This window comes from Methylobacterium sp. BI1 (assembly GCF_056680125.1).
This window is the reverse complement of record NZ_CM155267.1, coordinates 1309809-1365630: the sequence shown is the minus strand read 5'-3', so window position 1 is coordinate 1365630 and position 55822 is coordinate 1309809. Positions and strand designations below refer to the sequence as shown.

Genomic DNA, 55822 nt, shown 5'->3' with positions numbered 1-55822 from the left:
ATCCCGATCATCCTGATGCTGATCGCGCTGATCTTCCGCGGCGTCGCCTTCGAATTCCGGTTCAAGGCCGACCGCTCGCAGTTCGTCTGGGACAACGCCTTCCACTACGGCTCGCTGCTGGCGACCTTCGCGCAGGGCATGGTGCTCGGCGCCTTCGTCCAGGGCTTCAAGGTCGAGGGCCGGGGCTTCGCCGGCGGCACCATGGACTGGCTGACCCCCTTCAGCGTGCTTACCGGCATCGGCCTCGTCTGCGGCTACGGCCTCCTCGGGGCGACCTGGTGCGTGATGAAGACCTCGGGCGAGCTCGAGATCTGGGCCCGGCGCAAGAGCCTGCAATTCCTGGCCGCCACCATCGTGTCGATGGCGGTGGTGAGCGCCTGGGTGCCGTTCCTCGGCCTCGACATCCAGTGGCGCTGGATCTCCTGGCCGAACATCCTCTACGTGGCGCCCGTTCCGGTGGTGACGGCGCTGGTCGCCTGGGGCATTTTCCAGGGCATCCGCAGCGGCCGCCACGTGGCGCCCTTCCTCCTCACCATCGCGCTGTTCCTGCTCGGCTTCCTCGGCCTCGCGATCAGCCTGTTCCCCTACATCGTGCCGCCGCACTACACGATCTGGCAGGCGGCCAACGCGGTCAGCGCCCTGCAATTCGCCCTCGTCGGCTATTCCGTGGTGATGCCCCTGACCCTGGCCTATACCGCCTACGCCTACTGGGTCTTCCGCGGGAAGGTGGCGGAGGACATCCAATCCGGGGGCTACGGGCATTGAGCGCGGGCCCGTCCGGGGCGAAGGGCCGCCGGCTGCTCTGGTTCGTCGCCTTCTACGCGGCCAGCCTCGTGACCTTCACGGCGCTGGTCTACTTCCTGCGCGCCATCGTGAAAGGGTAGCGCCGCTCGCGATCGCGCCCACGCCGTCCGGCGGAGCCCTGCCCGCGTCCCGCTAGCAGGGCACGTAGACGGGGCCGCCGTAGCAGGACCGCGAACGGCTGGGATCGAGGGACGTCGCATTGTCCCGGCCCGGGTTCGATCCACCCGACTGGGTCGCGGCGCAACCCGCGGCGAGGCAGGCGACGATCAGGGTCGCGATGAGGGTCCGGCGCATCCTGTGCTCCTCGGTTCGGGTCGCGTATCGCGCCAAAATGGGCGACGCATCGGCCGCGGGCAGCGGACACCGGCCGACGCTCCGCGCATCGGCCCACCTGCCTCGAACGTCCGCGACGGACCGGCCGCGCCCGCCGCGTCGTTGGACCTCGGCCGGTCCGAACCGCGCGCCGCCCGAAACCGCGCCATCGCGCTTCGGCGGGAAGCGCGCAGGCTCATCCCCACAGGGCCGGCTCGGGCGGATGGATCAGGCTGCCCTCGAAGCGCAGGCCCGGCTCCCGGTCGCGGGCCAGCAGCAGCGGACCGTCGAGATCGACGTAGTCGGCGTGGTGGGCCAGCAGCATGGCGGGCGCCATGGCCAGGGAGGTGCCGACCATGCAGCCGATCATCAGCGAGAAGCCCCGCGCCCGCGCCTCGTGGGCCAGCATCACCGCCTCGGTCAGGCCGCCGGCCTTGTCGAGCTTGATGTTGATGGCGTCGTAGCGCCGGCTGAGGGCGTCGAGGCCGGCGCGGTCGTGCAGGCTCTCGTCGGCGCAGATCGGGATCGGCCGGGCGATCTCGGCCAGGAGGGCGTCCTCGCCTGCGGGCAGCGGTTGCTCGATCAGGCCGACGCCGGCGGCGACGCAGGCCGCGAGGTTGGCCTCGATCGTCTCCGGCCGCCAGGCCTCGTTCGCATCCACGATGAGGCGCGCGTCGGGAGCGCCGCGCCGCACGGCGGCGATCCGCTCCGGGTCGCCGACCCCACCGAGCTTCACCTTGAGCAGGGGCCGGTGCGCGGCCTGGCGGGCCGCCGCCGCCATGCTCTCCGGGTCCCCGAGGCTCAGGGTATAGGCCGTGGTGGCGACCTGCGGGGCCGACAGGCCGGCGATCGCGAAGGCCGGGCGCCCGAGCTGCTTGGCCTCCAGGTCGAACAGGGCGCAATCGAGGGCGTTGCGGGCCGCGCCCGGCTTCATGCCGACCTGCAGGTCAGCCCGGGTCGCCCCCATGGCGATGGCCTCCTCGTGGTCCCGGATCAGCGCGGCGACGCTCTCCACGGTCTCGCCGTAGCGGGCATAGGGCACGCACTCGCCGCGCCCGACGCGGCCCTCCCCGTCCGTGACCGTGGCGACCACCACCACCGCCTCGGTGCGGCTGCCCCGAGCGATGGTGAAGGCCCCGGCGATCGGGAACGACTCGACGGCGACGTCGAGGCGCCGGGTCACGCGCTCGCCCCCGTCACCGCCGGGGGAAACTCGGAGACGATCCGGTCGACGATGGCCTCGACGCCGAAGCGGACCGGGTCGGTGGCCGGCAGGTCGTGCGCGCGGGCGAGGGCGGCCAGCAGCGTGCGGGCCGCCCCCTCCTCCAGGTCCTGGGTGTTGACGGCGATGCCCACCGGGCGGATGTCCGGGTTGGTCAGGCGCCCGAGCTGGACGGTGAGGTCGATGACCTGCCGGATCGTCGGCAGGGGGTGCTGGACGCCGCGCATCGTCGTCCGGGTCGGCTCGTGGCAGACCACGAAGGCGTCGGCCTGCGCCCCGTGCAGCAGCCCGAGGCTGACGCCGGCGAAGGAGGGGTGGAACAGCGAGCCCTGACCCTCGAGGAGGTCCCAGTGGTCGGGGGCGGCCGCGGGGGCGATCCACTCGACGGCGCCGGAGATGAAGTCGGCGACCACCGCGTCGATGGCGACGCCGCGCCCCGAGATGAAGACGCCGGTCTGGCCGGTGGCGCGGAAATCCGCGTCGAGGCCGCGCTCGCGCATGCCGCGCTCCAGGGCGAGGACGGTGTACTTCTTGCCCACCGAACAGTCGGTGCCGACGCTGAGCAGGCGGCGGCCGGGCCGCTTCGTGCCCTTGCCGGTGGCGAAGGTCTCGGCGGTGTGGCGCACGTCGTGCAACTGCCGGCCGTTGCGCTCGGCCGCCTCGGCGATGGCCGGCACCGCCCCGAGGCGGGCATGCAAGCCGCTGGCGATGTCGAGCCCGGCCTCCAGGGCCGCCACCACCTCGGCGACCCAGTGCTCGGGGAGGACGCCGCCCGCATTGGCGACGCCGATCACCAGGGTGCGGCAGCCCTTCGCCACGGCCTCGGCCAGGGTGAGGTCCGGGATTCCGAGGTCGGCGGCGCAGCCGGGCAGGCGCAGCTGGCCGACGCACCACTCCGGACGCCAGTCCTTGATGCCGTAGGCGGTCTTGGCGGCCAGGCGATCGGGCACGTCGCCGAGGAACATCAGGTAGGGCGTTTCGATCTGCATCGCGTCACTCATCGGCCGAGGATGGACACCTCGTCCCCTCCTATGCGCGATGATCACGGCGCTGCCAAATCGTGCATTCGACGGGCATTCGCCGCCAGAACGGGCTTGCGGGCGGGCGCGATGTCGGGTGTGGTCCGAACCGATAAGAGACGGATAAGATTCCGCGAAGAGGAAACGTTGCGCGCATGAAGATGTACGGCAATTGGCGCTCGGCCGCGGCGTTCCGGGTCCGGGTCGCCCTCAACCTCAAGGGCATCGCCTACGAGGAGGTTTTCCTCGACCTTGATGCCGGCGAGCAGTTCAAGCCGGAGTTCCTCGCGATCAACCCGCAGGGGGCGGTGCCGGCGTTCTTCGACGGCGACGGACCGCCGCTGATCCAGTCGCTCGCCATCCTCGACTATCTCGAGGACGTCCATCCGGCCACGCCGCTGCTGCCGGGCGAGCCCCGCGCGCGGGCTCGTGCCCGCTCCCTCGCCCAGGTGGTCGCCTGCGACACCCATCCGCTCTACGTGCCGCGGGTGCGCAACTTCCTGATGGAGACCTACGACCTGCCGCGCGAGCGCATGCTCGAGTTCGTGCGTCACTGGATGGCGACCGGCCTGAAGACCCTGGAGACCCGCCTCACCCAGGAGCCCGGCACCGGCCGCTACGCGCAAGGCGACGCGGTGAGCCACGCCGATCTCTGCCTCGTCAGCCTCTGGGTCGGCACCGGCATCTTCGGCGTCGACACGGCGCCCTTCCCGACCGTGCGCCGGATCGCCGAGGATTGCCTCGCCCAGGACGCCTTCGCCCGGGCGCATCCCCTGCGCCAGCCGGGCGCGCCGGCGTGACGGGAATGGCGGTCGATTCGCAATCCTTCTAAGCTGAACCCTGACCTGAACATGCGTCGCTCGTCGTGGGAGCACGCACCCGCCCCCGAGCGGCACACGAGGACCTGAGCGACATGGTACCGGGCGAAACCGAGGACAATCTGCACCGCATCGTCGTCGTCGGCGGCGGGGCGGCGGGGCTGCAGCTCGCCACGAAACTGGGCGATAAGCTCGGCCGCACGCAGAAGGCGCACGTCACCCTGGTCGACCGGGCGCGGACCCACATCTGGAAGCCGCTGCTGCACGAGGTCGCCGCCGGCAGCCTCGACGTCGGCCACCACGCGGTCGACTACCTGCACCACGCCCACCGGCACCATTTCCGCTACCGCATCGGCGAGATGACCGGCCTCGACCGGTCCAAGCGGGTGATCCACCTCGCGGCCAGCCACGACACCGAGGGCCGCGAGGTCACGCCGATCCGCGAGATTCCCTACGACACGCTGGTGATGGCGGTGGGCTCGACCACCAACGACTTCGGCACGCCCGGCGTGCAGGAGAACGCCATCGCCCTCGACACCCAGGGCCAGGCGGTGCGCTTCCACCAGCGCCTGATCAACGGCATGCTGCGCGCCCATACCCAGCCGGGACCGGTGCGGGCCGGCCAGCTCCACGTCGTCGTCATCGGCGCCGGGGCGACGGGCACCGAGCTCGCCGCCGAGCTCCACCGTACCACCCGCGACGTGGCCGCCACCGGCCTCGACCGCATCGACCCGGCCAAGGACCTGAAGATCACCCTGGTGGAGGCGGCGAGCCGCATCCTGCCGGCGGTGCCGGAGCGCATGTCCCGCGACGTGATGGTGCTGCTGGACAAGATCGGCGTCGAGGTCCGGACCGCGGCCCGGGTCACCGAGGTCCGTCCCGACGGCGTCCAGCTCGCCGATGGCGGCTTCATCCCCTCCGAGCTGGTGGTCTGGGCCGCCGGCGTGAAGGCGCCGCCCTTCCTGCACGAGATCGGCGGTCTCGAGACCACGCGCAACAACCAGCTCGTGGTCACGCCGACCCTGCAGACCACCCGCGACCCCGACATCTTCGCGATGGGCGACTGCGCCTACCTCGTGGAGAAGGGCTCCGACACGCCGATCCCGCCCCGCGCCCAGGCGGCGCACCAGCAGGCCTCGCACCTCATCAAGATCATCCCCGACAAGATGGCCGGCAAGCCGCTGAAAGCCTTCAAGTACCGCGACTTCGGCTCGCTGGTCTCGCTGGGTGAATACTCGACGGTCGGCAGCCTGATGGGGTTCATCAAGGGCAAGAACATGTTCATCGCCGGGCTGTTCGCCCGGATGATGTACCGCTCGCTGTACAAGATGCACGAGCAGGCCCTGCACGGCACGGTCAAGACCACCCTCGATGCGGTCGCACGGGCCCTGACCCGGCGCACCGAGTCGCGCGTGAAGCTGCACTGAGCACAACTGGGAACCGATCGGCATGTTTCTCGACATCGTAAAAGCGGTGCAGCAGCGCAATCCGGCGCTCGGCTCCTACGTCCTCGTCCTGCGCGGCGATTCCCGGGCGCGCGACGCGGCCGACCCGTCGCGCCTGTCGGACGAGGCGGAGGCCTGGCTCGCCGCGCACGCGCCGGGGGCGAAACTGTCCGAGGAGAAGGTGCTACTGTCGCCCTATCCCGGCGGCATGCCGGCGGACCGGGCCGTCACCGTCCTGGCCTTCGCGGATGCCCGCCACCTCGCCGCCTTCGCGACGACCTGGACGGCCGATCCGGAGCCGGAGGAAACCGAGGCGGCGGACGACGCGCAGGCGCAGCCGGACTGACCCGAGCCGGATGCGGGCCTCTCCGCGCGCCTCCGTAAGAGACGCCTACGGGTACGTCCGTCCCTCGGCCCCACGCCAACCGGACAGCCAGCGCAGGCGGGCGGCCTCGAGCCCCCAGATCATGCCCAGCATCATGTAGACATGGCGCCACTTCTCGATGTCGATCTGGAAGGCCTGCAGGAAGAACATCAGCAGGGCCGGCCAGACGATCTGGGCGTGGCGGCGATAGGGCGTGTCGCGGCGCATCAGGCGGAAGCCGACGACGCTCGTCGTCAGGACGAGGCCGATGAAGGTGACGCCGGCGAGCCAGCCGCCATTGGCGAAGCTGCCGATATAGGTGTTGTGCGGTTCGAGCGCGAAGATCAGGCGCCAGCGCAGGGGTCCCATGCCGAGGGGTTCGTCCACCAGCATGTTGAGGCCGCGCAGCTGGTTGCCGAAGCGCCCGGTCTCGCCGGTATCGTAGTCCTGCGTGACCGCGGCGCGCTTGGAGAACATCTCGGCGGTGTCGCCGATCGAGAGCAGGCCGACGATGGCGACCGCCGTGGCCACCAGGGCCAGCACCGTCAGGGTGACGATGCGGCGGCGCAGGCGCACCGACGGGGTGGTGGTGTAGACGCTGCCGACCATCACGGCGACGGCGATGAGCGAGCCCGCCCAGGAGCCGCGCGAGAACGACAGGAAGATGCCCGCCACGATCACCATCAGGATCGCGGACGCGAGGATCGGCCGCCGGCTGGTGCCGAGGAGGAGGCCGTGCATCAGGTAGAGGGCGCCGAGCGTCAGGAACGAACCGAAGACGTTCGGGTCCTGGAAGGTGCCCGAGGCGCGGCCGTACTTGTAGAACAGGTCCTCGGTGGGGATGAACCCGAAATAACCGACGATGCCGAATGCGCTGGACAGCAGGCAGCTCGCCACGAAGGTCTTGAGCGCCAGCTCCATCCGCGCCTGCGTGTCGTCGGAGAACAGCATCGCGAAGAACACGCCCGTAATGGCGAGGTAGGCGAGCTGGATCGTCCAGGTCACCGGCAGGGGCTGGTCGATATAGGGCAGCAGCGCCACCGTGATCGCACCGACGTAGAGGATCAGCAGCCCGAGCAGCGGCACCACGCCCCGGTGCAGGCGCAGGCCGAGGCAGAGCCAGAGCACGATGGTGGGGATCGCCACCACGTCGTAGGGCGAGGTGTCCGAGAAGGCGAAGCAGGCGAAGAAGATGAAGGCGACGAGAAGCAGCGTCGCGAAGCGCCGGAGTACGTGCAGGACGGGGATGTGAGCCCAGGCTCCCGCCTGCCAGCGCGACGCGCCGGGTGCCATCGTGAACGCCATGCACTCAACCCATCACCGCGCCGCCGACAGGGCGGGACCGCGCTACGAGCCCGTGATGGGACGCGACAATGATTGAGAATTTGGAACGCGAATCCGCGCGCGGCCGGCCTCAGGGCAGCCCGCGCACCAGATTCCGGAATTGATCCCCACGATCCTCGAAACTCCGGAACTGGTCGTAGGAGGCGCAGGCCGGCGAGAGCAGCACCACGGGCTCGGCCGCCTCCGACGCGGCCGCGGCCTCGGCCGCCAGGGCGGTGGCGACCGCCAGGGTGCCGCAGGCCGTGTAGGGCACCCGGCCCTCCAGGGTCGCGGCGAAGGCGTCGCTGGCCGCGCCGATCAGGTAGGCATGGGCCACCCGGCCGAAGAGAGGCGCCAGGGGGGCGATGCCGCCCTCCTTGGCCTTGCCGCCGAGGATCCAGTGGATGTCGTGGAAGGCGGTGAGCGCCTTCTCGGTGGAATCGGCGTTGGTCGCCTTCGAGTCGTTGACGAAGAGCACGCGCCCGCGCCGGCCGACCTCCTCCATGCGGTGGGGCAGGCCGGGGAAGCTGCGCAGGCCGGCGACGAGTTCGGCATCGCCGATCCCGAGGGCCCGGACGCAGGCGGCGGCCACCGCGGCGTTCTGCCAGTTATGGGCCCCGCGCAGCGACCCGATCCCGGCGAGGTCGGCGATGGGCGTGCCGTCGGCGTCGAACACCGTCCCGTCCCGGGCCGACAGGCCGTCGAAGCCCGCCTCGGGCATGCCCACGTGGATCCGCACGCAGGGGCCGGTCCGCCGGTCGGCGATGGCGCGGCTGAGGTCGTCGTCGATGCCCACGATGGCGCGGTTGGCGCCCGCCACCAGTCGCTCCTTGATGGCGGCGTAGGCGTCCAGCGTCCCGTGGCGGTCGAGGTGGTCGGGCGTGATGTTGAGCAGGATGCCGAGGCTCGGATCGAGGCTCGGCGTCAGGTCGATCTGGAACGAGGACAGTTCGATCACGTGGATCCGGTCCGGCGCCGGGGGTTCCAGGGACAGGATCGCGGTGCCGATATTGCCGCCCATCTGCACGTCGCGCCCGGCGGAGGCCAGGATGTGGGCGATCAGCGCCGTGGTGGTCGACTTGCCGTTGGTGCCCGTGATGGCCACGAAGGGCGCGCCCGGCGCCCGCGCCCGGCGCTCCTGGCAGAACAGCTCGATGTCGCCGATCACCGGGATGCCGGCCTCGGCGGCCTTCCCGACGGTCCAGTGCGGGACCGGATGGGTCAGGGGCACGCCGGGGGCGAGGATGAGCGCCGAGAAGCCGCTCCAGTCGGCCTCCCGCAGGTCGAAGACCGTGATGCCCTGGTGGCGGGCCCGGCCCGTGCTCTCCGGGCTGTCGTCCCAGGCCAGCACGTCGGCGCCCCCGGCGATCAGCGCGCGGACGGTGGCGAGGCCGGAGCCGCCGAGGCCGAACAGGGCGACCTTCTGGCCGGCGAAGGTGGTGACGGGCGTCATGGTGACCGGCTCAGCGCAGCTTCAGGGTGGCGAGGCCGGCGAGCGCCAGGATCACGGCGATGATCCAGAACCGGATCACGACCTGCGGCTCCTTCCAGCCCTTCTGCTCGAAATGGTGGTGGATCGGCGCCATGCGGAAGACCCGCTTGCCCGTCAGCTTGAACGAGGCGACTTGGATGATCACCGACATCATCTCCAGGACGAACAGGCCGCCGACCACGGCCAGGACGATCTCGTGCTTCGTCGCCACCGCGATGGTGCCGAGGAGGCCGCCCAGCGCCAGGGAGCCGGTATCGCCCATGAAGACCTGGGCGGGGGGCGCGTTGAACCAGAGGAAGCCGAGCCCCGCCCCGATCACCGCGCCGCAGACCACCGCGAGCTCGCCGGTGTCGCGGACGTAGTTCACCTGCAGGTAGCCCGCAGTGAAGACGTTGCCGACGAGGTAGGCGATGACGCCGAAGGTGCCGCAGGCGATCATCACCGGCACGATGGCGAGGCCGTCGAGGCCGTCGGTCATGTTCACCGAGTTGCCGGCGCCGACGATCACGAAGGCGGCGAACAGCACGTAGAACCAGCCGAGGTTCAGGAGCGCGTCCTTGAAGATCGGGAAGGCGAGCTGGTTCTGCAGGGTCGGCGCCGAGTAGACCGAGATCAGCACGCAGGCGGCGATGGCGATGCAGGCCTCGAGCAGCAGGCGGAACTTGCCCGAGAAGCCCTTGTGCGACTGCTTCGTCACCTTGAGGTAGTCGTCGTAGAAGCCGATCGCGCCGAAGCCGAGCGTCACCGCCAGGGTGACCCAGACGTAGTGGTTGCGCGGGTTGGCCCAGAGCAGGATCGCCACCACGCAGCCGGCCAGGATCATCAGGCCGCCCATGGTCGGGGTGCCGCGCTTCGTCAGCAGGTGGGACTGGGGGCCGTCCTCGCGGATCGGCTGGCCCTTGCCCTGGCGCAGGCGCAGCGAGGAGATGATCAGCGGGCCGAACCAGAACACGAACAGGCCCGCGGTGAACAGCGCGCCGCCGGTGCGGAAGGTGATGTAGCGGAAGACGTTGAGGGCGGAGACGGTGCCGCTCAAGTCCGACAGGAGATACAGCATCCAGCACCCGGCCGTGGTTCGATTCGGAATCGGCCGGAGACCGGGGGCGCGCCGCGCCCCCTCCCCGGCCGTGATGACGGTCGCCTCAGCGCGCGGCGGCGCGCGGCGTTTCGGCTTGGGCGTTCGCGTAACGGGCTTTGAGCGCTTCGACAATCCGGCCCATGCGGATGCTGTTCGAGCCCTTCACCATCACGGCGTCCCCGGGGCGCAGGGCCGAGAGCACGGGTTCGAGCAGGTCGGCGGAGGTCGCCGCGGAGGCGCCGCGCCGGCTCACCGGCAGGGCCTCGAACAGGTTGCGCATCAGCGGGCCGGCCGTGAAGACGAGGTCGACCTTGGCGGCCTCCACCGGTCCGGCGAGGTCGCGATGGTGGGCCTCGCCCTCCGGTCCGAGCTCCAGCATGTCGCCCAGCACCGCGATGCGACGGCCGCGCGGGCCGGTCTCGATGCCGGCGAGCGTCGCCAGGGCGGCGCGGATCGAGGCCGGGTTGGCGTTGTAGCTCTCGTCGACGAGGAAGGCCTCGCCCTCCCCGATCGCCAGGGCGGTGCGCTCGCCGCGGCCGACGGGCGGGCGCAGGGCCGCCAGCGACAGGGCCGCGCGGGCGAGGTCGGCGCCGAGCGCATGCACCACCGCCATCACGCCGAGGGAATTCATCGCCGTGTGCCGGCCCGGCGTGCCGAGCTGGTAGGTCACCGGAATGCCCATCACCACCGCGTCGACCACCGAGAGGTCGGGGCGCAGCACGATGCGCTGGGCGCGGACATCCGCCTCCGGGTGCTCGCCGAAGCTGACGACCCGGCCGGCCCGGGAGGCCTGGGCATGGGCGAGGAGGCGGGCGTAATGCGGGTTGTCGCGGTTGAGGATCGCGGTGCCGCCGGCTTTCAGGCCGGAGAAGATCTCGCCCTTGGCGTCGGCGATGGCCGAGACGGAGGCGAAGTGCTCGATATGGACGGGCTCGACCGTGGTGATCAGGGCGATGTCGGGCTGCACCAAGGCGGTGAGCGGCACGATCTCGCCCCCGTGGTTCATGCCGATCTCGAACACGCCGAACTGCGTCTCGGCCGGCATGCGCGCCAGGGTCAGGGGCACGCCCCAGTGGTTGTTGTAGGAGGCGATGGAGGCGTGCGTCGCCCCCTGCGCGGAGAGGACGTGGCGCAGGGCCTCCTTGGTCCCGGTCTTGCCGACCGACCCCGTCACCGCGACGATGCCCGCGTCGGTGCGGGCCCGGGCCGCGGCGCCGAGGGCCCGCATGGCGTCGAGGACCGGGTCGTCGCCCACACCCGAGACGGCCAGCACCGGCCCGGCCTCGGCGAAGTCCGGCGCCCGGTCGGCGGCGACCACGGCCGCGCCGGCCCCGCGCCCCAGGGCGGCCGGGACGAAGTCGTGCCCGTCGCGGGCCTCGCCCCGGATGGCGAAGAACAGGTCGCCCGGCTCCAGCGTGCGGGTATCGATGGAGGCGCCGGTGATCGGCCTGCCCGCTCCCAGGAGGGTGCCGCCGGTGGCGGCTTCCAGGGCTTCGGGGGTCCAGAGCGGGGACGTTGGGATCATGCTGAGCGTTCCGCGATCGCAGCCCGGAGGACGTCGTGGTCCGAGAAGGGCAGGACCTGTGACCCCACGATCTGGCCGGTTTCATGGCCCTTGCCGGCCACCACGAGCACGTCGCCGGGCTCCAGCGCCCGCACGGCGGTGCGGATCGCCTCGGCCCGGTCGCCGATCTCGACGGCCCCCGGGGCGGCGGCCAGGATGGCGGCGCGGATCGCGGCCGGGGCCTCGCTGCGCGGGTTGTCGTCGGTGACGATGACGGCATCGGCCTGCGCGGCCGCGATGGCACCCATGATCGGGCGCTTGCCGGTGTCGCGGTCGCCGCCGCAACCGAAGACGAGGCGCAGGCGCCCGGTCGCGAAGGGGCGCAGGGCGGTCAGCACGCCCGCGAGGGCTTCGGGCTTGTGGGCGTAGTCCACGAGGCAGAGGCCGCCATTGGCCTCGCCGATCCGCTCCATCCGGCCCGGGACGCCGGTGAGGTGGTCGAGGGCGGCGACGACGCCGGCGGGGTCGGCCCGGCCGGCGGGGGTCGCCAGCACGAGGCCGGCGGCCAGGAGCGCGTTCTCCACCTGGAAGCCGCCGACCAGGGGCAGGCGCACCGTATAATTCTCCAGCCGGCCCGCGGGACCGGGTGCCTGGATGGCGAGGTGCTGGTGGAAGCCCTCGGTGCGGGCCGAGAGCAGCCGCACGGTGTCGCCCTTGGATCCCGTGGTGTGAACGTCGAGACCGCGGGCGGCGGCGGCCGCCACCACGACGTCGGCATAGGCGCCGTCGATGTTGATCACCGCCGGGATGCCGGGCTGCGCCAGGGTCGTGAACAACCGCAGCTTGGCCGCCAGGTAGTCGTCCATGGTGGCGTGGTAGTCGAGATGGTCGCGCCCGAGATTGGTGTAGCCGACCGCGGCGAGCGCGACCCCGTCGAGGCGGCGCTGCTCGATCCCGTGGGAGGAGGCCTCCATCGCCAGGTATGCGATGCCGTCCTCCGCGAGCCGCGCCAGGGTGGCGTGCAGGGTCACCGGATCGGGGGTCGTCAGGGAGCCGTAGGTGGCGCCCCGGTTGGTGACGATGCCGACCGTGCCGAGGCTCGCAGCCTCGGCGCCGAGGCGGGCCAGGATCTGGCGCACGAAATCCGTGACCGAGCTCTTCCCGCTCGTCCCCGTCACCGCCACCACCTGCGCCGGCTGCCGGCCCGAGAAGGCCCGGGCCGCGAGGGCGAGGCTGCGGCGCACATCCGCCACGGCGAGGTAGGGCACGCCCGCGTCGAGTCCCTTCGGCCGCGCCCCCTCGCTCACCACCGCCACGGCGCCGGCCGCCGCGGCGCCCGCGGCGAAGCGGCGGCCATCGGCGACGGTGCCCGGCACGGCGACGAAGACGAAACCCGGCGCGACCTTGCGCGAATCGGCCGTGAGCCCCGCGACGGGCAGGTCGGCGAGGCCGGCCTCCGCCTCGGGAAAGAGCCCGCCGAGGGTCCTCTCTCCGCCCGGGGTCGGCCCGCTCATCGTCCGTCCACCTGCGTGGCGTGGTAGGCGCCGAGCTTCACCATCAGGGGGAAGGGCTTCACCGGCGGATCGAACTGCGGCGGCAGGCCGAGCACCGGGGCGACGCGCTCGATCACCCGGCCGGTGACGACGCCGGAATTCCAGGCGGCGGTGGCGTAGCCGCCGGATTCCGGCAGGCCCTGGGGCTCGTCCATGATGGTGACGAAGAGGTATTTCGGGTTGTTCATGGGGGCGGCGGCCATGAAGGTCGTGAACAGGCGGTTCTTCACGTAGCGGCCGTGGATCACCTTCTCGGCGGTGCCGGTCTTGCCGCCCACGAAGTAGTACGGGATCGCCGCCTTCTTGGCCGAGCCCTCGACGGCGTTGAGGCGCATGATGAAGCGCATCGCCTCGCTGGTCTCGGGCTTGAGCACGCGGGTGGCCTTGGCCATCGCCTCCTCGGCCGTGGTCTTGAGGAAGGTCGGGGTCATCAGGAAGCCGCCATTGGCGATGGCCGCCACCGCCGCCGTCGCCTGGATCGGCGCCACCGCGAGGCCGTGTCCGAACGCGATGGTGATGGTGTTGATCTCGGTCCAGCGCGGCGGGACGATGGGCTCGGCGCTCTCTGGCAGCTCCGTGCGCATCCGGTCGGTCAGGCCCATCTTCTTCAGGAAGGCCTTGTGGCCCGGCACGCCGATGCCCAGGGCCATCTTGGCCGAGCCGATGTTCGACGAGTGGGTGAACACCTCCGGCATGGTGATGACGCGGTTGGTGCCGTGGTACTCGTGGATCTTCTGGCGGCCCCAGTTCAGCACGCCACCGCGGGTGTCGAAGGTCGAGTTGACGTTGAACTTGCCGGAATCCAGCGCCATCGCCAGGGTCATCGCCTTGAAGGTCGAGCCCATCTCGTAGACGCCGACGTTCATGCGGTTGATGCGGTCGGGGTTGAGCGCGTCCGCCGGGTCGTTCGGGTCGAAGTCCGGCAGGGAGGCGAGCGCGATCACCTCGCCGGTCTGGACGTCGAGGATCATGCCGGCGGCGGCCTTGGCCTTGAAGTGGTCGAGGCCCCAGGCGAGCTCGTCCCGCACGGCGAACTGCGCCCGCAGGTCGATGGAGAGCTGGATCGGCTTCAGGTCGGTCTGCTTGGCCACGAGGCCGAAATCGTTGAGCGCCTTGTTGCCCTGGTTGTCGATATACTTCTCGATGCCGGCGATGCCGATGTTGTCGAGGTTGGTCACGCCGAGAATGTGCGCCGCCGCGACCCCGTTCGGGTAGACGCGCTTGTGGTCGGGCAGGAAGCCCACGCCCGGGATGCCGAGGCGGTGGACCTCCGCCTGCTGCTTCGGGGTGATCTCGCGCTTGACCCAGACGAAGCCCTTCTTGGTGGAGAGCTTGGCGCGCAGCTCGGTGGCATTGATCTGCGGCAGCACGGCGGTGAGGAGTTCGACCGCCTCGTCCTTGTCGTAGATGTTGCGCGGCTCGGCGAAGATCGAGACCGTGCGGATGTCGGTGGCGAGGATCTCGCCGTTGCGGTCGACGATGTCGGGGCGGATCGCCGTGGTGGCGGCGGCCGCGATCCGGCGGTCGCCGTTATCCGCCTCCGGGAAGGCGGCGCCCAGGATCAGGCGCCCGCCGATGGTGGCGAAGACCAGGGTGAAGGCGAGGCCAACGAGGCCGACGCGGGTGTAGGAGCGCTCGATGGCGAGGTGGAACATCGCCCGCGCGTTGCGGGCGACCCAGGCGCGCTTCGACAGGGCCGGCGGCGCCACGCCCTCGGCGGCCGGCTCCAGCCGCGTCCGCTCGACCTGGATCGCGTCCGGCGCCGCGCTCGCCTCGGCGGGCGCGGGGGTCGGCTCGGCGGCGGGGTCGAGGTCTCGGGGGGAAATCGGGTCTTGGCCGGGCGGCGGGACTTCGGACACGGGCACTACCTCGAAGTCGTGGTCGGGGTTCTGGTCGTGGTGGTGCGCGGCGTGATGCTGCCGGTGGTGCGCGGCTCGTCGCCGCCGCGCCCGGCCACCGGCTTTTCCTTCGGCGTCGCCGTGGCGGCCAGCAGCCGGCCGATCTCGTCGCCGCGGTCGGGCCGCGCCGGCAGGTCGACGAGGCGGCCGAGATGGGCGGTGCCGATGGGCTCGAGGGCGAGGTAGCGCTCCACCGCCGCCTGGAGCCGGTCCGGGCGGGTCAGCAGCTGCCACTCGGCGCGCAGCACCGCGATGGCCTGGCGCTCCTTCTTCAGCTGGGTCTGGGCCTTCGAGACCTGCCCGGCCTGGTAGAGCGTGTCGTACTTGATCGAGTAGGCGTAGATCGCCGAGCCGATCAGGCCGAGCACCGCGATCAGGTTGAGCAAACGGATCACCGGCGCGCTCCTCCGCTCCGACCGATCCGCGCGGGCAGCGCGGCCAGGGTCTCGATGGCGGCCAGGGGGGCGGGCACGGGGGCGTCCGTGCGTTCCACCGCGCGCAGCTTGGCCGAGCGGGCGCGGGGATTGGCGGCGGTCTCGGCCTCGCCGGGCAGGACCGGGCCCTTGGTCACGGCCGCGAAGCTGCGCGGAGCCGGCGCTTCCAGGCTCGGCAGGTGGCGGGAGGCCTGGGCCGCCCGGCCGCTGCGGGCCGAGAAGAACTGCTTCACGATCCGGTCCTCCAGCGAGTGGAAGGTCACCACCGCGAGGCGGCCGCCGGGGCGCAGGATGCGCTCCGCGGCGTGGAGCGCCTGCACGAGCTCGCCGAGCTCGTCGTTCACCGCGATGCGCAGGCCCTGGAAGGTCCGGGTCGCCGGGTGGATGCCGCTGGCCGGGTCCGCCCAGACCACGCTGGCGACGATGTCGGCGAGGGCCGCGGTGGTCTCGATGCGGCCCTTGCGGCGCGCCTCGAGGATCGCCCGGGCGACGGCGCGGGAGCGGCGCTCCTCGCCGTAGTGGAAAATGATGTCGGCGAGGTCGGCTTCCTCGGACTCGTTGACGAGGTCGGCCGCACTCGGCCCGGCCCGCTCCATGCGCATGTCGAGGGGGCCGTCGTTGCGGAAGGAGAAGCCGCGCTCGGGCTGGTCGATCTGCATCGACGAGACGCCGATATCGAGGACGACCGCGTCGGCGGAGGCGTGACCGGCGTCCCGCACGCAGGCGTCGAGCCCGCCGAAGCGGCCCGGGACCAGGGTCAGGCGCCCGCCGGCCTCGGCCACCAGGGGCGCACCGCCCGCGATGGCGCCGGGGTCGCGGTCGATCGCCAGAACGTGAACGGCCGGGTCGGCCTTGAGCATCGCGCGGGTGTAGCCGCCCGCCCCGAAGGTGCCGTCGACGGCCAGCGCCCGGCCCGGCAGGTCGAGGGAGTCGAGAACTTCCGCCAGCAGGACGGGGACGTGCGGCGCCCCGTCGATGGACCGGCTCACCCGCGCCTCGCGGGGGGCGCGCGTCATCGGGCAACCCCGGCGCGCGGCGATCGCGCGGGCCTGGGGGCGGACTCCGGACGGGCGCGGAGACGGAGCGAGGACTCGACCGGACTGATGCGGCGCATGCGTCCCTTCCACGGGGCTGGAGCGCGCAGGCGCGGCTCGGAGAGACGGGGCGTCTCCGGGTCGACGCGTGACGCGACCGCGCATGCGGACACCGGCCTGCCTGGGACAGGCTGCGTCCGTCGATCCGAAAATCGCCGTTGACGGGATGAATCGGGGTACCATGGGCCTCTGAGCGCCGTCAACGAACCTGGCCGAGGGGGAGCGGCTCGGGACGATCAGACCTCAGCAAGGTTAACCGAGCGTAAGTTTTCGCCCGCAAAGCGGTTTCCCGATGCACGATGGCGCCAGCGTTCCGCTGCGCACTCGACGACCGGCGCGAGGCACGCCCGGATGCCCGGGCGCCTGCCTTCGTCGCGGGACCATGGGGGGATCAGCCGGCCTATAAGCCGGGTTCTGTAGGGCCCGGAGACCTCGCGGTCCCCGGACGTGGCGGCCATTCCTCTGGGACGATCGTTGCCGACCGCCTCGAGCAACCAACCCGGGCGACGGGCCTGGAGAGAGGGCCTGACGGACCGTGAGGCCCGCCGTGTCGCCCCTATTCGGTTTTGCTCCCGGTGGGGTTTGCCGTGCCGTCCGCGTTGCCGCGTCCGCGGTGCGCTCTTACCGCACCCTTTCACCCTTACCGCGGGCCGGCCGAAGCCGATCCGTGGCGGTCTGCTCTCTGTGGCACTGTCCCTGGGGTCGCCCCCGCCGGACGTTATCCGGCACCGTCTCTCCATGGAGCCCGGACTTTCCTCCCCGGAGCCTCGCGGCCCGGAGCGGCCGCCCGGCCGACTGATCCGGCGCGGGTGTGCGCCGGGCACGGGCCGGGGGTCAAGGCCCCGGACGACGGCGCGCCGGATGCCGCCCGGAACGGCATGCCGGGATTATGCCGAGATTTTGGCCACGCCGCTTGCGGCGCCCGCGGCCCGCGCCACGTCACCAGGGCTGGCGCACCGGCAGGCCCGGCGCCGCCAGGGACCATCCGGGGTCCCGAACCCGACAGGATCCCGGCCCGCAACGGATCAGGAGGACGCGATGGCGACGAACGATACGGCCTGGACGCTCGAATCCGTCCAGCAACTCACCGAGATGGCCCGCGAGGGCATCCCGGTCTCGGTCATGAGCCTGAAGCTGCGCCGGCCGATCGAGATCGTGGCCGCCAAGCTGAGCCAGCTCGGCATCACGCCCGCGCCGGAGACCGGCAGCGCTTAAGGGCGGGCGCCCGTAACCGGGACGAACGACCCCACCGGGGGCGTTCGTCCCGTGCGGCACCTACCAGGAGCCGGTGTTCTCCATGGAGGACCAGGGCTCCTGCGGCGGCTTGGCCGGGCCCTTCTGCAGCAGCTCGATCGAGATGCCGTCGGGGGACTTCACGAAGGCCATGTTGCCGTCGCGGGGCGGGCGGTTGATCGTGACCCCGGCGGCCTGCAGCTTGGCACAGAACGCGTAGATGTCGTCGACCTCGTAGGCGAGGTGGCCGAAATTGCGCCCGCCCGAGTAGGTCTCGGGATCCCAGTTGTGGGTCAGCTCGATCACGGGCGCCTGGGTCTCCTTGGCCGTGCCGGCATCGTCGGGGGCGGCGAGGAACACGAGGGTGAAGCGGCCCTTCTCGTTGTCGACGCGCCGCACCTCCTGCAGCCCGAAGGTGGTCACGTAGAAGTCGAGGGCGCGGTCGAGGTCCGCGACGCGGACCATGGTGTGCAGGAATCGCATGGGTTGGAGCTCTCCGAGGGACTAGCGCCTATGTGGTCCGGCGCCGTCGGGCGTCAACGCGGGGCGCGCGTCAACGCGCCGGCGTCCCTGCGCGTTGCGCCGCCGCGGCGCACCCAGCACAGTGGGGGCCCAGCCTGAGGAATCCGCATGCGCACCGAAGCCCCGATCCCGATCCGCCTGGAGGATTACCGCCCCAGCGACTACCGGATCGACACGGTGGATCTCGACGTCGCCCTGCACCCCACCGAGACCCGCGTCCGGGCCCGGCTCAGCCTGGCGCCCAACCCGGCCGGGCACCCCGGCGCTCCGCTCGTCCTCGACGGCGAGGACCTGGTGCTGGAGCGCCTCACCCTCGACGGCGCCGACCTCGCGCCCGAGGCCTACAGCCTCGCGCCCTCCGGCCTGACCCTGCACCGCCCGCCGGCGGGCCCCTTCTCCCTCGGCATCGAGACCCGGATCGATCCGAGCGCCAACACCAAGCTGATGGGGCTGTACCGCTCGAACGGCGTCTACTGTACCCAGTGCGAGGCCGACGGCTTCCGGCGGATCACCTACTTCCTCGACCGGCCCGACGTGATGGCGGTCTACACCACGCGGATCGAAGCCGATCGCGAGGCGGCGCCGGTGCTGCTCGGCAACGGCAACCGGGTGGACTCCGGCGCGGCCGGCCCCGGCCGCCACTACGCGATCTGGCACGATCCCCACCCGAAGCCCGCCTACCTGTTCGCCCTGGTGGGGGGCCGCCTCGACCGCGTCCGGCGCCCCTTCACCACCAGCGAGGGCCGTACGGTGGAGCTCGCCGTCTATGTCGAGCCCGGCAAGGCGGAGCGGGCCGACTACGCCCTCGACGCGGTGGCGCGCTCGATGGCCTGGGACGAGACCGCTTTCGGCCGCGCCTACGACCTCGACGTCTTCAACGTCGTCGCGGTCTCGGACTTCAACATGGGCGCGATGGAGAACAAGGGCCTCAACATCTTCAACGACCGCTACGTCCTCGCCTCGCCCGAGACGGCCACCGACGCGGACTACGCCGCCATCGAGGCGATCATCGCGCACGAGTACTTCCACAACTGGACCGGCAACCGCATCACCTGCCGCGACTGGTTCCAGCTCTGCCTCAAGGAGGGCCTGACGGTCTTCCGCGATCAGGAATTCTCGTCCGACATGCGCTCCCGCGCGGTGCATCGCATCGGCGAGGTCCGCACCCTGCGGGCGCGCCAGTTCCCCGAGGATGCGGGGCCGCTGGCCCACCCGGTGCGGCCGCGGCACTACACCGAGATCAACAACTTCTACACGGCCACCGTCTACGAGAAGGGCGCCGAGATCGTGCGGATGCTGCGCACGCTCCTCGGCGCGGACGCCTTCCGGGCCGGGATGGACCGCTACTTCACCGACAATGACGGCACCGCCGCGACGGTGGAGGATTTCCTCGCCGCCTTCGCGGCCACCTCCGGCCGCGACCTCGACGCCTTCGCCCGCTGGTACGCGCGCCCCGGCACGCCACGGGTGGCGGTGCAGGGCCGCTACGATGCGGAGGCCCGGACCTACAGCCTCGCCTTCCGCCAGAGTCTGCCCGGCGCGGCCGACGCCCCGCCCCTGGTGATCCCGATCCGCCTCGGCCTGATCGGTCCGGATGGCCCCCTCGATGTGGCGAGCGACCGGGTCGCGGATGGCGTGTTCGTGCTCGACCGGGCCAGCGACAACCTCACCTTCACCGACGTGCCCGTGCGACCCGTGCCCTCGCTGTTCCGCGGCTTCTCCGCCCCGGTGCGGGTCGAGATCGAGATGACCGATGCCGACACGCTGACGCTGCTGCGCCACGACACCGACCCGTTCAACCGCTGGCAGGCGGCCCAGAGCGTGGCCATGCGCCTACTCGTGCAGGGGACCCGCGCGGGCACCCTGCCGGAGGCCGGGGCGGAGGGGTTCGGCGCGGCGCTCGCCGGGTTCCTGGAGGGCGAGGCCCTGGCCGACCCGGCCTTCGCCGCCCTGGTCCTCGCCCTGCCAAGCGAGGCGGACGTCGCCAACGAGATCGCCACGGAGATCGACCCGGACGCGATCCACCGGGCCCGGCACGCCCTGCGCCGGGCGCTGGGAACGCGGCTGAAGCCGCAGCTCCTCGCCCTGCGCGATGCGCTGGCGGACGCGCCCGGCACGCCGTTCAGTCCCGAGGCCGCGGCCGCCGGCCGGCGCGCCTTTCGCAACGCCGCCCTCGACCTCGTGGCGGCGGCCGACCCGGATTCCGCGACCCTCCTCGCCGCGCACCAGATGGCGGCGGCGACGACGATGACCGACCGCCTCGCGGCCCTCGCGGTCCTGTCCCAGGTTCCGGGGCCCGAGCGCGAATCGGCGCTCGACCGATTCGCCGAGACCTACCGCGCCGAACCCCTGGTCCTCGACAAGTGGCTGGCGATCCAGGCCGGGATTCCCGAGGCCGAAACCCCCGAGCGCATCCGCCGGCTGCAGAATCACCCTGCCTTCTCGATGACCAATCCGAACCGCGTCCGGTCCCTGATCGGCAGCTTCAGCATGGGCAACCCGACCCAGTTCAACCGCCCCGACGGCGCCGGCTATGCCCTTGTGGCAGAGACGGTTCTGGCCCTCGACAAGACCAACCCGCAGGTGGCCGCGCGCCTCCTGACGGCCTTCGGATCGTGGCGGATGATGGAGCCGGAGCGGCGCGGACGGGCCGAATCCACATTGCTGAAAATTCGCGCTGTTGCCGGTCTGTCACGGGACGTCGGGGACATCCTCGAGCGGACCCTAGCCGGCTAGCAAGTGCCTGAACAGAATCGTTTTTTCGGCCTCTCCCGACGTCGATTCCGCGCCCCAGATTCGCCTCGGGAGTCAAGCGTGGCCGGAAAAAACGCGTGGACAAAACCCCACCGGAAATGTTGAATCGTATACGATTCGGAAAGCGGGGCAGCCCCGCCTTCCCGGTGCACAAATCCCAACGGCGGAGTTAGTCCATGCTGGAGGCGGATTCCGCTTCCCTCTCCGCGCGCGCGGATACGATTCTTGGCATCCACCGGCCGCAACACGCCGCTCATGTCCGTTTCGTGCGTGCCGAGACCTGGCTGCGCTTCGCCCTGCCGGCGCTTTTCGCCACGTTCCTGATCTGCCTCGGCGCGGTGGCGGCCATGCTGCTGCAGGCCCAGCGCGAGGAGGTGATCCGGGCGGCCACCACCGACGTGGAGGCGGTGACCCGCCTCGCCGCGGCAGCCTTCGCCGGTGTCGACATCGACGGTGAGGCCAAGGGCGAGGCGGCCCACCGCAACCTCGGCGCCCTGCTGCCGCCGGGCCTGCTCCATGCCGGTCGCCAGATCCTGCTGATCTCGCCCAACGACGTCATCGTGGCGGCCAATCCGCCCCTGCCCGGCCCCCGCCGCACCCTGACCCAGCATCTCGGGGAGATGCAGGCGCTCTCCACCCTGGGCGAGAGCGCCGGCGTGATGACCGTGACCCTGGCGGACGGCTCCGTGGTGATCGCGGCGCTGCGCAACCTGCCCGCCGGGCGCGGCCAGGTCGCGGTGCTCCAGCCGCTCACCGCCATCACCGCCGCCTGGACCACGCGGATGCGCAACCAGGCGATCCTCCTCGGCGCCGCCGCCCTGGTCATCATCGGCACCGGCATCGCCTACGCCCTGCAGACCCGCCGGGCCTACGCCGTCGACCGGGTCTGCGAGGAGATCAAGCAGCGCCTCGACACCGCCCTCGGCCGCGGTCGCTGCGGCCTCTGGGACTGGGACATCCCGCGCGGGCGGATCTACTGGTCCGACTCGATGTACGCGCTGCTGGGCTATCACCGCGAGCGCGAGTTCCTGTCCTTCGGCGACGTCAACGCCCTGGTGCATCCCGACGACGGCGACCTCTACAGCCTCGCCCGGCACCTCGCCGCGAGCCAGTCCACCGTCGACCACGAGTTCCGGGTGCGCGGCGCCACCGGAAACTGGGTCTGGATGCGGATGCGGGCCGAGATCGTGCCGGATACGATCGACGGGGGCCGCCACCTCGTCGGCATCGCCCTCGACGTCACCGAGCAGCGCAACCTCGCAGAGCTCAACGCCACCGCCGACATGCGCCTGCGCGACGCAGTCGAGGCCATCTCCGAGGCCTTCGTGCTCTGGGACACCGGCAACCGCCTCGTCCTCTGCAACTCGAAGTTCCGCCACCTCCATGCCCTCAGCCCGGAGGATGCGATCCCGGGCCGGCGCTACGCCGAGATCATGGGCCGGGGCGTGCTGCCGCCGGTGCGGCGCGAGCTGCGCGACCTGGAACCGAGCGGCGCCACCGCCCGCACCTTCGAGGCCGAGCTCACCGATGGGCGCTGGCTGCAGATCAGCGAGCGCCGCACCAAGGACGGCGGCTACGTCTCCGTGGGCACCGACATCACCAGCCTCAAGCGCCACCAAGAGCAGCTGGTCCAGTCCGAGCGCGAGCTGATCGAGACCGTGCGGGACTTGAAGCGCTCCCGCCGGACCCTGGAGCTCCAGACCCAGCAGCTCGCCGACCTTGCCGAGCGCTACCTCGACCAGAAGGCCCAGGCCGAGGGCGCCAACCAGGCCAAGTCCGAATTCCTGGCCAACATGAGCCACGAGCTGCGCACGCCGCTCAACGCCATCATGGGCTTCGCCGAGCTGATGGAGAGCGAGGTCTACGGCACCCTCGGCTCCCCCCGCTACACCGACTATTGCCGGGACATCCGCACCAGCGGCGACTACCTGCTCTCGGTCATCGACGACATCCTGAACATGTCGCGCATCGAGGCCCAGACGGTGAAGCTCGCCCCGCGCGAGATCGCGGTGGCGGAGGCGATCGAGGGCACCCTGAAGCTCGTGGGCGAGGCGGCCCGGGCGAAATCCCTGACGATCAACGTGGACGTGGTCGAGGCCCTGACCGTGCTCGCCGACGAGCGCGCGCTGCACCAGATCCTCACCAACCTCGTGCAGAACGCGGTGAAGTTCACGCCCCCCGGCGACGGCCGCATCATCATCAAGGCGCGGCCGGCCGGGGCCAACGTGCACATCTACGTCGAGGATACCGGCATCGGCATCCCGAAATCGGCCCTGCGCCGCCTCGGCGCGCCGTTCCAGCAGGTCGAGACCAACCTCACCCGCAGCCACAAGGGCTCCGGCCTCGGCCTCGCCATCGCGCGGTCGATGGCCGAACTCCACGGCGGCGCCCTGCGCATCCGCTCCCAGGAGGGCCTCGGCACCATCGTGATGGTGCGCCTGCCGATCCCCACCGCGGAGAGCCGCCGCACCCTCGTGGCCGACGCCGCCCAGGAGACCGTCGCCTCCCTCCGCGACGCCGCCGGCGCCACCCCGCGCCCGCCGGAGGCGGTGCCGGCGTCGGCCTGACGTTTTTTGGGGTTCTGGTCACTGACGATGGAGGCGCGCGCGGCCCTCCTCCCCCTTGTGGGGAGGAGATGGAGGTGGGGGTGGCTGGGCGACCCTCGACTTGCGGAGGCTGGCGCCCCCCCCACGCCAAACCTCTCCCCACAAGGGGGAGAGGGAGGCGCCCTTCACCCCGCCATCAGGCGCTCGAACAGCGCCCGGATCTCCGCGCGCGTCTCGTCCAGCTGAGCGATCAGGCGGCCCGAATCCGGGGCGCCCGTGGCGACGGCGAGGCGGGAGAGGGCCACCGGGGAGGCCTCGGCCGGGTCGCCCTCCACCATCAGGCGCTGCCAGTGCAGCACGTCGTCGAACTGGCGATAGGCCTCGATCAGGCGCTCGGCGTCGGGCCGCGGGAGGTCGCCGTGCTCGGCCGCCTTGGCGAAGACCGCGCAGGCCCCGAGGCCGACGAGGTCGGGCCGGCGATGGGCCTGCCCGAGCACCAGGGCCTGGGCCAGGAAGTCGAGGTCGAGGAGGCCGCCGGGGGCGAGCTTCAAGTCGAGGGGGCCGCGATGGCCCTTCTCCCGCTCCACGAGGGCGCGCATCTCGCGCACCGCGCGCCGGACCTCGGCCGGGTCCCGCGGCCGGGCCACGAGGGCGCGGATCTCGTCGTCGAGCGCGGCACCGAGGCCGGCATCGCCGGCGACCACCCGGGCCCGGGTCAGGGCCATGTGCTCCCAGAGCTCGGCCTCCTCGGCGTGGTAGCTGCGGAAGCTGCGCCACTGCACCGCCACCGGGCCCTGGCCGCCGCCCGGGCGCAGGCGCAGGTCGACCTCGTAGAGGTGTCCGCGCCGGGTCGGCACCGTGAGGGCGGCGACGATGCGCTGGGCGAGACGGTTGTAGGCCACCGCCGCGTCGAGGGGTTTCGGGCCGGCGCTGGTGCGGTCGTCGGGGTCGAAGTCGTAGACCAGCACGAGGTCGAGATCGGAATCCGCCGTCAGCTGGCGCGCGCCGAGGCGCCCGAGGCCGAGCACCGCGAGGCGTCCCTTCGGCACCGCCCCGTGCTCGGCGAAGAAGCTGTCCGAGACCCGCTCCACGGTGACGGCGATCACCGCGTCGGCGATGCCCGCGAAGGCGCGGCCGGCCTCCTCGGGGGAGAGGATGCCGGAGAGGAGCCGGGCCCCGGTGAGGAAGCGGAGCTGGCGGGCGGCGTCCCGGACGCGGTCGAGGAAGTCCTCGTGGTCGCTCGGCTGTCCGAGGCGGGCGCGGACCTGCTGGGCCAGGGCCTCGGGCTCCGTGCCGGCCTCGGCGAAGTCCCGGTCGATCACCGCGTCGAGGACGTGGGGGCTGAAGGCGACGGTCTCGGCGAGGCGCGGCGCCGTGCCGAGGAGGTCGGCGAAGAGCAGGCGCAGGCGCTCGTTCGAGCGCAGGATGGTCAGGAGCTCGAGGGCGGCCGGCATCCGAGCGAAGGCCCGGTCGAGGGTGTCGAGGGCGGCGTCCGGGTGGGCGGTGCCGCCCAGCGCCTGCATCAGCACCGGCACCAGCTCGGTCAGCACCTCGCGGGCACGGGGCGTCCGCACGGCGGGGCGCCGGCCGAAATGCCAGCCGCGCACCGTCTCCACCGCCCGCTCGGGCTCGCGGAAGCCGAGCTTGGTCAGGGTCGCGAGGGTCGCCGGATCGTCGCCGGTGCCGCTGAAGACGAGGTCGCCGACCGCCGCGGAGAGGTCGGGCTCGGCCTCGAACAGCAGGGCGTAGTGGCCCTGCACCCGGCGGGCATGGTGGAACAGGGCCGTCTCGAAATCCGCCAGGGTCGCGAAGCCGGCGAACCGCGCGAAGCGGTCGAGGTCTTCGGCCTCGCTCGGCAGGCGCTGGGTCTGCTCGTCCCGCAGCATCTGCAGGCGGTGCTCGATGGTGCGCAGGAAATCGTAGGCCGCCGTGAGGTCGTCGCGTGCGGTGGCGTCGATCCAGCCGTCGCGCGTCAGGCCGTCGAGCATGGCGACGGTACCGCGCCCGCGCAGCTCCGGCCGGCGCCCCCCGAAGACCAGCTGCTGGGTCTGGACGAAGAACTCGATCTCCCGGATGCCGCCGCGCCCGAGCTTGATGTCGTGGCCCGCCAGCGCGATCGTGTCGTGGCCGCGCACCGCGTGGATCTGGCGCTTCATGGCGTGCACGTCGGCGATGGAGGCGAAGTCGAAGTACTTGCGCCAGACGAAGGGGCGCAGGTTCGCCAGGAACGCCTCCCCGGCCGGGACGTCGCCCGCGATCGCCCGCGCCTTGATGTAGGCCGCCCGCTCCCAGTTCTGGCCGAGGTTCTCGTAATAGACGTAGGCGGCGTTCAGCGAGAGCGCCGCCGGGGTCGAGCCCGGGTCCGGACGCAGGCGGTAATCGACCCGGTGGACGTAGCCGTCGGCGGTGCGCTCCTGCAGCAGCTTGGCCATCCCCTGCGCCAGCTTGCTGAAGAACGGCGTCGCCGGCAGGTCCGCCTTCAGGGGCGCGGTCTCGGGGTCGAAGAAGACGACGAGGTCGATGTCGCTCGAATAGTTGAGCTCGCCGGCCCCGTGCTTGCCCAGAGCCAGGACGATCAGGCCTGAGCCGGCCTGCGGCGCGTCCGGATCGCGGGGCAGGAAGCGCCCGGCGGCCGCGGCCTGGAGCAGCATGGCGTCGGCGGCCGCCCGCACCGAGGCGTCGGCGAAGTCCGAGAGGGCGCGGGTGACGGTGGCGAGCGGCCAGAGGCCGCCGATATCGGCCAACGCCACCAGCAGCGCGTGCTCGGCCCGGTTCCGGCGGAGCTCTTTCGCGACGGCGTCGAGGTCCGGTCCGCGCCCCGCCGCCCGCTGTCGGGCAACGAGATCCGCCAGGGCCGCTTCCGGCTCGGCCTCGACCAGGGCGGCGAGGCGCTCGGGTGCCCGGGCGACCAGCTGCCAGAGGAAGGCGGAATGGTCGGCGAGGCCGAGGAGCAGCGCCCGCAGGGGTCCGTCGAGGAAACCCGCCGGCCAGGCGGGCGCGACCTCGGCCAGCCGCGCGGCCGCAGCCTCGGGATCGGACAGGACCGGGGCAGCGGACAGGCGCGCCCGGAGGCTGCGGCTCTGCGCGTCGGCGGCCTGGTTCATGCCCTACCCTCCCGTCGGATCTCCGGCCGGCAGGGTTATCACGACGGCGAGCCCGGGGGCATGGTCTTCCAGCGCCAGCGTGCCCTGGTGCAGGCGCACCACCGCGTTGACGAGGCTCAGGCCCAGGCCGAAGCCCGGCCGCGAGCGCGCCTCCTCCAGCCGGACGAAGCGGTCGAGCACCCGGCCGCGGGCCTCGCTGGGGATGCCCGGGCCGGAATCGGCGACGCCGAGGCGCACGGTGTCGCCGACCCGCGCCGCGCTGAGGCGGATCTCGCCGCTGGGCCCGCCATACTTCACCGCGTTGTCGACGAGGTTGGCGAGCGCCTGCCCGATCAGCTCGCGGCTGCCGCGCAGGGTCAGGGGCGCGCCCGCGGTCTCCACGTGCAGCGCCAGGCCCTGCTCGGAGGCCAAGGGCTCGTAGAGCTCGGCCACAGCCTGCACCACGGCGGCGACGTCGAAGGTCTGGAAGTCCTCGCGGGCGTTCACGCCCTCCAGCCGGGCGATCATCAGGAGCGCGTTAAAGATCCGGATCAGCCCGTCGCTCTCCTCGATCACCCCCTCCATCGCCGCCCGCAGGGCGTCCGGCGTCTCGGCCGTGCGCAGGGCCTCCTCGGCCCGGTTGCGCAGGCGGGTCAGGGGCGTCTTGAGGTCGTGGGCGATGTTGTCGGAGACGTCGCGCAGGCCGCGCATCAGCTCGCCGATCCGCTCCAGCATGGCGTTGAGGTTGCGCGCCAGCCGGTCGAGCTCGTCGCCGGTCCCCGCCACGGCGAGGCGTCCGTCGAGGTCGCCCGCCATGATCCGGCGGGTTGTCTCCGTCATGGCGTCGACGCGCTTCAGCACCCGGCTGGCGATGAACCAGGCGCCGATGACCCCGAGGAGCACCACCAGCCCCACCGACGAGCCGAAGGTCCGGCCGATCACCACGCGCAGGCGGTCGCGCTCGGCCACGTCGCGGCCGACCAGGAGCCGGAAGCCCCCCGGAAGGACGAAGATCTGCATGATCGCCCGGTGCTCGAGGTCGCGTGCACCGCCGATGCGGGCGTAGTTGGCCTCGGTCTGGCCGGGATCGACGATGAGCCCGGTAGGCAGGGCGTCGATGTTGCCGACGAGGCGCTCGCCGGCCGCGTTGGTGACGAGGTAGAGCGAGGCCCCGGGCTCGCCCGCCCGCCGCTCCACCGCGGAGATCAGCCGCCTTAGGCCGCCGACCTTGTACTGCTCGGACAGGCCGTTGATCTCGGCCTCGATGGTGGAGACCATCTGGTCGTCCAGGGCCCGGCTGGCGTTCCAGGCCACGTAGCCGAGCGCCAGCAGGGCGAAGGTGGCGAAGACCACCAGGTAGGCGAAGGACAGCTTGAAGGCCGTCGTGCGGAACAGGTTGCCGAGGCGCCCGGCCGGGGCGTCGTCGAGGTTCGTCACGTCCGGGATCTCGTGCCGCGCGTCACGCCGAGGGTCCCGGGGCGCGCGCCTCGTCGACGCGCAGCACGTAGCCGGTGCCGCGCACGGTGTGGATGATCGGGTGCTCGAAATCCTTGTCCACCTTCGCGCGCAGGCGCGAGACGTGGACGTCGATGACGTTGGTCTGCGGGTCGAAATGATAGTCCCAGACGTGCTCCAGCAGCATCGTCCGGGTCACGACCTGCCCGGCATGGCGCATCAGGTACTCGAGCAGGCGGAATTCGCGCGGCTGCAGCACGATCTCGTGCCCCGCCCGGGTGACGCGGTGGGACAGGCGGTCGAGCTCGAGGTCGCCGACCCGGTAGGCGGTCGCCTCCGCGGCCGCGCCCGGCCCGGCCCGGCGGCGGGCCAGCACCTCGGCCCGGGCGAGCAGCTCGGAGAAGGCGTAGGGCTTGGGCAGGTAGTCGTCGCCCCCGGCCCGCAGGCCCTTCACCCGGTCGTCCACCTGGCCGAGGGCCGAGAGGATCAGCACCGGCGTGGTCACGCCCTGCTCGCGGAGCGAGCGGATCAGCGACAGGCCGTCGAGCTTGGGCAGCATGCGGTCGACGATGAGCACGTCGTAGTCGCCCTCCTGGGCCAGGGCGTAGCCGTCGAGGCCGTCGGATGCCTGATCCGGCACGTGCCCGGCCTCGCGAAAAGCCTTGACCAGGTAAGCGACCGCCTCGCGGTCGTCCTCGATGATGAGCAGACGCATGGGACGGAGTGATAGGGGCTCGCCCGCGTCTCGGAAACCGACTTGTCCGGGAATACCCATGCCGCGTTCCTCGATGCCGGATCGTCGGTCGAACGCTAGGTGCGGGTCCGTTGCGCGATGCTGGCGGGGGCATGACAATTTGGTCATGTCGGCGCAGTCGCCCCGCCGACACCGGTGGCGCTCCCCTCGGATCGATGCCCCGGGGCGCCCGATCGACCGCCCGCGAAACAAGACCCATTATAGCTCAATTTAGCGGTCCTTTTCCGCCTGTTCTCCCGCAATCCGTATCTGAGTTTTTCAATCTTACGACGCCTATAGTCGGTTTGTTTCCCAATACCGGAACACATAACGTTCACTTTAACAATGTTTTAACCGTTATGTTCTAGAAGCAAAAGTACAGATTTCAAACTCGATTGCCGATAATCCGCGCTGCATTCAGGGCGAAGGGAAGATCTCGTGAACGTCAGACAGTTTTCCGCAGTCCTAGCCTGCGCCTTGACCTGGTCCGTGACGGCCACCGCGCAGGTGCGGAGCGACGTCGCCGGGGATCGACCGGCCCGTACCCGCTCGCCCCGAGCGGACGGCCAGGACATCACGGGGGCCCAGAGCGCGGCGGGCGCCGCGGACACCCTCGGCCAGAGCGCCACCCCCGCCACCCTGCCCCCCGGCGTGTTCGACCTCGGCCACGGCCTCAGCCTCAGCGCCAACTACACCGGTCAGGCCGCCGCCAACCCCATCGGCGGCATCCGCCAGGGTAGCGCCTATGCCGGGCAGCTGTTCTTCGGCATCGACGCCGACCTCGACCGCATCGCCGGCCTCGCCGGCGGCGCCCTCCACGTCGCCGTCACCAACCGCCACGGCGACAACCTCGCGGGCGACTTCATCGGCAACAACACCTCCGTCCAGGAAATCTACGGCGGGGGCCAGACCACCCGCCTCACCCTGCTCAGCTACGAGCAGAAGCTCCTCGACGACCGCCTCGTGGTCGAGTTCGGCCGCCTCGTGGCCAACATCGCCTTCCTCAACTCGCCGATCTACTGCAACTTCCAGTCCAATTCCGCCTGCGGAAACCCGACCTTCGTCTTCAAGACCTCGAACTTCACCTTCTGGCCCGTCGCCAGCTGGGGCGCCCACGCCAAGGCCTGGCTCACCGACCGAATCTTCGTCCATGCCGGCGTCTACGAGGTCAATCCCCGCCACCAGCAGCCCGGCGACAACGGCCTCGACTTCTCCACCCGCGGCGCCACCGGCGCGATCCTGCCCGTCGGGCTCGGCTACTCCACCACCTTCGCCAACGATCCCCTGCCCCGCAACTACGGCATCGGCGGATGGTACGACGCCTCCGACTACGCCGACCCCGTCCGTGACCTCACCGGCCAGCGCGCCGTCCTCACCGGCCTCGCCCCCGCCACCCGCTTCGGACGCTCGGGCGTCTATGCCCGCTTCGACCAGATGGTCTGGCGCCCCGATCCCGCCGCCATCCAGGGCCTGACCCTCTTCGGCGTCGCCATGGCGGGCACCTCCGGGCGCCTCGTCGAGGACTACTTCCTCGAGATCGGCGCCCTCCAGACCGGCACCTTCCCGGGCCGCCCCTTCGACACCCTCGGCTTCGTCGTCAACACCCAGCGCTTCTCGCCCCTGGCCCTGTCCAACATCAGCGCCGTCCAGGCCAGCCTCGGCCTCGGCCGCCCCCTGCCCCGCCAGCAGATCATGATGGAGCTCAACTACGGCATCCAGGTCACCCCCGCCGTCCGCCTCATCCCCAACCTCCAGTACATCGTCAACCCCGACCAGACCCGCTTTCCCGCCTACACCAGGAACATCCCCGACGCCCTCGTCGTCGGCGCGAAGCTCTCCGTCGACCTCTTCACCCTCGCCGGCCTCGCAACCGGGCCGGGGCTCTGAGCCGACAGCCCCGCGCCTCGCCTCCCTCGCACGCCCGTATCCTGGAGACACACTTGATGCGCCCGGTTCCCGTACCGTCGACGTCCGGACATTCACCGACAGGTTTCGTCATCTCCATCCGCCTCCTCGCGATCGGCGTGATCGTGATGATCAGCGCCATCGCGGCGATGATGAGCTCCAGCAAGGTCCTCTCGTCCTGGGACGAACTCCGGCTGTTCAATCGGGTCGAACTCTACGCCAGGGTGGAGGACGCCATGCTGACTATGCAGAAGGGCCTCCTCTCGGAACGGGCCGACAGCCCCAACGTGCTGTCGCTGCAGGGACAGGAATTCGAGAGCGCGCGGCGGTCGGTCAACGAGAACCGCCGCACGGTCGATGCCGGCTTCGCGCACGCCGTCGCCGTCGCGGCCGCCCTCGACGATCCGGAGCGCGCCCGGCTCTTCCAGCGCGTCGCGGACAACATGGAGGCCCTCCGGAAGACCCGGAAGGCCCTGGACGAGGCCTACGACGCGCCGAAGGCGGCACGCGATCCCGCCGTCGGGCGGAGCATGCTCACCGTCGGCCAGACCCTGATGTCCTCGATCGATGCGCTGTCGCGCCTGCTCGATCGGGACATCGGCGACTCGAACGCCCTGGCGGCGCAGCTCTCGACCGTGAAGCAGCTGGCCTGGCAGACGCGCGGCATCGGCGGCTCCGTCTGGGAGGTCGCCCACATCCCCTATACCGGCGGACCGTCGCTTACCCCGGCGCAGAAGGACAGGATCGTCTTCATCCAGGGCCAGACGAAGTCCTACTGGGACCGGGTCAAGCTGATCGCCGAGTCCTACGCGTTGCCGGAGAGCACCGCCAAGGCGATCGCGACCGCCGACACCGCTTATTTCGGGGACGCCTTCGGGGCCGTCCAGCAGAAGATCCTCGGCGCGCTGCACAACGACCGGATGCCCGAGATGGCCTTCTCGGCCTGGCTGGAAACACTCATCCCGGCGATCAACTCGGTGGCCGATGTCTCGAGCCTCGCGATGAATGCCGTGGTCACGGTCGCCCAGGAGCAGGTCCGGCAGGCCTTCGCCACCTTCGTGCTGAACACCGGCATCCTCGCCGGCGTCCTGGCCCTGATCGGTGCCGGCTTCTGGATCCTGCAGCGGCGGCTCTTCGGTCCGATCGAGGTGATCACCGAGACGCTCACGCGGATCTCCACCGGCGACCTGAGCGCCGAGATCGCCTACCGGACGCGCCGGGACGAGATCGGCCGGATGGCGGCCGCCATCCAGGTCTTCGAGGATCAGATGAGCCGGAACGCGACCCTCGAACGGGAAGCGCTCTCGCACCGGGAGGCGGCCGCGCGGGAGCGCCGGAACGCCGTGATCGCCCTCGCGGATTCCTTCGAGACCGCCGTGGGCGGCATCGTCTCCATGGTCTCGGCCTCGGCGACGGAACTGCAGGCCACCGCGCAGACGATGACGACGACGGCCACGGAGACGGCCGCGCAATCCGCCACGGTGGCCGCCGCGGCGAAGGAAGCCGCCACGAACGTCAACACGGTGGCGGCGGCGGCGGAAGAGCTGGGCTCCTCCGTGGTCGAGATCGGACGGCAGGTCAGCGGGTCGGCCGAGCTCGCCGAGAGCGCCGTGGCCGAGGCGGCGCAGACGGCCGCCCTGGTGCAGGAGCTGAGCGAGGCCGCCGGCCGGATCGGCGATGTCGTGGCGATGATCGCCACCATCGCCAGCCAGACCAACCTCCTGGCCCTGAACGCGACCATCGAGGCGGCGCGCGCCGGCGAGGCCGGCCGGGGCTTCGCGGTGGTCGCCGCCGAGGTCAAGGAGCTCGCCAACCAGACCGGCAAGGCGACGGCGGAGATCGGCCAGCAGATCGCGCAGATCCAGGGGGCGACGGCCCAGGCCGTCTCCGCCATCGGCGGGATCGGCACCCGAATCCGGGAGATCAGCGACGTCGCCACCAGCATCGCCGCGGCGGTCGAGCAGCAGGGCGCCGCCACCCAGGAGATCGTTCGAAACGTGGCGCAGGCCTCCACCGGCACGATCGAGGTCACGACGAACATCTCGGGCGTGGCCCAGGCGGCGGACGAGACCGGTGCGGCGGCCAGCCAGGTGCTGGGCGCGGCCTCCGAGCTCTCGCACCAGTCCGAGCACCTGAACGCGGAGGTCGTTCGCTTCGTCGCCTCCGTCAGGGCCGCCTAGGGCCGGCGATGCGGGCCGCGCCGATCCGCCCGCAACATCATGGCGTGCGGGGTGTCGGGCGGGCCGGAGTCTTTTCCCCGATGTGGGGCGCAGCGCCGATCCGCCCCGGATCAGTAGCCCTTCTTCACCTGCGCCAGGGCGCGGGTCAGGCCGTCGGCGATCACCTCGCGCTCGGGAGGCGAGGCGTCGCGGGCCACCACCACGAATTCCCGGCGGGATTCGAGGGTGAGGGTCTGCATCCCGTACTCGTCGTCCTCCACCCGGGTGAGCTTGGTCCAGAGCGGGTTGAAGCGCCATTCCCGGCGCTCGCCGCGATGGGTCACCCGGGCGAGCATCACCTCGATCGGAGTGATGACCACCTCCTCGAACGAGCGACCGCGCCGGAAGCTCGCCTTCAGCGCCACGTAGAGGGCGATCATGTCGAGGCCGAAGAAGCCCGCCACCGGCCAGAACCCGGCCCGGACGCAGGCGACCGAGGTGACGAGGGAGACGGCGCAGCAGCCGATCATCACGTTGCGGAAGCCGTCGGGCCCCAGGGACTGGTGCGGCCGGATGGTGGCCTGGAAGACAGGCCGGTCCATGCTGTCGGGATCGAGGCCGTCCGGATGCCGGCCGATCGGAGGGACGTGGTCATTGCCGCTCGCCATACGGGGAATATAACGCAGGGATGCCCAACCGACAGCCGACCCGCCCCCGGAAATCGCCGATCTCCGCGCGCCTCGCCGCGCCGATCGTCGCAGCCGCGCCCGCCACGCCCGAGCCCGTCGGGCCGGAGGCGGTCTCGGAGATCTTCGCCCGCCTGAGCGCGGCCAATCCGGAACCGCGCGCCGAGCTCGAATTCCAGAACCCCTTCACGCTCCTGGTTGCGGTGGTGCTCTCGGCACAGGCCACCGACCGCAGCGTCAACCTCGCCACCGCGCCGCTCTTCGCCATCGCCGACACGCCGGCGGCGATGCTGGCCCTCGGCGAGGCGCGGGTGCGCGACTTCATCCGCACCATCGGCCTGTTCAACACCAAGGCGAAGAACGTGATCGCCCTGTCGCGCATCCTGGTGGAGGAGCATGGCGGCGAAGTGCCCCGCACCCGCGAGGCCCTGGAGGTGCTGCCCGGGGTCGGCACCAAGACCGCGAGCGTGGTCCGCAACGTCGCCTTCGGCGAGGAGACCATCGCGGTCGACACCCACATCTTCCGGGTCTCCAACCGGATCCCGCTGGTGGTCGCCCCCACCACCGACAAGGTCCAGGCCGGGCTCGAGGCCCGCGTGCCCGCGCCCTACCGGCTCAACGCCCATCACTGGCTGATCCTGTTCGGCCGCTACATCTGCAAGGCGCGCAAGCCCGAATGCTATCGCTGCCCCATCGCCGACCTCTGCCGCTTTCCGGCCAAGACCCCTTCCCCGTGATCCGCCGGCCCCCTGATCCGCCCACTCCGGGACCGGCGCCCGCCGGTTCGAAAAAACCGGGCTTGCACGGGGCTCGGGTCCGGCCCACCTCCCCCTGAGGCATCGGTCCCCTTGCGGCCTCCCTCGCCGCCCCCCTTGCCTCCATTCCGTTCACCGCTTTATCACCGGTGTCCTCCCAGGGCGGCATGGGTCCCATCCGGCCAGCGCGTTGTGCTGCCAGCCGCCTTCGGGTAGTTTGCGCCACGGTCGCGGAGGCTTTCGACGTACGACGTGTCTCTCGGCCCGGCCCCACCCACAGGCCGCCACGCCGCGGATTCCGCATCGTTCGCTCGCAAGGAGTCACGGCCCATGGACTTCCTCAAACCACGGTACACGCCTATGAACCGCCGCCGTCGCATCTACGAGGGCAAGGCGAAGGTCCTCTACGAGGGTCCGGAGCCGGGAACGCTCATCCAGCACTTCAAGGATGATGCCACCGCCTTCAACGCGCAGAAGCATGATGTCATCGACGGCAAGGGCGTGCTGAACAACCGGATCTCCGAGTTCGTCTTCCAGCACCTCAACGACATCGGCGTGCCCACGCACTTCATCCGCCGCCTGAACATGCGCGAGCAGCTGATCCGCGAAGTCGAGATCATCCCGCTCGAGGTGGTGGTGCGCAACGTTGCCGCCGGCTCGCTCGCCACCCGCCTCGGCCTGGAGGAAGGCACGCAGCTGCCGCGCTCGATCATCGAGTTCTACTACAAGAACGACGCGCTCAACGACCCGATGGTGTCGGAAGAGCACATCACGGCCTTCGGCTGGGCGACGCCCCAGGAGATCGACGACATCATGGCCCTGGCCATCCGGGTCAACGACTTCCTGTCCGGCCTCTTCCTCGGCGTCGGCATCCGCCTCGTCGACTTCAAGATCGAGACCGGCCGCCTCTGGGAAGGCGACATGATGCGCATCGTCGTCGCCGACGAGATCTCCCCGGATTCCTGCCGCCTCTGGGACATCAAGTCGTCGGACAAGCTCGACAAGGACCGCTTCCGCAAGGATCTCGGCGGCCTGATCGAGGCCTACACCGAGGTCGCCAAGCGCCTCGGCATCATGTCCGAGAACGAGAAGGTCCAGACGGGCGGCCCGCGCCTCGTCCAGTAAGGAGCCGTCCGGGTCCGCGGGCCTCTCCGGCCCGCGCCGGCTGGTTTTTAACGACAGCGGCTCCCGAATGCGGGGCGTTCGTACTTTGTAACGCGCCGTCATTCCGGGGCGCCGTCGGCGAGCCCGGAATCCAGAGCCGCTGACGGCGTCATGTCTGGCACCCCTTGCGTGTCTGGATCCTGGGCTCCGCTGCGCGGCCCCAGGCTGACGCGTTGCTGCGCGCGATACGCTCTCGATTCGTCAGCGAAAACAACGACTCCTGAACGCGAGGTCGTGGGCTCCCGGCACCACTCCGCCATTTCGGGGCGCCGCAGGCGAGCCCGAAATCCAGAACCGCTGACGGCGTCAGATCCGGCACCCCTTGCGTGCCCGGATCCTGGGCTCCGCCGCGCAGCCCCAAGATGACGGGGTGCTGCGCGTAGGTCCTCGAATCCCGCAGCCCACACGCTTTACCGCAGATCCACCGCGCCCGCCTCCGGCCAGCACGGGCGCAGGCGGGCATAGGTGCCGAGATCGGGGTCGAAGCCCGGGTGGTAATGCGGGTCCTGCGCCAGTAGCAATCCCCATCGGTCCCGGAAGGCCGCGACTTCGCGCGCGTGGCGTGCCCAAGCCTCCGGCGTCCAGCGCCGGCTCGACGCCTCGTCGTGGCGCAGCACGGCGCCCGGGACGAACAGGGTGCGGTAGCCGGCGGCGTTCAGGCGCAGGCAGAGGTCGACGTCGTTGAAATCGACCGCGAAGGCCGCCGCGTCGAAGCCCCCGACCGCCGCGAACTTGTGCGCCTCCACCACGAGGCAGGCGGCCGTGACCGCCGCGACCTCGCGGGTCGCCCGCAGGCCGCCGAGGTAGCCCGGCGCATCCCCGGGGAAGAACCGGTGCGCGTGGGTGACGAGGCCACCCGGCCCGAGGAGCACGCCGCCGTGCTGGATGCGGCCCCGGCCGTCGAGGAGCTTGGCACCGACCGCGCCCACATCCGGCCGCAGGGCCTGTCGCACCAGCCGCTCCAGCCAGTCCGGATGGAGCGCCGTGACGTCGTTGTTGACGAAGGCCAGGACTTGACCCCGCGCCGCGGCGGCGGCCCGGTTGTTCATGCCGGCGAAGTCGAAGGGGCCGGGACAGGGCACGATGCGGGCGATGCCGGCCGCCTCCAGCGCCCGGAAATACGCCAGAGTCTCGGGGGCGCGACTGTCGTTGTCGCAGATCAGGATCTCGCGCTCCGGCCAGTCGGTGCACTCGATCAAGCTGGTGAGGCAGGTCCGCAGGAGATCGACCCGGTCGCGGGTCGGCACGATGAGGCTGACGCGGGGCGGCGTCTCCGGCAGCGGGTGCGCCAGGGTGAGCACGCCGTCCGCCTCCACGTGGATCGCGACGGTATGGTCGCCCCGGCGGTCGAGGGCCCGGCGCAGGATGGTGGCCCGGGCCTCCGGGTCCTCCGGACCGTCCGCGACCGCGTCGCTGCGTGAGAGGAGGCGCGGCAGGTGCCCGATCGCGCCGCGCCCGAACCGCTCCGCCACCCGCAGGGTGAGGTCGAAGGCATCGGTGGCCGGCTCCGCCCCCTCGGTGACGGCCGCGAGGGCCGAGGCCCGGACCGCCAGCACGGGACCGCCATAGGCCACCGCCTCCGCGTAATCGGGGTCGAAGGCCGGGCGCAGCAGCGGCATCGCCGGCCCGACCTCCGGCCCCAGCAGCGCGTCCCCGTAAGCGAGCTGATGCGCCGGGCTCCGCGCGAAGGCCGCGGCGAGGTGCGCGGCGGCGCCCGGCAGAAGATTGTGCCCCGGCGCCGTGAGGACGAAGAGGTCGGCGCCGGAGGGCCGGTCGCTCCCCAGATCCGCGAAGGACCGCACCGCGACGGCGCCGTGCGGCCCCGACGCGCCCTCGGACGTTCCCAGCAGGCGAGCTTGCGCCGCCGGGCCGCACAGGAGGCCCGCATGGTCGAGACCGAACAGGGCGGCCGCGGCCTGGCCGGCGCGGACGCGCTTGCCCGCCAGCCGCGCCCACAGGATCGCGATCCCCTCCCCCCGATGCCGGAGAAGGAGCGCGGCGGCGCGTCCCCAGCGCCGCCAGACCGGGCTCCGGGCCGCGCCCGCGAAGGCGAGCGCCGGGTCGGGCCTCCTATTCAAGGTCTTCCCCGAACGTCGTCAGCGACAGGGCTGGATGGTAGTAGGGATCGTGCCGGATGATGTCGCGCCAGCGCTCCACGAACCGGTCGGCCTCCTGTTCGAAGCGCAGCCGCGCCGCGCCGACGGCGGGTCCGCGGCTGGTCGATTCGAGGTGGGCCATCACGGCGCGCGGCGTCCAGATCGTCCGGTAGCCCGCCGCCGCGAGGCGCAGGCAGACATCGACGTCGTTGAAGTCCACCGCGAAGGCGTCCGCATCGAGGCCGCCGACCGCGTCGAACTTGGCCCGCTCGACGGCGAGGCACGCCGCGGTGACGGCCGAGACCTCGTGGCCGACCCGCATCCGGCCGAGCATCCCGGAGGTGTCGGCCGGCCGCCGGCGCAGGATGTGCCCGGCCCGGCCTCCGAGCCCCACCACCACGCCGGCATGCTGCAGGGTGCCGTCGGCGTAGAGGAGCTTCGCCCCCACCGCGCCGATCTCCGGTCGGCAGGCCTGCCGCACCAGGGCGGTGAGCCAATCCTCGCGCAGCACCGCGACGTCGTTGTTGAGGAGGACCAATACCCCGCCCCGCGATCCGGCCACCCCGGCATTGATCATCGCGGAGAAATTGAACGGCCCCGGATAGGACAGAATCCGGACCCGCGGATCCCGCCGCAGGGTCTCGTAATGGGCGAGCACCGCCGGATCGGTCGACCCGTTGTCGACGATGACCAGCTCGATCGCCGGGTAGTCGGTCCCGTTGAGCACCCCGTCGGCCGCGACCCGGATCAGCTCCAGGCGATCCCGCGACGGGATGATGACGCTGGCCAGCGGCGGCGGCTCCGGCAGGGCCCAGAGCAGGTCGAACCCGGTGGGGTTCGCCTCGACCCGTGCCGGACAGCGGATCTCGGCGAGGTGTGCCCGGAGAATCGCCGCGTGACGCTCGGCCGAATCCGGCGGCGGGGGTGCAACGCGCGCGAGAACGCGCGGAACATGCGCGACCTCGTCGCGACCCACATGGTATACCGCGGCCAGTCCGAGGCGGGTCGCGAACCCGTCCGGCGCCCCGAGCGGGATGGCCTTCAGGCGCGCGAGCAGGCCCCCGGCATAGAGGGTCGGCGTGCCGGCATAGGCCGTGACCAGCGCCAGGTCCGGACTCCAGTCCGGCTTGAGCGCCGGCGTCGGGTCAGGGCCGTCGACCCGGGCGTCCGCGTAGACCATCTGTGGTCGGTCGGGCTCCGCCAGGGCGCGGACCAGGATCGCCAGGGCGTCCGGGTCGAGTTCGTCGCCCGGGGCAAGCACCCCCAACACGCTGTCATCGTTGACGAAATTTCCGAGACAGTCTGAGGCCGGCCAGAGGCGCTGCGCGATGCGCGCATCATCCGTCGGGACGGCCACACCTGCCTCCGACCATGCCACGACGAGGCGCCAGGCTGCGTCGCGCTGGGCCCTGAGGCTCGCGATCGTCGCCGTGACCCGCTCCGCGTCCGCCGGCCCGGCCGGCATCACCAGCCGGACCGTAGGTCCGTCCGGCACCGGGCCCGCGTCGGCGCGGGTCCGCCCGCGCGCCCATTCCGCGAAATCCGCGATCGGTGTCACGCCGCAGCTGCCCCGAAGGATGTCGCGCGTGCGCCGCTCGTTTCGTCTAAGTCGCTGATAGAATGCGGAAATCGCCCGCAGCGGTCGCCTGCGCAGACATTCGGCGAAGACACTCGCCTCCGAGCGCAGACCGACCCGTTCGAGCACGAAGCCGCTGCGTTCGTCGATGGCGAGGTCGATCGCGGCGCCGTCCGGCGGCACGTATCCGAGCCAGATCGCCGCCCCCTGGCCCGCTCCCGGCAGGACGAACACCTCCCGCCGGCCGTCGTCCCGGGTCAGGCGCAGCAGCGGCCGCAGCGGTCGCGCAACCGGATTTCCTCGATAGATCAAGACGATCCAGCGACCACGCCCGTTCTCGCCGAGGCGAAGCCGGCTTTCGAAGAGAGGATCATCCGTCGTATCGAGCGAGAAGGCGACGGAGCGTCCGGATGCGGTCAGGACATCACCTGCGCAGGCTCGCCGCTCACTCGGCCGCGCCCGTCGCGGGCGCCGCCACCCGATCCTCCGACGAGGCAGCCACCGCGGGCTTCCTCGATTTCCGGGGCGCCGCCTTCTGAGGCGCCGCTCCGAGACGCACCTCGATATCGTAGTCGCGAGCCATCGCCGCCGGAACGACCAGATTGTCCTCGACGAAGGAGAACAGGCCCTGCGCAGCCCCCGCCGGCACCGTGACCGATACCCGGTGGACGCGCGACAGCACGACCTTGTCGCCGGCCTTGATGCTGATCGAGACCGGCGCATCGAAGCGACCCGGCTTCCCGACCGGTCCCAGCAGGACCTGACCCTCGACGCCGACCTTCACCGACACGGAGCCGTCCTGAAGCTTGGCGCATTCCCGGGCCAGACGCCCGATCGTGACCTGATGCCGGAGGCTGCCGCTGTCTCCGGCCCGTCCTCCATAGCTCTGGATCGCCGCGCCGCCCTCCGGCACCGCCACCGTGGGGCAATAGGGCGGATCGCTGTCGTCCGGCTGCGACGGCGGCACCGAGGTCCCGCCGTATTTCAGCATGTTCGTGAAGAAGTTGCCCTCCTCCGCGGAGGTCGCGTCGATCCTGACGCCGCTCGCCGCGAGGGTCGCCGCCAGGAGGAGCCAAAACCGCTGCCGGCCCTTCATCGTGCTGAGATACATGCCGAGATCTCGCTCTCTTCGCACCGTCCGTCTCATCCGCGTGCCACCTGGGTCGTCACTTGAGGCTGTCGAAGCCTTGGGCGAATCCCTTCATAGACAGGGGAATGCCGACGCCCTCCTCCGGGGTCTGGAACACGATGAAGGTGGCCTGCGCCCCACCGCTGAACTGCTTGATCAAGCCGTCGTCCATCACGACCTCGGCGACACAGCCCGTTGTCAGGCACCGGACGAACCCGGCGCGGCCCACGTCGGTCTTGTCGATCTTCAGGCCGAGGCCGGACGGCAGCAGGACACCGAGCGGCGCGACCACGCGCAGGAGGTAGCCGCGGTTGTCGGCCGTCTTCAGGACGATGACGACCAGCGTGAGATTCGGCCGATCCTCCGCGGCGAGGTATTGCACCAGGGCACATTGTTCGGCCTTGGCGCCAGCCGGTGTCTCGCACCGCAACTGCCAATCGCCGAACGTGTTGCGAACCATCCCCTGGGCGGCAGCGCCCTCGGGCCCGAAGCCGGCGAGCAGGATTCCTGCACCGAGCAGGCCTACCGCGACGCCCCGGGCGACCAGGCCGCGTGCAAGCTGCACCATTCCTCGAAACCCCACGCGTCGACCCTTTCACATGGCCCGCCGCCCCGCGAACCGTTAACGGAAAACACGGGTGTTCCGACCATGCTGGGCCATCGAATGTCAAGCGAAGGCCGGCTCGCGGGAACCGACTATCGCGCCGCGCGTACAGCCTCTAGTGCTGACAGCCACGCTTGCCGACAACGGACCGATCCATGCGACTGCGCGCCCCCCTCTTCCTTGCCACCCTCGCCCTCGCCGGTCCGGCCGTCGCCGAACCGCTCCCCGTGGGCGAGACGACCTATGTCGAGCGCTCCCTGAACCGCGATGGCCCCCTCGTGATCGAGCACCGCCCGGTGGCACGCACGCCCGGTGGACGCCGCGGCGGAAGCTCGGCCGAGATCGCGGGCTTCTGCCGCGATGGTGGCATCATCCGCCGGCGGGACGAGTTCGGCCAGCCGGTGATCCTGCGCCAGCGGGAAGTCTGCGACAGTGTCGCGCCGCGCACCCTGAATCCGGGGGATATGGATCCCCGTCCGACTTGGCCGGCCGAGCAGGTGGTTCGCAACCGGGCCCTGCGCGTTCGAGGCTGAGACGGTCTCAGCCGTAGCGATGAAGGGTGGCGCCGTTGCGCTTCAGCCAGCGTTCCGCTTCGTCCATATGCGGGCAGAGCGACCCGACGAGGGTCCAGAAACGTGCCGAGTGGTTCATCTCGCGGAGGTGCCCCATCTCGTGCGCCACGAGATAATCGAGCACCATCGGTGGCGCTAGGATGAGCCGCCAGGAGAAATTCAGCTCGCCGCGCACCGTGCAGGAGCCCCAGCGGCTTCGCGTGTCCCGCAAGGTGATGCGTGTCGGCCCCTGCCCCAGCTTCTCGGTGTAATGCGCAACCGCCTCGGTCAGGTCGCGCCGGGCTTCCCGCTGCAGGAAGTCCGTGATTCTCCGCGCGATGTGCGGCGCGTCGCACGCAACCGAGAGAACGGGCTCCTCGGCGAGCGTCTCGAGGCGGGTAAGTCCGCTGCGACGATCGCGATGTAGGACTCTGTGAGGCACTCCTCGGATCGGTAGAACGGCGTCCGCCGCGAACAGCACGCGTTCGGGCATGCGCGCGAGCCGAGCCGCGATCCATCCGCCGTGGCTCATGGCGAAGGTCCGGGCGACGCCAATCGAGGTGCGCGTCGGAAGCGTCATGACGACTTCGCCGGTGGCACTCGAAACCCGCAGGGTGAGACGGCGTGCAGTCGGCCGGCGACGCAGCAGGACGCGAAGGGTCTCACCCTCGTGCAGGATGTCGAGGTGATCCGGGTCCGCCCCGCGCAGCAATGCCAATCGCATCCGGCCAGCTTAACCGCTGTCGGGCACCTTCGCCATCGGCCCGAGTGCCCCCATCCTCAGGCCGGCGCTCCGGACAGGTCGAGTTCCGGCTGGTGGGTGATCGACTCTCCTCCTCGTTCGGAAGCACCCATCTGGCGGATGAAGGCAGCGATCCGGGGGGCGATGATGGTGCGATAGCGCGACCCGTTGAACACGCCGTAATGGCCGACACCTTGTTGCAGATGATAGGCTTTTCGCTCCGCCGGGAGGTTCGGCGTGAGATCCAGGGCAGCCTGAGTCTGGCCAACTCCGGAGATGTCGTCGTTCTCGCCCTCGATGGCGAGAATGGCACACTCTCGGACTGCGCCGAGGTCGACGCGGGCGCCGCGATGGATCATCGATCCCTTCGGCAGGGCGTGATCGACGAAGACCGTCTTCACCGTCTGCAGGTAGAACTCGGCCGTCAGATCCATCACCGCGAGATACTCGTCGTAGAACTCGCGATGCTTCTCCGCCGAATCGCCATCACCCGTCACGAGATGGTCGAACATCTCGGCGTGCGCGTTGACGTGGCGGTCCAGGTTCATCGCCATGAAGCCCGAGAGCTGGAAGAAACCGGGATAGACGCTGCGCCAGACCCCCGGATAGCCGGCTGGCACGGTGGTGATGCAGTTGCGCTCAAACCAAGCCGTCCCACGCTCCTGCGCCACGCAATTCACGGCGGTCGGTGAACGCCTTGTGTCGATCGGACCACCCATCAGCGTCATCGAGCGCGGCACCGGTGTGTAGCCTTGCGCCTCCATCACGGCGACAGCCGCCAGGACCGGCACCGCCGGCTGGCACACGGCCATGACGTGGAGCTCCGGTCCGAGGTCTCGGAACATGTCGATGAGGTAGTCGATGTAGGAATCCAGGTCGAACCGTCCGGCTCCGATCGGCACCATGCGTGCGTCGACCCAGTCGGTGATGAAAACCTGGTGGTCGGGCAACATGGCCTCAACGGTGCCGCGCAGGAGCGTAGCGTAGTGGCCCGACATCGGCGCGACGATCAGGAGCTTCGGCTGTGGCGCAGCAGGACCGCGTACGAAGCTTCGATCGAAGGTGATCACCCGGCAGAAGGGCCGCTCCCAGACCACCCGTTCGCTGACCGGGACACTCGTTCCGTCAACTGTGAGGCTCTCGAAGCCGAAGGAGGGCTTGCCGTAGCGCCGTGTCACCCGCTCGAACATCTCGCAGGCGGCCGCCATCGAGCGGGCATAGGGCGAGTAGGCCAGCGGGTTGGCTGGGTTCTGCAGACTGTGCCGAGCAACGTCGGCGACGAGCCGCGCCGGCGTCGTCATCAGTCGGGTGGCCTCGTACCAAAGATAGGACAAGTTCACGGACCACTCCCCCATTTCGCAGGCGTCGCTTCGCCGCGTTGCCCGCGCGTTGCGCCGTCTGCACGGCGTACCGCGGCGATCTCAACGGATTCGATCCGTTCGATTTAGTGCAAAAGCGATGTCGACAAGAGCGGATGCCCGAACCCAGAGGGATAGACGCGAGACAGCCGAGCCCTATCGTTCCCTCGACATGATCGACATGAGCACCAACGGCTTCGTCCGCGACGCACGGCACCTGCGTCTCGACACCTTCGTGCGCCTGCGATGGCTCGCGATCACCGGACAAAGTGCGGCGGTGGTCGGGGCGCAATTCGGCCTGGGCCTGCCACTGCCGTTCGGCTGGTGCTTCCTCGTCATCGCCACCTCGTCTTGGCTGAATCTGGCGCTGCGGATTCGTTTTCCCGCGAGCTACCGCCTGAGCGACGATTCCGCGGCCCTCCTCCTCGCCTTCGACATCATTCAGCTCGCCGCGCTGCTGTTTCTCACCGGCGGTTTGCAGAACCCCTTCTCGCTTCTGTTCCTCGCGCCCGTGCTGATCTCGGCCACCGCTCTTCCGCCCGAGCGGACCCTAGCATTGGGCCTCCTGGCGATCGGCCTCGCGACCCTGCTCGCCCTCGTACACCGGCCACTGCCGTGGTTTGCCGACGGACGGCTGGAACTGCCCTTCCTGTACATCTCGGGCATCTGGACCGCGATCCTGCTCGGGACCGCCTTCACCGGTGTGTACGCCTGGAAAGTCGCGGAGGAGACGCGTCAGCTGGCGCAGGCATTGGCCGCCACGGAATTGGTGCTGGCTCGAGAACAGCACCTGTCGCAGCTCGACGGGCTCGCTGCCGCCGCCGCGCACGAACTTGGGACGCCACTCGGCACCATCATGGTGGTGACCAAGGAGCTGACCCGCCAATTGGCCATGACCGCCAGCCCTTCCGTACGGGAGGACTTGGCCCTCTTGCGCGATCAGGTCGATCGTTGCCGCGGGATTCTATCGAAGTTGACGTCGCTCGATAGCGACGAGGCCGGCTTCCTGCAAACGGTCTGCCTCAGCCATCTCGTGGAGGAGCTCGTTGAGCCTCAGCGGGCCATGGGCATCTTCCTCGACGTCTCGAACCAGGGAGACGGCCCAGAACCGTCCTGCCGACGCAATCCGGGCGTGATGTTCGGCCTAGCCAACATCGTCGACAACGCCGTCGACTTCGCCACCGAGCGGGTCATCATCGAGGCGCGCTGGACCCTCGAGCGGGTTTGGCTGGAGATCCGGGACGACGGTCCGGGTTTCTCAAGCGAAGTCTTGCTCCGGGCCGGTGAACCCTACGTGACGACCCGAAGTCCGGATCGCTCCCGCAGCCCAGACAGCACCGGCGCTGGTCTCGGCCTGGGACTGTTCATCGCCAAGACACTGATCGAACGCTCTGGCGCTCAGCTCACGTTGTCGAACGTTTCCCAGCACGAGGCGACAGGCGCCGTAGTCCGGGTCAGCTGGGCGCGACATATCTTCGAGCGAGGCGCCCTGACAGTCGATCATGCGCAATTCAGTAGTGGGCAACCCCTGACGGAAACGGGTGCGACACCTATATGAGCATCAGAGCAGAACCCTGTCGAAGATGTTTCTTGAACTACGGAGGAGCGTCGGATGCTGACGCAGACTGGAACAACGGCGCCGAGTGCCGATATCGCTCAGCTTGCCGACAATGATCCCCTGGCCGCTTTCCAAGATCGTTCGTTGCTGATCGTTGATGACGACAAGCCGTTCTCGACCCGGCTGGCGCGTGCCATGGAGATGCGTGGCTACGAGGTGCAGGTCGCCGAGAGCGTCGCCGAGGGCGTATCGATGGTCGATGTCCGGCCGCCGGCCTTCGCTGTCATCGACATGCGGCTTGGCGACGGTAATGGACTTGACGTGATCGCTCGTCTGAAAGAGCGGCGGCCGGACGCACGGGGTGTGATTCTCACCGGCTACGGCAACATCGCGACGGCGGTCACGGCTGTGAAACTCGGTGCGTTCGACTACTTGGCCAAGCCGGCGGACGCAGACGAGATTCACGGGACGCTCATGGCGCAGCCGGGCGAACGGGCCGATCCGCCCGAGAACCCGATGTCGGCAGACCGGGTGCGCTGGGAACATATCCAGCGTGTCTACGAGCTCTGCGGACGGAATGTGTCCGAAACCGCGCGTCGTCTGAATATGCACCGCCGTACGCTTCAGCGCATCCTGGCCAAGCGCGCGCCGCGCTGAAGCTAGTGGCTGATATGAGGGCGACGTTGCGCGACCGGTCCGGTTCGCGCTACGTCGCCCCCACGATGTTGCGCCGGGTCTCGCGCGCGATGCCGGCAGTGGGGGCGACATTTCTGTGATTACGCGCAATCTCATTACGATTCTGAGCATGATGGTTCTGGTCGGTACAGAGGTGTTCGCCGTTGCCATCGCAGCCGGCTGGGCCTTGGCCGGATTGTTCGACCTCGGCGATACGGTGGGGCATGTGCTGATGGCACTCTTCAGCCTCTTCGCTGCCTGGGTGATGCTGCAGCTCTGGCGGCGCGCGACGAGCATCGAGCCGTTGCGGGGCCCCGACCCCACCACGCGCTGACCAGGAAACCAGAGGTTCGACGTCGACACGCGGCCCCTCCGGGGCCGTTTCGCGTTGCCTGACCGGCATTTCCCGATTATCGGCAGGGTAACCCGACACCAGACGAGTTCGAACCCATGAAAGCACGCATCATCGTCACCCTGAAGACCGGCGTGCTGGACCCGCAGGGCAAGGCGATCGAAGCGGCCCTGACGTCGTTCGGCCTGTCCGGCATCGACGGCGTGCGCCAGGGAAAGGTCTTCGACGTCGAGATCGCTGTGGAGGACCGTGCAGCCGCAGAGGCAACGCTGAAAAGTGCCTGCGAGAAGCTACTTGCCAACACCGTTGTCGAGAACTACGCCATCGAGATCGCCTGATGCGCGCCGCGATCATCATTTTCCCGGGCTCCAACCGCGATGCGGACGTGGCCCGTGCCCTGACCCAATCGGGTGCCGAGGTCGTCAAGGTCTGGCATGCGGATACCGCGCTGCCGGCTGGGACCGATCTGGCGGTTCTGCCAGGCGGATTTTCATACGGCGATTACCTTCGTTGCGGCGCCATTGCTGGCCGGGCAGCGGCGATGGATGCCGTTCGTGCGCACGCCGCGCGGGGTGGCTTGGTGCTCGGCATCTGCAACGGTTTCCAGATCCTGTGCGAGTCCGGCCTGCTGCCCGGCGTCCTGATGCGGAACGTGGACCGGCGCTTCATCTGCCATCGCCAGTTGCTCCGGGTGGAGCGTGCCGACACCCGTTTCACCTCGGCCTATACGAAAAATCAGATCATCGACGTCTGCGTGGCCCATGGGGAAGGCAACTATTTCGCGGACCAAGACACCATCGCACGCCTCGAAGGCGATGGCCGGGTGGCGTTCCGCTACTCGGACGCGGCCGGAAACCTCACGGTGGACGCGAATCGCAATGGCTCGCTGAATTCGATTGCAGGCATCTACTCCGAGAACCTCAATGTTCTCGGCCTGATGCCCCACCCCGAGAACTTCGTGGAGGACCTCGTCGGCGGGACCGATGGCCGCGGCCTGTTTACAAGCCTAGCGGCGTAGCCCCCGCCTGATGCTTTTCCTCCGAACGGAGGATTTTAACCAGCGGCCGAAGATCGGACGAGCGAATGAGGCTTAGAAGCCATCGGCCCTCTATCATCGCCTGCGTAGAGGGGTGAGGGTCGAGAGGCGTTTCAGTGGCCGTCGAATTCCATCAAGGTCCGGACCGGGACATCGAGGTCGCGCAGCTTCTGCGCGCCACCGATCTCGGGCAGGTCGATCACGAAGCAGGCGGCCACTACTTCGGCACCGATCCGGCGCAGCAGGTTCACCGCTGCGCAAGCCGTGCCGCCCGTCGCGATCAGGTCATCCACCAGAAGCACCCGGTCGCCCGGCTTGATGGCATCGACATGGATTTCCATTTCGTCGGTGCCGTACTCAAGGGCGTAGGCGATCGACACCGTCGTGTGTGGAAGCTTGCCCTTCTTCCGAATCGGAACGAAGCCGGACGAAAGCTGGTGTGCCACTGCGCCGCCGAGGATGAAGCCGCGCGCCTCGATGCCCGCCACCTGATCGATGCGTCCCCCCGCATACGGATGTACCAGCGCGTCGACTGCCCGGCGGAACGCGCGGGGATCACTGAGGAGGGTGGTGATGTCGCGAAACACGATGCCGGGCTTCGGGTAGTCCGGGATGGACCGGATCGAATCCTTCAACGCGATGTGGCGGCGGGTTTCCATGGGGGAGACCTTGTCGAAGAGAGTAGAGATGAAGACGAGCGGGGCGCCCCTCAGGCGTTGGCGCGGCGCAGGAGCTTCACGAGCTCGCCGTGCAGGATCTCGTTGCCGCAGGCGACGGACCGTGCCGCCAGTGGTTCGGCGCCGCCATCGGCGCTGGTGACGAAGCCGCCGGCCTCACGCACAAGAATAATCCCCGCAGCAATGTCCCAGGTCTGCAGATCGCGCTCCCAGTACAGATCCGAGCGGCCGCAGGCGACATAGGCGAGATCGAGGGCAGCCGAACCGAAGCGGCGGGCACCTCCGGTCACGGCCATCACGGCGGCGACTTCCCGAAGGAGCTTCGGATGATCGCCGCGACCGAGATAGGGGGAGCCGTAGGCGACCAGGGCATCGGCCATGTCGGTACGCCCGGAGACCCGCAGGCGACGGTTGTTGAGATAGGCGCCCTTCCCCCGCTCGGCCACGAACAGCTCATCCTTGGCCGGATCGTAGATCACGCCGGCAACGATCTGGCCTTCACGCTCCAATCCGACGGAGATCGCGAAATGCGGGATGCCGTGAAGGAAGTTGGTAGTCCCGTCGAGGGGGTCGACGTGCCAAGTGTGGCTCTTGTCCGCGCCCTCGACGTTGCCGGATTCTTCCAAGATGAGCCCGTAGCCCGGACGCGCCTTCATCAGCGCATCCTTCAGAACTTCTTCAGCCTTGCGGTCCGCGGCTGAGACGAAGTTTCCAGGTCCTTTGCGAGAGACCTGCAGGTTCTCGATCTCGCCATAGTCGCGCTTGAGACCGCGGGCCGCCTTGCGTACGGCGTCGACCATGACGGTCATGAGAGGTGAGCTGATCATCGATCTTCAGGTCCAGGCCGATTCAAAGAACGTCGGTTCACGTAACTTTCGGCGCGGCCATAGCACGTTTGCATCCAGGTGCGCCCCTTTCCAGTGCGGGTCTGCCCCCCGGGTCGCCGCTAATTGACCTTCGCGCGATCCGCGGCCAGGGCCTCGGCGCGCTTGCGCTCGGCGGGCTCCAGGCTCTTCAGGTTCTCGTCGAGCCAAGCGTCGGACAAACCTTGTGCGGATGCCGCAAGATTCCAGGCCGCTGCCTCGACGAGATTCTTCTGAACACCGCGCCCAACCACGAACAGCCGCGCGATTCGATTCTGGGCGATAGCATTGCCGCGGGCGGCGGCATGCTGGAAGTAGCGCGCCGCACGAGTTTCGTCTTTCGGCAACCCAGTGCCATTGAACAGAAGAATGGCGAACTCGACCTCGCCGGCCAGATCTCCGTTGTCCGCCGCGCGCCGGAACCATTCAGCCGCTTGGGTCGGATCCTTCTGCACTCCGCGCCCCTGCAGATAGAGGACGCCAAGATCATGTTGAGCCGCGCCGATCTCGCCGTCGGCCGCTTTGCGAAAAAGACTGGCCGCGCGAGCCTGGTCCGGCTCGGTGCCGGTTCCGAGGAGGATCAAAGCGAGATTGTAGGCCGCCGTCGTGTCGCCGTTATCGGCAGCCTTCTCGAGCCATTGCCGGCCAGCCTTCATGTCCTTGGCGCCACCCCGTCCGTCGATGGACATCAGGCCGAGCGACGCCATCGCATGCACATCGCCCTGGGCCGCCGCGAGGCGGTACCATTCCGCCGCCTTGACCGGGTCCTGCTTGATGCCGAGGCCCTGGTTGTAGAGTTCACCCAGCAGCGTCATCGCCGCCGCGTCTTTCGGATCGGTTGCGATCCGTTTCGTCGCCTCGCGAAACGCGGTGGTGTACTGTCCGCGCTGATAGGCACCAAAAGCCGCGTCGGCCGGTTTGTCGCTGGGCTTCGCCGTGAAGGGAACCGCCCGCATGGCGTTCGGCGAGTAGGGTGTCGGCAATTCCTTCAGCGGCGCGGAGAAGACTTCACGCGTCGCCGGCTTGGCGGCTTCCGGCGACAGGGACGACGCAGCTTGAACGTCGGACAGGCCGAGCATCAAAGCCATCAGGCCTGATGCCACCCTCACGCGGCCGTCTCCCCGGCGGCACGAATCTGTGCCTGGATACCGGCGACGTCGGCGTTCTGGCCGATCCAAAGGGCGCTCTCCAGGCCGAGAAACTCCGCGCCGGTGGTCAGGAGTGAACCGATCTGGTCGACGGCATGGGCGACGGCGATGCAGGGTGTCTCGAAGATCTCGGTCCACCAGCCGGCGCGATTCAGAACCGTCTCTGGGTCGGGAGCCATCCCATCGGCGTAGAGGCCGCCGAACATGACATAGTCGACGCCAGCCTCACCGGCCTCCATCGCAGCGTGCTTTTGCTCCTGGCTGCCGGCACCCAGAATCCGTCCATCGGACAAGCGCTCGCGCAGGGCACGCAGGTCGCCCTCCCGCGCCTTGTCGAGGTGAACGCCATCGGCGCCACCACGAGCGGATACGCTGACGAGGTCGCCATCGAAATGGTTGCAGGCGACGACGACGGCAGCGCCGGCCTCCTGCGCCACCGGTGCCAGACGCTTGACCAGATTGACCAAGCTGCGCTCGTCGGCCGGGGCCAGTCTCAGGATGACGGCCGCGACGTCACCAGCCGCACAGGCGGCCGTGATTGCGGCGCCGAGTGCGTCGGCGTCACCGGCCTCGACCCGGTGGGGGCTGAGCAGGGCGAGGCGGGTCCGAGGTTCCGACATACGGGGTCCTTCCGGCGCCTCAGCCGGCTGCGTCGATCTTAGGATCGAGAGAGCCGTTGGCGTAGCGCTTGGCCATGGTAGCCACGGAAACCGGGCGGATCTTGGAGCCTTGACCGGCAGTCCCGAACTCCTCGAACCGCTGCTTACAAAGCTTCGTCATCGCCTCCATGGCGGGCTTCAGGTACTTGCGCGGATCGAATTCGGCCTTGTTCTCAGCCAGGATCTTCCGGATCTGGCCCGTCATCGCCATCCGGTTGTCGGTATCGATGTTGATCTTGCGCACACCGTGCTTGATCCCGCGCCGGATTTCCTCGACGGGCACGCCCCAGGTCGGCTTCATCTCGCCGCCGTATTGGTTGATGATGTCCTGCAGGTCCTGCGGCACCGACGAAGAACCGTGCATCACGAGGTGGGTCGTGGGCAGGCGGCGGTGGATCTCCTCGATCACGTTCATCGCCAGCACGTCGCCGTCGGGCTTGCGGGTGAACTTGTACGCCCCGTGCGAGGTGCCCATGGCAACAGCGAGCGCGTCGACTTTGGTGGCCTCGACGAACTTCACAGCCTCGTCGGGATCGGTGAGGAGTTGGTCATGGCTGAGCACGCCCTCGGCACCATGGCCGTCCTCGGCCTCACCCTGGCCGCTCTCCAGAGAGCCGAGCACGCCGAGTTCCCCCTCCACCGAGACGCCGGCCCAGTGGGCCATCCTGGTGACGTTACGGGTGATCTCGACGTTGTAGTTGTAGTCGGCCGGGGTCTTCCCGTCGGCCTTCAGAGACCCATCCATCATCACCGAGGTAAAGCCGTACTGGATCGCCGTGGCGCAGGTGGCCTCGTCGCTGCCGTGGTCGAGATGCATGCAGACGGGAATGTGGGGATAGATCTCCACGAGGCCGTCGATGAGCTTTGCCAGAACGATGTCGTTGGCATAGGCGCGCGCGCCCTTGCTCGCCTGCAGGATCACCGGAGAGTCAGTCGCATCCGCCGCCGCCATGATGGCGAGGCCCTGCTCCATGTTGTTCAGGTTGAACGCCGGCACGCCGTATTCATGCTCGGCGGCATGGTCCAGGAGCTGCCTCAGGGTGATGCGGGCCATGGGTTTCTCCTCACATACGACCGCCGCCGAGGCGATCCGCCAAACGTCGCGCCAGAAAACGCGATCCTTCCGAATTCGTTCGTCTATTCGGACCTTTGCCGGTCCGTTGCAACTCTCGCGGGACCGCATTCCTGTGGCAACGCGCGATGTCGAAGAACGAAGGCCGCCGGCCCGTAACGCACCGCGTCGCGGACGCGATCAGCTCTTGGCCCTCAGGGCCTCGACACCGGGTAGCTCTTTGCCCTCGAGCCACTCGAGGAAGGCGCCGCCCGCGGTGGACACGTAGGAGAAGGCCTCACCCACGCCCGCGTGGTTGAGCGCCGCGACGGTGTCGCCGCCGCCCGCCACCGAGACGAGCTTGCCGGCCTTGGTCCGCTCGGCCGCGTGCTGGGCGGTCGCCACGGTCGCGGCATCGAACGGTGTCAGCTCGAAAGCGCCCAGCGGGCCGTTCCAGACCAAGGTGGCGGCCTCATCGATGGCCACGTTGATCTCGGCCACCGACGCAGGTCCGGCATCAAGGATCATGCCGGTCTCTGGAACGGCATCGACCGGGACGGTCTCGTGTGCGGCGTTGGCCTTGAACTCGGAGGCCGACACGGCGTCAACGGGCAGGATGATCCGGCACTTGGCTGCCTTGGCCGCCTCGATGATGCGCAGGGCGGTGTCGGCGAGATCCTTCTCGCAGAGCGACTTGCCGACTGCTCTACCCTGCGCGTGCAGAAAGGTGTTGGCCATGCCGCCTCCGATGACCAGCATGTCGACCTTCGCCACAAGGTTCTGGAGAAGATCGATCTTGGAGGAGACCTTGGCGCCGCCGACGAGGGCGATGACCGGACGCGTCGGGGCTTCGAGCCCCTTTGTCAGAGCGTCGAGTTCCGCCTGCATCAGGCGTCCAGCATAAGCTGGCAGAAGATGAGCCAAGCCCTCGGTGGAGGCGTGCGCCCGGTGCGCTGCCGAGAAGGCCTCGTTGACGTAGATGTCGCCGTTGGCTGCGAGTCGCTCAGTGAAGGCCCGGTCGTTCTTTTCCTCGCCGGCGTGGAAGCGGGTGTTCTCGAGGAGGAGGACGTCACCATCCTTCAGCCGCGCAACGGCATCCACCGCAGCCGGTCCCACGCAATCCTCGGCGAAGGCCACGGAACGGCCGAGCCTCTGGCTCAGCGTCTCGATCACCGGCTTCAACGACTCCGACGCCACGGGCTTACCCTTCGGGCGCCCGAAATGGGCCAGGAGTACGACGCGGCCGCCCTTGTCGGCGATCTCGTTGATCGTCGGCACGATCCGCTCGATACGGGTGGCGTCGGTGACACGCATACCCTCCATCGGCACGTTCAGGTCCACGCGCAGGAGCACGCGCTTGCCCTGGAGCGGGCCGGCATCGTCAAGGGTGCGAAACGCGGTCATCGGAGCCTTGCTTTAAACGGGCGGGACGGAGCGATCAGCGCGGGGGAAGCATCGCATCCAGGTGGAAGCGCTGGGCCGCAATGGTCAGCGCGACCGTGAGAACGGCGGTGATGATGGCGGTGAGTACGAGCGCGCCGGACCCGGGCAGGCCGCGGGTGCGGTCGGCGATCGCACGGACCTCGCTGCGCAGGGCGGAGAGGTCACTCTGGCGGGCTGCCTCGTTCATGCGGCCGGCGGCGCCCTCGACCTTTTCTTCGACGCGCGACAGCAGCGCCTCGGACCGAGCGTACTTATCCTCGATCCGCGAGCACTTGTCCTCGATTCGGGCAAGCTGATCGCTGCCCAACGTGCTGCCCTGCGACGGCAGAGGTTCAGCCTTTCCCAAGACGACGGGGGTCGTGGGAGCGGGAGCGGCGGGAATTGCCGCCGGCGCAGATGCCGGCGGCGGGGGTGCTGAGGTGCCTGGAACGAAGCCGCGTCCGGAGGGGGAGGTCTCTGTCATGTCAGGCACACCCTGCTGTCTTCGCGTGGTCTTCGAGAGCGTTCGATCCGTCAGAATACGGCGATGCGGCTCAGAGCAACTTGCCCATCGCCACGGCCGTGTCGGCCATCCGGTTCGAGAAACCCCACTCGTTGTCGTACCAGGACAGGATGCGCACGAAGGTACCGTCCATGACCTTGGTCTGATCGAGATGGAAGGTCGACGAGTGCGGATCGTGGTTGAAGTCGATCGAGACGTTGGGCTGATCGGTGTAGGCCAGCACACCCTTCAACGGACCGTCCGCAGCAGCGCGGATCGCGTTGTTGATCTCCTCGACCGTGGTCTGGCGCTTGGCGGTGAAGACGAGGTCGACAGCCGAGACGTTCGGGGTCGGCACTCGGATCGAAGTTCCGTCGAGCTTGCCCTTAAGCTCCGGGAGCACGAGACCAACGGCCTTTGCGGCGCCTGTCGAGGTCGGGATCATCGATAGCGCAGCGGCACGGGCCCGGTAGAGATCCTTGTGCATCTGATCCAGTGACGGCTGGTCGTTCGTGTAGGAATGGATCGTCGTCATGAAGCCGCGTTCGATCCCGACGAGATCGTTCAGAACCTTGGCCACCGGCACGAGGCAGTTGGTGGTGCAGGAGGCATTCGAGATGACGAGATGATCGGCCGTGAGCTTGTCGTGGTTGACGCCGTAGACCACCGTCAGGTCGGCTCCATCGGCAGGTGCCGAGACGATAACGCGCTTGGCCCCGGCATCGAGGTGGGCCTTGGCCTTTTCCTTCGAGGTGAAGATGCCCGTACACTCGAGGGCGATGTCGACGCCGAGTTCGCGGTGCGGCAGCTCGGCCGGATTGCGAACGGCGGTGACCTTGATGCGCTTGCCGTCAACGACGATGAAGTCACCATCGACTTCGACCTTGGCGTTGAAGCGGCCGTGGATCGAATCGAAGCGCAGCAGGTGGGCATTGGTCTCGACGGGGCCGAGATCGTTGATCGCCACCACCTCGATATCCTGGCGGCCGGCCTCATGGATGGCGCGCAGAACGTTGCGGCCAATGCGTCCGAACCCGTTGATGGCAACCTTCACCGACACGGCGTGAGTCCTTCCCATAATCGGGCGCCGGCCACGCCGCACCCTCCAGCAAGTTGATCGTCGCGGCTTGCCCGAACGGCAGGCCTCGATCGGTTGCCCGCTCTGTGCGAGTCCCGATTGAACGACAGATGAACTGCCGCGCAGGCTCGGGCGCGCGATCGCAGCCGAAGACCGAGGTAGCGCGCGGCAGGACGGTGCCCAGAACAGCGGACAGGGTCCCTGCCCTCTCGTCTGAGCGCGTCGCGTGCTGCCGTATAACCGGTCTGCGGGCGGCCGGTCTCTAACATGGTGACAAATCGAGGCAAAGGTCACATGGCGCGACGCCGGGGGTGGATAACCGTTTCACGGTGGATACCGTGCAGATGTTCGAGCATGGCGTGAACGCTTTCGTTCGATAGAAACAGGTAGAAGAGAAGGGCACCCCTCCGTGAGCCAGACCATCGATCTGGCGCTGCAGCGCCTCGAAGCCGTGCTTTCACGACTGGAGGGGGCGGTGACGCAGCGTTTCGAGGCCGAGCGTGACCCGAGCAACCTGGAAACGGAGCTCGCGATCATGGGCGAGGATCGGGCGAGGCTTGCCGCCGAACTCGATGCTGCCAGCGCTCGCCTAGCGGAAGTCGAGGCGACCTCGACCGATATCGATCATCGCCTCGGGCGGGCGATCGACGCCGTCGAGGGCGTGCTGACACCAGCCCGTGCCCTCCGCTAAGTACCGAACCACAACGTCCCAGCGATCCCACGCCCGATGCCTCAGATCAACGTCACCATCGACGGCAAGAATTACCGGATGGCCTGCGCCGATGGTGAGGAGGCGCACCTCACCGCCCTCGCGGAGGGGCTCGATGGACGGATCAGCGAGATGCGTCAGTCCTTCGGCGAAATCGGCGACATGCGCTTGCACGTGATGGCCGCTCTGATGCAGGCGGACGAATTGCAAGACGTACAGGGACGCCTGGCTGCGCTGGAGCAGGAAGCCGCCGCACTGAGGACAACAGTGGAATCGGCCGAAGCGGTACGCGCGACCGCGGAGGAGCGGATTGCTGAGGGACTCGTGCGCTGCGTTGAGCGCATCGAGCGGCTCGCCCACGTCATCTCGGCCGGCTGACGATCTCGATCGCCGGTATACACATCTCCGAAGCGTCGCAGCGCCAGCCTCGTCCGGGATTTCTGCGGGTCGGACCGATGCCCCCCCTGGCGCCAGCTGCGTGCCGACGCTACATGAGACCGGCGGGGCTGCCGGGTCCGTCAGGAGAACTTATTCCCCGGGGCCTTATCGACTCCCCAGGGAGCTGTCCCTGGCCTTGTCCCTGGACTTGGCCAACACGGCGCCCACCTACATTGTAGGTTTCCCGGGATCGACACTCCAACGGCTCACGTGGCTCCGCACTCAGATCTTTCTCCCTCCGAG

General features: G+C 69.7%; 51 protein-coding genes and 2 other RNA genes (2 of these 53 only partly in view). 22 read left to right on the top strand and 31 right to left on the bottom strand.

Annotated features, from left to right (window positions below; genetic code table 11):
• Nucleotides 1–765, top strand: partial view of a cytochrome d ubiquinol oxidase subunit II gene (gene cydB / locus AC1MGR_RS06610; protein WP_480234051.1) — the 3' portion only. It extends 282 nt beyond the left edge of the window; the window shows 765 of its 1047 coding nt (coding positions 283–1047); the start codon falls outside the window, past its left edge; it ends in the stop codon at nt 763–765.
• Nucleotides 762–884 carry a hypothetical protein gene (locus tag AC1MGR_RS06605; protein WP_480234050.1) on the top strand — a complete coding sequence of 41 codons (123 nt, stop codon included), beginning with the start codon at nt 762–764 and terminating at the stop codon, nt 882–884. Before cydB ends, AC1MGR_RS06605 begins: the two co-directional genes overlap by 4 nt.
• A 52-nt stretch (nt 885–936) precedes the next feature.
• Here the strand turns inward: AC1MGR_RS06605 and AC1MGR_RS06600 are convergent, their stop codons facing one another.
• From AC1MGR_RS06600 to dgcN, 3 genes are all read right to left on the bottom strand, one after another.
• Nucleotides 937–1098 (bottom strand): hypothetical protein, encoded by a 162-nt coding sequence (locus AC1MGR_RS06600; RefSeq protein WP_181259709.1) that lies wholly within the window; start codon nt 1096–1098, stop codon nt 937–939.
• Nucleotides 1099–1312: 214 nt separating this feature from the next.
• Complete coding sequence (gene dgcA / locus AC1MGR_RS06595) at nt 1313–2299, bottom strand: N-acetyl-D-Glu racemase DgcA (protein ID WP_480234049.1); 987 nt, start codon at nt 2297–2299, stop codon at nt 1313–1315.
• A complete protein-coding gene (gene dgcN / locus AC1MGR_RS06590; protein ID WP_480234048.1) occupies nt 2296–3327 on the bottom strand; it encodes an N-acetyltransferase DgcN in 1032 nt (343 codons plus the stop codon). Before dgcN ends, dgcA begins: the two co-directional genes overlap by 4 nt.
• A gap of 185 nt (nt 3328–3512) precedes the next feature.
• Here dgcN and maiA point away from each other — a divergent pair, with 185 nt between their 5' ends.
• The 3 genes from maiA (at nt 3513) to AC1MGR_RS06575 (ending at nt 5966) form a co-directional block, all read left to right on the top strand.
• A complete protein-coding gene (maiA, locus tag AC1MGR_RS06585) occupies nt 3513–4157 on the top strand; it encodes a maleylacetoacetate isomerase (RefSeq protein ID WP_108038014.1) in 645 nt (214 codons plus the stop codon).
• A 113-nt stretch (nt 4158–4270) separates the two neighbouring features.
• The gene (locus AC1MGR_RS06580; RefSeq protein WP_480234047.1) at nt 4271–5602 is read left to right on the top strand and encodes an NAD(P)/FAD-dependent oxidoreductase; all 1332 of its coding nucleotides are present in this window, start codon (nt 4271–4273) and stop codon (nt 5600–5602) included.
• A 22-nt stretch (nt 5603–5624) separates the two neighbouring features.
• Nucleotides 5625–5966 (top strand): hypothetical protein, encoded by a 342-nt coding sequence (locus tag AC1MGR_RS06575; RefSeq protein WP_108038018.1) that lies wholly within the window; start codon nt 5625–5627, stop codon nt 5964–5966.
• A gap of 45 nt (nt 5967–6011) precedes the next feature.
• On the opposite strand, the gene AC1MGR_RS06570 is transcribed toward AC1MGR_RS06575, so the two are convergent.
• The 9 genes from AC1MGR_RS06570 to rnpB form a co-directional block, all read right to left on the bottom strand.
• Nucleotides 6012–7289 (bottom strand): O-antigen ligase family protein, encoded by a 1278-nt coding sequence (locus AC1MGR_RS06570; RefSeq protein ID WP_480234046.1) that lies wholly within the window; start codon nt 7287–7289, stop codon nt 6012–6014.
• A 109-nt stretch (nt 7290–7398) separates the two neighbouring features.
• The gene (gene murD, locus AC1MGR_RS06565) at nt 7399–8760 is read right to left on the bottom strand and encodes a UDP-N-acetylmuramoyl-L-alanine--D-glutamate ligase (protein WP_480234045.1); all 1362 of its coding nucleotides are present in this window, start codon (nt 8758–8760) and stop codon (nt 7399–7401) included.
• Nucleotides 8761–8770: 10 nt separating this feature from the next.
• On the bottom strand, nt 8771–9856 hold the full coding sequence (gene mraY, locus AC1MGR_RS06560; protein ID WP_108038024.1) for a phospho-N-acetylmuramoyl-pentapeptide-transferase: 1086 nt from the start codon (nt 9854–9856) through the stop codon (nt 8771–8773).
• Nucleotides 9857–9941: 85 nt separating this feature from the next.
• Nucleotides 9942–11399 carry a UDP-N-acetylmuramoylalanyl-D-glutamyl-2,6-diaminopimelate--D-alanyl-D-alanine ligase gene (locus tag AC1MGR_RS06555; protein WP_480234733.1) on the bottom strand — a complete coding sequence of 486 codons (1458 nt, stop codon included), beginning with the start codon at nt 11397–11399 and terminating at the stop codon, nt 9942–9944.
• Nucleotides 11399–12895 (bottom strand): UDP-N-acetylmuramoyl-L-alanyl-D-glutamate--2,6-diaminopimelate ligase, encoded by a 1497-nt coding sequence (locus AC1MGR_RS06550; protein WP_480234044.1) that lies wholly within the window; start codon nt 12893–12895, stop codon nt 11399–11401. Before AC1MGR_RS06550 ends, AC1MGR_RS06555 begins: the two co-directional genes overlap by 1 nt.
• Nucleotides 12892–14793 (bottom strand): peptidoglycan D,D-transpeptidase FtsI family protein, encoded by a 1902-nt coding sequence (locus AC1MGR_RS06545; RefSeq protein ID WP_480234043.1) that lies wholly within the window; start codon nt 14791–14793, stop codon nt 12892–12894. Before AC1MGR_RS06545 ends, AC1MGR_RS06550 begins: the two co-directional genes overlap by 4 nt.
• Nucleotides 14794–14798: 5 nt before the next feature.
• Entirely contained in the window at nt 14799–15227 is a 429-nt protein-coding gene (gene ftsL, locus AC1MGR_RS06540) for a cell division protein FtsL (protein WP_480234042.1), read from the bottom strand.
• Nucleotides 15224–16282 (bottom strand): 16S rRNA (cytosine(1402)-N(4))-methyltransferase RsmH, encoded by a 1059-nt coding sequence (rsmH, locus tag AC1MGR_RS06535; protein ID WP_480234041.1) that lies wholly within the window; start codon nt 16280–16282, stop codon nt 15224–15226. Before rsmH ends, ftsL begins: the two co-directional genes overlap by 4 nt.
• A 465-nt stretch (nt 16283–16747) precedes the next feature.
• Nucleotides 16748–17159, bottom strand: an RNA gene (gene rnpB / locus AC1MGR_RS06530) — RNase P RNA component class A.
• 239 nt (nt 17160–17398) lie between these two features.
• Here rnpB and AC1MGR_RS06525 point away from each other — a divergent pair.
• Nucleotides 17399–17575, top strand: a complete 177-nt coding sequence (locus AC1MGR_RS06525) for a hypothetical protein (protein WP_480234040.1) — start codon at nt 17399–17401, stop codon at nt 17573–17575.
• Nucleotides 17576–17635: 60 nt separating this feature from the next.
• Here AC1MGR_RS06525 and gloA read toward each other — a convergent pair whose 3' ends face one another.
• Entirely contained in the window at nt 17636–18076 is a 441-nt protein-coding gene (gloA, locus tag AC1MGR_RS06520; protein ID WP_108038029.1) for a lactoylglutathione lyase, read from the bottom strand.
• Nucleotides 18077–18223: 147 nt separating this feature from the next.
• Here gloA and pepN point away from each other — a divergent pair, with 147 nt between their 5' ends.
• On the top strand, nt 18224–20851 hold the full coding sequence (pepN, locus tag AC1MGR_RS06515; protein WP_480234039.1) for an aminopeptidase N: 2628 nt from the start codon (nt 18224–18226) through the stop codon (nt 20849–20851).
• A gap of 194 nt (nt 20852–21045) precedes the next feature.
• A complete protein-coding gene (locus AC1MGR_RS06510; RefSeq protein WP_480234038.1) occupies nt 21046–23436 on the top strand; it encodes a PAS domain-containing sensor histidine kinase in 2391 nt (796 codons plus the stop codon).
• A gap of 164 nt (nt 23437–23600) precedes the next feature.
• Here AC1MGR_RS06510 and AC1MGR_RS06505 read toward each other — a convergent pair whose 3' ends face one another.
• From AC1MGR_RS06505 to AC1MGR_RS06495, 3 genes are read right to left on the bottom strand one after another with little or no spacing between them, the layout of a single operon-like run.
• Nucleotides 23601–26519 carry a bifunctional [glutamine synthetase] adenylyltransferase/[glutamine synthetase]-adenylyl-L-tyrosine phosphorylase gene (locus AC1MGR_RS06505; protein ID WP_480234037.1) on the bottom strand — a complete coding sequence of 973 codons (2919 nt, stop codon included), beginning with the start codon at nt 26517–26519 and terminating at the stop codon, nt 23601–23603.
• Nucleotides 26520–26522: 3 nt separating this feature from the next.
• On the bottom strand, nt 26523–27935 hold the full coding sequence (locus tag AC1MGR_RS06500) for an ATP-binding protein (RefSeq protein WP_108038037.1): 1413 nt from the start codon (nt 27933–27935) through the stop codon (nt 26523–26525).
• 22 nt (nt 27936–27957) lie between these two features.
• Nucleotides 27958–28668, bottom strand: a complete 711-nt coding sequence (locus AC1MGR_RS06495) for a response regulator transcription factor (protein ID WP_108038039.1) — start codon at nt 28666–28668, stop codon at nt 27958–27960.
• Between the two features lie 525 nt (nt 28669–29193).
• On the opposite strand from AC1MGR_RS06495, the gene AC1MGR_RS06490 reads away from it, so the two are divergent.
• Nucleotides 29194–30573: a carbohydrate porin gene (locus AC1MGR_RS06490; protein WP_480234732.1), complete on the top strand. Its 1380-nt coding sequence runs from the start codon at nt 29194–29196 to the stop codon at nt 30571–30573.
• A gap of 56 nt (nt 30574–30629) precedes the next feature.
• Nucleotides 30630–32771: a methyl-accepting chemotaxis protein gene (locus AC1MGR_RS06485; RefSeq protein WP_480234036.1), complete on the top strand. Its 2142-nt coding sequence runs from the start codon at nt 30630–30632 to the stop codon at nt 32769–32771.
• A gap of 110 nt (nt 32772–32881) precedes the next feature.
• Here AC1MGR_RS06485 and AC1MGR_RS06480 read toward each other — a convergent pair whose 3' ends face one another.
• On the bottom strand, nt 32882–33418 hold the full coding sequence (locus AC1MGR_RS06480; RefSeq protein WP_480234035.1) for a DUF2244 domain-containing protein: 537 nt from the start codon (nt 33416–33418) through the stop codon (nt 32882–32884).
• A 20-nt stretch (nt 33419–33438) separates the two neighbouring features.
• Here AC1MGR_RS06480 and nth point away from each other — a divergent pair, with 20 nt between their 5' ends.
• On the top strand, nt 33439–34173 hold the full coding sequence (gene nth / locus AC1MGR_RS06475; protein WP_108039220.1) for an endonuclease III: 735 nt from the start codon (nt 33439–33441) through the stop codon (nt 34171–34173).
• Between the two features lie 348 nt (nt 34174–34521).
• Entirely contained in the window at nt 34522–35316 is a 795-nt protein-coding gene (gene purC / locus AC1MGR_RS06470; protein WP_055955211.1) for a phosphoribosylaminoimidazolesuccinocarboxamide synthase, read from the top strand.
• Nucleotides 35317–35765: 449 nt separating this feature from the next.
• Here the strand turns inward: purC and AC1MGR_RS06465 are convergent, their stop codons facing one another.
• The 4 genes from AC1MGR_RS06465 to AC1MGR_RS06450 all read right to left on the bottom strand — a co-directional run bounded on the left by AC1MGR_RS06465 (nt 35766) and on the right by AC1MGR_RS06450 (nt 40724).
• The gene (locus AC1MGR_RS06465; RefSeq protein ID WP_480234034.1) at nt 35766–37433 is read right to left on the bottom strand and encodes a glycosyltransferase family 2 protein; all 1668 of its coding nucleotides are present in this window, start codon (nt 37431–37433) and stop codon (nt 35766–35768) included.
• The gene (locus AC1MGR_RS06460) at nt 37426–39339 is read right to left on the bottom strand and encodes a glycosyltransferase (RefSeq protein WP_480234033.1); all 1914 of its coding nucleotides are present in this window, start codon (nt 39337–39339) and stop codon (nt 37426–37428) included. Before AC1MGR_RS06460 ends, AC1MGR_RS06465 begins: the two co-directional genes overlap by 8 nt.
• Before the next feature lie 133 nt (nt 39340–39472).
• Nucleotides 39473–40138 (bottom strand): hypothetical protein, encoded by a 666-nt coding sequence (locus tag AC1MGR_RS06455; RefSeq protein WP_480234032.1) that lies wholly within the window; start codon nt 40136–40138, stop codon nt 39473–39475.
• A 55-nt stretch (nt 40139–40193) separates the two neighbouring features.
• Nucleotides 40194–40724: an invasion associated locus B family protein gene (locus tag AC1MGR_RS06450; protein ID WP_108039224.1), complete on the bottom strand. Its 531-nt coding sequence runs from the start codon at nt 40722–40724 to the stop codon at nt 40194–40196.
• 191 nt (nt 40725–40915) lie between these two features.
• Between AC1MGR_RS06450 and AC1MGR_RS06445 the strand changes: the two genes are divergently transcribed.
• Nucleotides 40916–41293 carry a hypothetical protein gene (locus AC1MGR_RS06445; RefSeq protein WP_480234031.1) on the top strand — a complete coding sequence of 126 codons (378 nt, stop codon included), beginning with the start codon at nt 40916–40918 and terminating at the stop codon, nt 41291–41293.
• Nucleotides 41294–41300: 7 nt separating this feature from the next.
• Here AC1MGR_RS06445 and AC1MGR_RS06440 read toward each other — a convergent pair whose 3' ends face one another.
• Nucleotides 41301–42035: a M48 family metallopeptidase gene (locus AC1MGR_RS06440; RefSeq protein ID WP_480234030.1), complete on the bottom strand. Its 735-nt coding sequence runs from the start codon at nt 42033–42035 to the stop codon at nt 41301–41303.
• A 56-nt stretch (nt 42036–42091) separates the two neighbouring features.
• Nucleotides 42092–43393: a polyhydroxyalkanoate depolymerase gene (locus tag AC1MGR_RS06435; protein ID WP_480234029.1), complete on the bottom strand. Its 1302-nt coding sequence runs from the start codon at nt 43391–43393 to the stop codon at nt 42092–42094.
• A 190-nt stretch (nt 43394–43583) separates the two neighbouring features.
• On the opposite strand from AC1MGR_RS06435, the gene AC1MGR_RS06430 reads away from it, so the two are divergent.
• The 5 genes from AC1MGR_RS06430 (at nt 43584) to purQ (ending at nt 47014) form a co-directional block, all read left to right on the top strand.
• Complete coding sequence (locus AC1MGR_RS06430) at nt 43584–44969, top strand: ActS/PrrB/RegB family redox-sensitive histidine kinase (protein WP_480234028.1); 1386 nt, start codon at nt 43584–43586, stop codon at nt 44967–44969.
• A 54-nt stretch (nt 44970–45023) separates the two neighbouring features.
• Entirely contained in the window at nt 45024–45626 is a 603-nt protein-coding gene (locus AC1MGR_RS06425; protein ID WP_480234027.1) for an ActR/PrrA/RegA family redox response regulator transcription factor, read from the top strand.
• 148 nt (nt 45627–45774) lie between these two features.
• Nucleotides 45775–45978 (top strand): hypothetical protein, encoded by a 204-nt coding sequence (locus tag AC1MGR_RS06420; RefSeq protein ID WP_480234026.1) that lies wholly within the window; start codon nt 45775–45777, stop codon nt 45976–45978.
• Between the two features lie 116 nt (nt 45979–46094).
• Nucleotides 46095–46334 carry a phosphoribosylformylglycinamidine synthase subunit PurS gene (gene purS, locus AC1MGR_RS06415; protein WP_480234025.1) on the top strand — a complete coding sequence of 80 codons (240 nt, stop codon included), beginning with the start codon at nt 46095–46097 and terminating at the stop codon, nt 46332–46334.
• Nucleotides 46334–47014, top strand: coding sequence for a phosphoribosylformylglycinamidine synthase subunit PurQ (purQ, locus tag AC1MGR_RS06410; protein WP_480234024.1), 681 nt, complete (start codon nt 46334–46336; stop codon nt 47012–47014). Before purS ends, purQ begins: the two co-directional genes overlap by 1 nt.
• 131 nt (nt 47015–47145) lie before the next feature.
• Here the strand turns inward: purQ and AC1MGR_RS06405 are convergent, their stop codons facing one another.
• The 8 genes from AC1MGR_RS06405 to gap form a co-directional block, all read right to left on the bottom strand.
• Complete coding sequence (locus AC1MGR_RS06405; RefSeq protein ID WP_056216903.1) at nt 47146–47691, bottom strand: adenine phosphoribosyltransferase; 546 nt, start codon at nt 47689–47691, stop codon at nt 47146–47148.
• Between the two features lie 50 nt (nt 47692–47741).
• A complete protein-coding gene (locus tag AC1MGR_RS06400; protein ID WP_055955245.1) occupies nt 47742–48536 on the bottom strand; it encodes an inositol monophosphatase family protein in 795 nt (264 codons plus the stop codon).
• Nucleotides 48537–48655: 119 nt separating this feature from the next.
• Nucleotides 48656–49651, bottom strand: a complete 996-nt coding sequence (locus AC1MGR_RS06395) for a tetratricopeptide repeat protein (protein WP_480234023.1) — start codon at nt 49649–49651, stop codon at nt 48656–48658.
• Nucleotides 49652–49677: 26 nt separating this feature from the next.
• Nucleotides 49678–50340 (bottom strand): thiamine phosphate synthase, encoded by a 663-nt coding sequence (locus tag AC1MGR_RS06390; protein ID WP_480234022.1) that lies wholly within the window; start codon nt 50338–50340, stop codon nt 49678–49680.
• A 19-nt stretch (nt 50341–50359) separates the two neighbouring features.
• A complete protein-coding gene (gene fba, locus AC1MGR_RS06385; RefSeq protein ID WP_480234021.1) occupies nt 50360–51433 on the bottom strand; it encodes a class II fructose-bisphosphate aldolase in 1074 nt (357 codons plus the stop codon).
• Nucleotides 51434–51631: 198 nt separating this feature from the next.
• Complete coding sequence (locus AC1MGR_RS06380; protein WP_480234020.1) at nt 51632–52834, bottom strand: phosphoglycerate kinase; 1203 nt, start codon at nt 52832–52834, stop codon at nt 51632–51634.
• Between the two features lie 34 nt (nt 52835–52868).
• Nucleotides 52869–53336 (bottom strand): hypothetical protein, encoded by a 468-nt coding sequence (locus AC1MGR_RS06375; RefSeq protein ID WP_480234019.1) that lies wholly within the window; start codon nt 53334–53336, stop codon nt 52869–52871.
• A gap of 70 nt (nt 53337–53406) precedes the next feature.
• A complete protein-coding gene (gene gap, locus AC1MGR_RS06370) occupies nt 53407–54414 on the bottom strand; it encodes a type I glyceraldehyde-3-phosphate dehydrogenase (RefSeq protein ID WP_108039253.1) in 1008 nt (335 codons plus the stop codon).
• A 427-nt stretch (nt 54415–54841) separates the two neighbouring features.
• Between gap and AC1MGR_RS06365 the strand changes: the two genes are divergently transcribed.
• From AC1MGR_RS06365 to AC1MGR_RS06350, 4 genes are all read left to right on the top strand, one after another.
• Nucleotides 54842–55123: a DUF4164 domain-containing protein gene (locus AC1MGR_RS06365; RefSeq protein ID WP_108039255.1), complete on the top strand. Its 282-nt coding sequence runs from the start codon at nt 54842–54844 to the stop codon at nt 55121–55123.
• Nucleotides 55124–55159: 36 nt separating this feature from the next.
• Nucleotides 55160–55519 carry a cell division protein ZapA gene (locus AC1MGR_RS06360; RefSeq protein WP_108039257.1) on the top strand — a complete coding sequence of 120 codons (360 nt, stop codon included), beginning with the start codon at nt 55160–55162 and terminating at the stop codon, nt 55517–55519.
• A 122-nt stretch (nt 55520–55641) separates the two neighbouring features.
• Nucleotides 55642–55800, top strand: a non-coding RNA gene (ssrS, locus tag AC1MGR_RS06355) — 6S RNA.
• Nucleotides 55790–55822 carry the 5' end (the start) of a 5-formyltetrahydrofolate cyclo-ligase gene (locus AC1MGR_RS06350; RefSeq protein ID WP_480234018.1) on the top strand. The gene runs 576 nt beyond the window's last position, so 33 of the gene's 609 nt are visible here — the first part of the coding sequence; it begins with the start codon at nt 55790–55792; its stop codon lies off the right edge, out of view. Before ssrS ends, AC1MGR_RS06350 begins: the two co-directional genes overlap by 11 nt.

Coding starts and splice junctions, on each gene's coding strand:
- AC1MGR_RS06575 (WP_108038018.1), top strand. CDS start 5,625: ATGTTTCTCGACATCGTAAAAGCGGTGCAGCAGCGCAATCCGGCGCTC.
- AC1MGR_RS06440 (WP_480234030.1), bottom strand. CDS start 42,035: ATGCGATTGGCATTGCTGCGCGGGGCGGACCCGGATCACCTCGACATC.
- AC1MGR_RS06425 (WP_480234027.1), top strand. CDS start 45,024: ATGCTGACGCAGACTGGAACAACGGCGCCGAGTGCCGATATCGCTCAG.
- rsmH (WP_480234041.1), bottom strand. CDS start 16,282: ATGACGCGCGCCCCCCGCGAGGCGCGGGTGAGCCGGTCCATCGACGGG.
- purC (WP_055955211.1), top strand. CDS start 34,522: ATGGACTTCCTCAAACCACGGTACACGCCTATGAACCGCCGCCGTCGC.
- AC1MGR_RS06450 (WP_108039224.1), bottom strand. CDS start 40,724: ATGGTGCAGCTTGCACGCGGCCTGGTCGCCCGGGGCGTCGCGGTAGGC.
- gloA (WP_108038029.1), bottom strand. CDS start 18,076: ATGCGATTCCTGCACACCATGGTCCGCGTCGCGGACCTCGACCGCGCC.
- AC1MGR_RS06570 (WP_480234046.1), bottom strand. CDS start 7,289: ATGGCGTTCACGATGGCACCCGGCGCGTCGCGCTGGCAGGCGGGAGCC.
- mraY (WP_108038024.1), bottom strand. CDS start 9,856: ATGCTGTATCTCCTGTCGGACTTGAGCGGCACCGTCTCCGCCCTCAAC.
- pepN (WP_480234039.1), top strand. CDS start 18,224: ATGCGCACCGAAGCCCCGATCCCGATCCGCCTGGAGGATTACCGCCCC.
- AC1MGR_RS06390 (WP_480234022.1), bottom strand. CDS start 50,340: ATGTCGGAACCTCGGACCCGCCTCGCCCTGCTCAGCCCCCACCGGGTC.
- AC1MGR_RS06485 (WP_480234036.1), top strand. CDS start 30,630: ATGCGCCCGGTTCCCGTACCGTCGACGTCCGGACATTCACCGACAGGT.
- purS (WP_480234025.1), top strand. CDS start 46,095: ATGAAAGCACGCATCATCGTCACCCTGAAGACCGGCGTGCTGGACCCG.
- fba (WP_480234021.1), bottom strand. CDS start 51,433: ATGGCCCGCATCACCCTGAGGCAGCTCCTGGACCATGCCGCCGAGCAT.
- AC1MGR_RS06400 (WP_055955245.1), bottom strand. CDS start 48,536: ATGATCAGCTCACCTCTCATGACCGTCATGGTCGACGCCGTACGCAAG.
- dgcN (WP_480234048.1), bottom strand. CDS start 3,327: ATGCAGATCGAAACGCCCTACCTGATGTTCCTCGGCGACGTGCCCGAT.
- purQ (WP_480234024.1), top strand. CDS start 46,334: ATGCGCGCCGCGATCATCATTTTCCCGGGCTCCAACCGCGATGCGGAC.
- AC1MGR_RS06495 (WP_108038039.1), bottom strand. CDS start 28,668: ATGCGTCTGCTCATCATCGAGGACGACCGCGAGGCGGTCGCTTACCTG.
- AC1MGR_RS06375 (WP_480234019.1), bottom strand. CDS start 53,336: ATGACAGAGACCTCCCCCTCCGGACGCGGCTTCGTTCCAGGCACCTCA.
- AC1MGR_RS06510 (WP_480234038.1), top strand. CDS start 21,046: ATGCTGGAGGCGGATTCCGCTTCCCTCTCCGCGCGCGCGGATACGATT.
- AC1MGR_RS06405 (WP_056216903.1), bottom strand. CDS start 47,691: ATGGAAACCCGCCGCCACATCGCGTTGAAGGATTCGATCCGGTCCATC.
- AC1MGR_RS06360 (WP_108039257.1), top strand. CDS start 55,160: ATGCCTCAGATCAACGTCACCATCGACGGCAAGAATTACCGGATGGCC.
- maiA (WP_108038014.1), top strand. CDS start 3,513: ATGAAGATGTACGGCAATTGGCGCTCGGCCGCGGCGTTCCGGGTCCGG.
- AC1MGR_RS06480 (WP_480234035.1), bottom strand. CDS start 33,418: ATGGCGAGCGGCAATGACCACGTCCCTCCGATCGGCCGGCATCCGGAC.
- AC1MGR_RS06600 (WP_181259709.1), bottom strand. CDS start 1,098: ATGCGCCGGACCCTCATCGCGACCCTGATCGTCGCCTGCCTCGCCGCG.
- AC1MGR_RS06525 (WP_480234040.1), top strand. CDS start 17,399: ATGGCGACGAACGATACGGCCTGGACGCTCGAATCCGTCCAGCAACTC.
- AC1MGR_RS06380 (WP_480234020.1), bottom strand. CDS start 52,834: ATGACCGCGTTTCGCACCCTTGACGATGCCGGCCCGCTCCAGGGCAAG.
- nth (WP_108039220.1), top strand. CDS start 33,439: ATGCCCAACCGACAGCCGACCCGCCCCCGGAAATCGCCGATCTCCGCG.
- AC1MGR_RS06420 (WP_480234026.1), top strand. CDS start 45,775: ATGATGGTTCTGGTCGGTACAGAGGTGTTCGCCGTTGCCATCGCAGCC.
- AC1MGR_RS06580 (WP_480234047.1), top strand. CDS start 4,271: ATGGTACCGGGCGAAACCGAGGACAATCTGCACCGCATCGTCGTCGTC.
- AC1MGR_RS06395 (WP_480234023.1), bottom strand. CDS start 49,651: ATGCTCGGCCTGTCCGACGTTCAAGCTGCGTCGTCCCTGTCGCCGGAA.
- AC1MGR_RS06445 (WP_480234031.1), top strand. CDS start 40,916: ATGCGACTGCGCGCCCCCCTCTTCCTTGCCACCCTCGCCCTCGCCGGT.
- AC1MGR_RS06505 (WP_480234037.1), bottom strand. CDS start 26,519: ATGAACCAGGCCGCCGACGCGCAGAGCCGCAGCCTCCGGGCGCGCCTG.
- murD (WP_480234045.1), bottom strand. CDS start 8,760: ATGACGCCCGTCACCACCTTCGCCGGCCAGAAGGTCGCCCTGTTCGGC.
- AC1MGR_RS06430 (WP_480234028.1), top strand. CDS start 43,584: ATGATCGACATGAGCACCAACGGCTTCGTCCGCGACGCACGGCACCTG.
- AC1MGR_RS06455 (WP_480234032.1), bottom strand. CDS start 40,138: ATGTATCTCAGCACGATGAAGGGCCGGCAGCGGTTTTGGCTCCTCCTG.
- AC1MGR_RS06550 (WP_480234044.1), bottom strand. CDS start 12,895: ATGAGCGGGCCGACCCCGGGCGGAGAGAGGACCCTCGGCGGGCTCTTT.